Annotated in this window: 51 protein-coding genes (1 of these 51 running past the window's edge); 18 read left to right on the forward strand and 33 right to left on the reverse strand. The window is 59.6% G+C overall.

The genetic code is table 11. The features are described from left to right. Window positions 1–318 precede the first annotated feature (318 nt). From QDY28_RS19150 to QDY28_RS19160, 3 genes are all read right to left on the reverse strand, one after another. Window positions 319–1,116: a DUF1194 domain-containing protein gene (locus tag QDY28_RS19150; RefSeq protein WP_331383242.1), complete on the reverse strand. Its 798-nt coding sequence runs from the start codon at window positions 1,114–1,116 to the stop codon at window positions 319–321. A gap of 91 nt (window positions 1,117–1,207) precedes the next feature. After that, entirely contained in the window at window positions 1,208–2,284 is a 1,077-nt protein-coding gene (locus tag QDY28_RS19155; RefSeq protein ID WP_331383243.1) for a D-alanine--D-alanine ligase family protein, read from the reverse strand. Window positions 2,285–2,523: 239 nt separating this feature from the next. Then, window positions 2,524–3,180 (reverse strand): dihydrofolate reductase family protein, encoded by a 657-nt coding sequence (locus QDY28_RS19160; RefSeq protein WP_331383244.1) that lies wholly within the window; start codon window positions 3,178–3,180, stop codon window positions 2,524–2,526. Window positions 3,181–3,507: 327 nt separating this feature from the next. Here QDY28_RS19160 and QDY28_RS19165 point away from each other — a divergent pair, with 327 nt between their 5' ends. The 6 genes from QDY28_RS19165 to QDY28_RS19190 all read left to right on the forward strand — a co-directional run bounded on the left by QDY28_RS19165 (window position 3,508) and on the right by QDY28_RS19190 (window position 10,226). Beyond that, window positions 3,508–5,394 (forward strand): ABC transporter ATP-binding protein, encoded by a 1,887-nt coding sequence (locus QDY28_RS19165; protein WP_331383245.1) that lies wholly within the window; start codon window positions 3,508–3,510, stop codon window positions 5,392–5,394. A 2-nt stretch (window positions 5,395–5,396) separates the two neighbouring features. Further along, window positions 5,397–7,298 carry an ABC transporter ATP-binding protein gene (locus tag QDY28_RS19170; RefSeq protein ID WP_331383246.1) on the forward strand — a complete coding sequence of 634 codons (1,902 nt, stop codon included), beginning with the start codon at window positions 5,397–5,399 and terminating at the stop codon, window positions 7,296–7,298. Window positions 7,299–7,335: 37 nt separating this feature from the next. Then, a complete protein-coding gene (locus tag QDY28_RS19175) occupies window positions 7,336–7,800 on the forward strand; it encodes a hypothetical protein (protein WP_331383247.1) in 465 nt (154 codons plus the stop codon). Between the two features lie 78 nt (window positions 7,801–7,878). Then, window positions 7,879–8,385, forward strand: coding sequence for a winged helix-turn-helix transcriptional regulator (locus QDY28_RS19180; protein WP_331383321.1), 507 nt, complete (start codon window positions 7,879–7,881; stop codon window positions 8,383–8,385). Between the two features lie 21 nt (window positions 8,386–8,406). Then, the gene (gene fabF, locus QDY28_RS19185; RefSeq protein ID WP_331383248.1) at window positions 8,407–9,672 is read left to right on the forward strand and encodes a beta-ketoacyl-ACP synthase II; all 1,266 of its coding nucleotides are present in this window, start codon (window positions 8,407–8,409) and stop codon (window positions 9,670–9,672) included. A gap of 128 nt (window positions 9,673–9,800) precedes the next feature. Next, complete coding sequence (locus QDY28_RS19190; RefSeq protein WP_331383249.1) at window positions 9,801–10,226, forward strand: DUF4864 domain-containing protein; 426 nt, start codon at window positions 9,801–9,803, stop codon at window positions 10,224–10,226. A 92-nt stretch (window positions 10,227–10,318) separates the two neighbouring features. Here QDY28_RS19190 and QDY28_RS19195 read toward each other — a convergent pair whose 3' ends face one another. The 6 genes from QDY28_RS19195 to coaD form a co-directional block, all read right to left on the reverse strand. Continuing rightward, complete coding sequence (locus QDY28_RS19195; protein ID WP_331383250.1) at window positions 10,319–11,089, reverse strand: cell wall hydrolase; 771 nt, start codon at window positions 11,087–11,089, stop codon at window positions 10,319–10,321. A gap of 333 nt (window positions 11,090–11,422) precedes the next feature. Continuing rightward, window positions 11,423–12,553: a tRNA guanosine(34) transglycosylase Tgt gene (tgt, locus tag QDY28_RS19200; RefSeq protein ID WP_331383252.1), complete on the reverse strand. Its 1,131-nt coding sequence runs from the start codon at window positions 12,551–12,553 to the stop codon at window positions 11,423–11,425. Window positions 12,554–12,559: 6 nt separating this feature from the next. After that, entirely contained in the window at window positions 12,560–13,645 is a 1,086-nt protein-coding gene (gene queA, locus QDY28_RS19205) for a tRNA preQ1(34) S-adenosylmethionine ribosyltransferase-isomerase QueA (protein WP_331383253.1), read from the reverse strand. A gap of 75 nt (window positions 13,646–13,720) precedes the next feature. Beyond that, window positions 13,721–14,230 carry a peptidylprolyl isomerase gene (locus QDY28_RS19210; protein ID WP_331383254.1) on the reverse strand — a complete coding sequence of 170 codons (510 nt, stop codon included), beginning with the start codon at window positions 14,228–14,230 and terminating at the stop codon, window positions 13,721–13,723. Between the two features lie 27 nt (window positions 14,231–14,257). Continuing rightward, on the reverse strand, window positions 14,258–14,830 hold the full coding sequence (locus QDY28_RS19215; RefSeq protein ID WP_331383255.1) for a peptidylprolyl isomerase: 573 nt from the start codon (window positions 14,828–14,830) through the stop codon (window positions 14,258–14,260). A 37-nt stretch (window positions 14,831–14,867) separates the two neighbouring features. Continuing rightward, window positions 14,868–15,371, reverse strand: a complete 504-nt coding sequence (gene coaD, locus QDY28_RS19220) for a pantetheine-phosphate adenylyltransferase (RefSeq protein ID WP_331383256.1) — start codon at window positions 15,369–15,371, stop codon at window positions 14,868–14,870. Between the two features lie 34 nt (window positions 15,372–15,405). Between coaD and QDY28_RS19225 the strand changes: the two genes are divergently transcribed. The 3 genes from QDY28_RS19225 (at window position 15,406) to QDY28_RS19235 (ending at window position 16,216) form a co-directional block, all read left to right on the forward strand. After that, entirely contained in the window at window positions 15,406–15,789 is a 384-nt protein-coding gene (locus QDY28_RS19225) for a hypothetical protein (RefSeq protein ID WP_331383257.1), read from the forward strand. A gap of 93 nt (window positions 15,790–15,882) precedes the next feature. Next, window positions 15,883–16,041 (forward strand): hypothetical protein, encoded by a 159-nt coding sequence (locus QDY28_RS19230; protein ID WP_172831022.1) that lies wholly within the window; start codon window positions 15,883–15,885, stop codon window positions 16,039–16,041. A gap of 40 nt (window positions 16,042–16,081) precedes the next feature. Further along, the gene (locus QDY28_RS19235; protein ID WP_331383258.1) at window positions 16,082–16,216 is read left to right on the forward strand and encodes a hypothetical protein; all 135 of its coding nucleotides are present in this window, start codon (window positions 16,082–16,084) and stop codon (window positions 16,214–16,216) included. A 188-nt stretch (window positions 16,217–16,404) separates the two neighbouring features. Here QDY28_RS19235 and gyrA read toward each other — a convergent pair whose 3' ends face one another. Beyond that, window positions 16,405–19,209, reverse strand: coding sequence for a DNA gyrase subunit A (gene gyrA / locus QDY28_RS19240; RefSeq protein WP_331383259.1), 2,805 nt, complete (start codon window positions 19,207–19,209; stop codon window positions 16,405–16,407). A 226-nt stretch (window positions 19,210–19,435) separates the two neighbouring features. Between gyrA and QDY28_RS19245 the strand changes: the two genes are divergently transcribed. Then, window positions 19,436–20,068 (forward strand): MarC family protein, encoded by a 633-nt coding sequence (locus tag QDY28_RS19245; protein ID WP_331383260.1) that lies wholly within the window; start codon window positions 19,436–19,438, stop codon window positions 20,066–20,068. Between the two features lie 66 nt (window positions 20,069–20,134). Here the strand turns inward: QDY28_RS19245 and QDY28_RS19250 are convergent, their stop codons facing one another. Further along, complete coding sequence (locus QDY28_RS19250; RefSeq protein WP_331383261.1) at window positions 20,135–20,695, reverse strand: single-stranded DNA-binding protein; 561 nt, start codon at window positions 20,693–20,695, stop codon at window positions 20,135–20,137. 291 nt (window positions 20,696–20,986) lie between these two features. Between QDY28_RS19250 and uvrA the strand changes: the two genes are divergently transcribed. Further along, complete coding sequence (uvrA, locus tag QDY28_RS19255) at window positions 20,987–23,908, forward strand: excinuclease ABC subunit UvrA (RefSeq protein WP_331383262.1); 2,922 nt, start codon at window positions 20,987–20,989, stop codon at window positions 23,906–23,908. Window positions 23,909–23,924: 16 nt separating this feature from the next. Here uvrA and QDY28_RS19260 read toward each other — a convergent pair whose 3' ends face one another. Both QDY28_RS19260 and QDY28_RS19265 read right to left on the reverse strand, forming a co-directional pair. Continuing rightward, window positions 23,925–24,311: a type II toxin-antitoxin system VapC family toxin gene (locus tag QDY28_RS19260; protein ID WP_331383263.1), complete on the reverse strand. Its 387-nt coding sequence runs from the start codon at window positions 24,309–24,311 to the stop codon at window positions 23,925–23,927. Continuing rightward, on the reverse strand, window positions 24,308–24,574 hold the full coding sequence (locus tag QDY28_RS19265) for a type II toxin-antitoxin system Phd/YefM family antitoxin (RefSeq protein WP_037135671.1): 267 nt from the start codon (window positions 24,572–24,574) through the stop codon (window positions 24,308–24,310). The genes QDY28_RS19260 and QDY28_RS19265 overlap by 4 nt, the downstream gene beginning before the upstream one ends. Before the next feature lie 72 nt (window positions 24,575–24,646). On the opposite strand from QDY28_RS19265, the gene QDY28_RS19270 reads away from it, so the two are divergent. Next, on the forward strand, window positions 24,647–25,453 hold the full coding sequence (locus QDY28_RS19270) for a DUF72 domain-containing protein (protein WP_331383264.1): 807 nt from the start codon (window positions 24,647–24,649) through the stop codon (window positions 25,451–25,453). A 6-nt stretch (window positions 25,454–25,459) separates the two neighbouring features. On the opposite strand, the gene QDY28_RS19275 is transcribed toward QDY28_RS19270, so the two are convergent. Next, window positions 25,460–26,935, reverse strand: coding sequence for an NAD(P)H-hydrate dehydratase (locus tag QDY28_RS19275; protein WP_331383265.1), 1,476 nt, complete (start codon window positions 26,933–26,935; stop codon window positions 25,460–25,462). A gap of 350 nt (window positions 26,936–27,285) precedes the next feature. Between QDY28_RS19275 and QDY28_RS19280 the strand changes: the two genes are divergently transcribed. The 3 genes from QDY28_RS19280 (at window position 27,286) to hspQ (ending at window position 29,657) form a co-directional block, all read left to right on the forward strand. Continuing rightward, the gene (locus tag QDY28_RS19280; protein ID WP_003539626.1) at window positions 27,286–27,624 is read left to right on the forward strand and encodes a P-II family nitrogen regulator; all 339 of its coding nucleotides are present in this window, start codon (window positions 27,286–27,288) and stop codon (window positions 27,622–27,624) included. 61 nt (window positions 27,625–27,685) lie between these two features. After that, window positions 27,686–29,095, forward strand: coding sequence for a type I glutamate--ammonia ligase (gene glnA / locus QDY28_RS19285; RefSeq protein WP_331383266.1), 1,410 nt, complete (start codon window positions 27,686–27,688; stop codon window positions 29,093–29,095). Window positions 29,096–29,327: 232 nt separating this feature from the next. Beyond that, window positions 29,328–29,657 carry a heat shock protein HspQ gene (hspQ, locus tag QDY28_RS19290; RefSeq protein ID WP_028753189.1) on the forward strand — a complete coding sequence of 110 codons (330 nt, stop codon included), beginning with the start codon at window positions 29,328–29,330 and terminating at the stop codon, window positions 29,655–29,657. Window positions 29,658–29,791: 134 nt separating this feature from the next. Here the strand turns inward: hspQ and QDY28_RS19295 are convergent, their stop codons facing one another. Continuing rightward, window positions 29,792–30,451: an invasion associated locus B family protein gene (locus tag QDY28_RS19295; RefSeq protein ID WP_331383267.1), complete on the reverse strand. Its 660-nt coding sequence runs from the start codon at window positions 30,449–30,451 to the stop codon at window positions 29,792–29,794. Window positions 30,452–30,717: 266 nt separating this feature from the next. Between QDY28_RS19295 and QDY28_RS19300 the strand changes: the two genes are divergently transcribed. Further along, a complete protein-coding gene (locus QDY28_RS19300) occupies window positions 30,718–32,529 on the forward strand; it encodes an extracellular solute-binding protein (protein WP_331383268.1) in 1,812 nt (603 codons plus the stop codon). A gap of 110 nt (window positions 32,530–32,639) precedes the next feature. Beyond that, complete coding sequence (locus QDY28_RS19305; protein ID WP_331383269.1) at window positions 32,640–33,311, forward strand: DsbA family oxidoreductase; 672 nt, start codon at window positions 32,640–32,642, stop codon at window positions 33,309–33,311. 44 nt (window positions 33,312–33,355) lie between these two features. On the opposite strand, the gene QDY28_RS19310 is transcribed toward QDY28_RS19305, so the two are convergent. The 3 genes from QDY28_RS19310 to QDY28_RS19320 all read right to left on the reverse strand — a co-directional run bounded on the left by QDY28_RS19310 (window position 33,356) and on the right by QDY28_RS19320 (window position 37,802). After that, window positions 33,356–33,886: an AAA family ATPase gene (locus tag QDY28_RS19310; RefSeq protein ID WP_331383322.1), complete on the reverse strand. Its 531-nt coding sequence runs from the start codon at window positions 33,884–33,886 to the stop codon at window positions 33,356–33,358. Between the two features lie 104 nt (window positions 33,887–33,990). Then, window positions 33,991–37,491, reverse strand: coding sequence for a transcription-repair coupling factor (gene mfd / locus QDY28_RS19315; RefSeq protein ID WP_331383270.1), 3,501 nt, complete (start codon window positions 37,489–37,491; stop codon window positions 33,991–33,993). Beyond that, complete coding sequence (locus tag QDY28_RS19320) at window positions 37,488–37,802, reverse strand: FAD assembly factor SdhE (RefSeq protein ID WP_331383271.1); 315 nt, start codon at window positions 37,800–37,802, stop codon at window positions 37,488–37,490. Before QDY28_RS19320 ends, mfd begins: the two co-directional genes overlap by 4 nt. Window positions 37,803–37,974: 172 nt before the next feature. On the opposite strand from QDY28_RS19320, the gene recG reads away from it, so the two are divergent. Beyond that, window positions 37,975–40,080 carry an ATP-dependent DNA helicase RecG gene (gene recG, locus QDY28_RS19325; RefSeq protein WP_331383272.1) on the forward strand — a complete coding sequence of 702 codons (2,106 nt, stop codon included), beginning with the start codon at window positions 37,975–37,977 and terminating at the stop codon, window positions 40,078–40,080. A 42-nt stretch (window positions 40,081–40,122) separates the two neighbouring features. Here recG and QDY28_RS19330 read toward each other — a convergent pair whose 3' ends face one another. From QDY28_RS19330 to pcsA, 15 genes are all read right to left on the reverse strand, one after another. Beyond that, window positions 40,123–41,619: an esterase-like activity of phytase family protein gene (locus QDY28_RS19330; protein ID WP_442967562.1), complete on the reverse strand. Its 1,497-nt coding sequence runs from the start codon at window positions 41,617–41,619 to the stop codon at window positions 40,123–40,125. A 332-nt stretch (window positions 41,620–41,951) separates the two neighbouring features. After that, the gene (locus tag QDY28_RS19335; protein ID WP_331383273.1) at window positions 41,952–42,656 is read right to left on the reverse strand and encodes a DUF502 domain-containing protein; all 705 of its coding nucleotides are present in this window, start codon (window positions 42,654–42,656) and stop codon (window positions 41,952–41,954) included. A 178-nt stretch (window positions 42,657–42,834) separates the two neighbouring features. Then, window positions 42,835–44,661 (reverse strand): glutamine--fructose-6-phosphate transaminase (isomerizing), encoded by a 1,827-nt coding sequence (gene glmS / locus QDY28_RS19340; RefSeq protein WP_331383274.1) that lies wholly within the window; start codon window positions 44,659–44,661, stop codon window positions 42,835–42,837. A gap of 117 nt (window positions 44,662–44,778) precedes the next feature. Next, window positions 44,779–46,140 (reverse strand): bifunctional UDP-N-acetylglucosamine diphosphorylase/glucosamine-1-phosphate N-acetyltransferase GlmU, encoded by a 1,362-nt coding sequence (gene glmU, locus QDY28_RS19345; protein ID WP_331383275.1) that lies wholly within the window; start codon window positions 46,138–46,140, stop codon window positions 44,779–44,781. 102 nt (window positions 46,141–46,242) lie between these two features. After that, entirely contained in the window at window positions 46,243–46,989 is a 747-nt protein-coding gene (locus QDY28_RS19350) for a FadR/GntR family transcriptional regulator (RefSeq protein ID WP_331383276.1), read from the reverse strand. 16 nt (window positions 46,990–47,005) lie between these two features. Continuing rightward, the gene (gene yjfF, locus QDY28_RS19355) at window positions 47,006–47,974 is read right to left on the reverse strand and encodes a galactofuranose ABC transporter, permease protein YjfF (protein ID WP_331383277.1); all 969 of its coding nucleotides are present in this window, start codon (window positions 47,972–47,974) and stop codon (window positions 47,006–47,008) included. Beyond that, entirely contained in the window at window positions 47,971–48,999 is a 1,029-nt protein-coding gene (locus QDY28_RS19360; protein WP_331383278.1) for an ABC transporter permease, read from the reverse strand. The genes yjfF and QDY28_RS19360 overlap by 4 nt, the downstream gene beginning before the upstream one ends. Then, entirely contained in the window at window positions 48,996–50,519 is a 1,524-nt protein-coding gene (ytfR, locus tag QDY28_RS19365; RefSeq protein WP_331383279.1) for a galactofuranose ABC transporter, ATP-binding protein YtfR, read from the reverse strand. The genes QDY28_RS19360 and ytfR overlap by 4 nt, the downstream gene beginning before the upstream one ends. A gap of 189 nt (window positions 50,520–50,708) precedes the next feature. Beyond that, window positions 50,709–51,671 carry a galactofuranose ABC transporter, galactofuranose-binding protein YtfQ gene (gene ytfQ, locus QDY28_RS19370; RefSeq protein WP_331383280.1) on the reverse strand — a complete coding sequence of 321 codons (963 nt, stop codon included), beginning with the start codon at window positions 51,669–51,671 and terminating at the stop codon, window positions 50,709–50,711. A gap of 143 nt (window positions 51,672–51,814) precedes the next feature. Next, on the reverse strand, window positions 51,815–52,891 hold the full coding sequence (locus tag QDY28_RS19375; protein WP_331383281.1) for a BMP family ABC transporter substrate-binding protein: 1,077 nt from the start codon (window positions 52,889–52,891) through the stop codon (window positions 51,815–51,817). Window positions 52,892–52,948: 57 nt separating this feature from the next. Beyond that, window positions 52,949–53,869 (reverse strand): ABC transporter permease, encoded by a 921-nt coding sequence (locus tag QDY28_RS19380; protein WP_331383324.1) that lies wholly within the window; start codon window positions 53,867–53,869, stop codon window positions 52,949–52,951. A gap of 2 nt (window positions 53,870–53,871) precedes the next feature. Continuing rightward, on the reverse strand, window positions 53,872–54,957 hold the full coding sequence (locus QDY28_RS19385; protein WP_331383282.1) for an ABC transporter permease: 1,086 nt from the start codon (window positions 54,955–54,957) through the stop codon (window positions 53,872–53,874). Next, window positions 54,947–56,521 (reverse strand): ABC transporter ATP-binding protein, encoded by a 1,575-nt coding sequence (locus tag QDY28_RS19390; protein ID WP_331383283.1) that lies wholly within the window; start codon window positions 56,519–56,521, stop codon window positions 54,947–54,949. Before QDY28_RS19390 ends, QDY28_RS19385 begins: the two co-directional genes overlap by 11 nt. A 39-nt stretch (window positions 56,522–56,560) precedes the next feature. Beyond that, window positions 56,561–57,544 (reverse strand): quinone oxidoreductase family protein, encoded by a 984-nt coding sequence (locus QDY28_RS19395; RefSeq protein ID WP_331383325.1) that lies wholly within the window; start codon window positions 57,542–57,544, stop codon window positions 56,561–56,563. 18 nt (window positions 57,545–57,562) lie between these two features. Next, window positions 57,563–57,671: the end of a phosphatidylcholine synthase gene (gene pcsA, locus QDY28_RS19400; RefSeq protein WP_331383284.1), read on the reverse strand. The gene runs 617 nt beyond the window's last position; the window shows 109 of its 726 coding nt (coding positions 618–726); its start codon lies beyond the right edge, outside the window — the gene reads right to left on this strand; it ends in the stop codon at window positions 57,563–57,565.

Consider the following 57,671-nt stretch of genomic DNA (forward strand, 5'->3'; position numbering starts at 1 on the left):
TCCTCGTAACACGGTCGGATGACCGCTGTTGGCGCAATCTCAAGAAGCGCAAGCAATCTCAAACTAAGGAAGCTAAAGCCGAGGGGTGCGTCTCACCCGCCCCCGCTCCTCCCTTGCAACCCGGCCCAGCCGGTCGGACCGGGGGCTGATCGTCGGAGCAAGTGACGAGCCATGACTGTCGCATTTCTAACTGGCTGGCAGCGTCGCGCCTCTAACCAGCTTTGACATCGCGCCTCTAACCAGCTTTGACATGGTTTGTAGCCGGGTGGGTTCAAGGATGAAGTGCGACTTGTGCCGTCGCCGCGCAGAGAACCGAACCTACCGGCCTGTTCGACCCTCCTGCATTTCCTCGCCCACAAAGCAGTTATAGTCTGCTCGGATAGCGATGCGTTTCAATGGCAACTCCAACCGCTGTAGGTCGCTGACGCTCGGCCCCAATATTTCGATAATGAGCTTGCGGAAAATAGCATCTGCAAAATTGCCGGCATCCGTGACTTTTAGCAGGAAGGCTCCATCTCCACCGATCACACAATTCTCATAGTAAGTGTCGAGGTCTGGAATCGATGCGGAATTCTGGTGCGCCAACATGATGGGAAGCCCATCAATCACGATGCCTTGAGCGACAGTCGAATTGCGGGCGACCGGCGCCGGCACACCGGCATTATTCGGCCCATCGCCTGAGATGTCGATGACCCGACGTATTCCCTGGAATGGGCTGATTTGGAAGAGTTTTCGAGAAAACGCAAGGGTGTTGGAAATCGAGGTGAATGATATGCGCCTCATCGGTTGCTGGCGCAGAGCCTCTGCAAACTGAACAGCAGTGTTGGGGCCGTCGACCAGCGTCCAGGGTACGATCTGAACGGCAGATCCACCCCACTCAACATATGTCACTGCGATTTTGCCGAAGGGCCCGCTCTGTATTGCATTGACGAGTGCGGGCTGAAGAAATGCAGTCACATAGCCTTGACGTTGAATTCGCTGTTCGTCGATCTCCATTGAGTAGGAGACGTCAACGGCAAGAACCAACTCAAGATCCACGTCAACTGGAGAAAGGTTGGCTGGCGTGCTACCCGTCAAAAGGCCAAAGGAGACAAGAAGCGCGCATTGCAGTTTCATGGCAATAGGAAGCCCGGTGGGCCATCATATTACGCCTGTTCCGCAAGCTCGCAATGCACGGGTGCAATACCAGTTCAGGCAGTGCCCTGCTCTATCGAGCAGCGCGCGCCAGCCCATGCGCCACAAGCCGGTCGATGGTTTCCGCATAGCTGACGCCGCTTGCCGCCATGGCTTTGGAATACATGCTGATGTCGGTAAAGCCGGGAATCGTATTGAGCTCGTTCACGAGAAACTGCATGTCCGCCGTCACGAAGAAATCGACGCGCGCCATGCCATCGCAGCCAACCGCCCGGAAGGCTCTGCCTGCCATCTCGCGAATCCGGCGCTCGATCTCTTCCGGGAGTTCGGCCGGCACTTTCAAAGCCGCGCCGTTCTCGTCGATATATTTGGCATCGTAGCTGTAAAAGCCGTGGCTTTCCGCCGGGACGATTTCGCCGGGACGCGACACGAAGAGATTGCCTGCCGTATCTTCGAGCACACTGCATTCGATCTCGCGGCCGCGGATGAACTCTTCCGCAAGCAGCTTGCGGTCATGTTTGAAGCCTTCCCTGAGCGCGGCTTCATACTCACCGGCCGTCGTAACCTTGCTGACGCCAACAGACGATCCCTGCCGCGCCGGCTTAATGAAGACGGGCAGCCCGAGGAGACGTTCGAGATCGGCGAACGGAGGCTGGCTGTCCTCGTGAATGGTGACCGCACGCGCCGTCGTCAGCCCCGCCTCCTTCAGCAGCCGCTTGGCGATGTCCTTGTCCAGAGCTGCGGCCGAACCGAGGATTCCGCAGCCGACAAGCGGCACCCGGGCGACTTCGGCGAGCCCCTGGGCCGAGCCATCCTCGCCATGCGGCCCATGCAAGACAGGAAACAGGATATCGATATTTGGCATTTCGTAGGCGCTGTCGCCGGCCGGTACTGCGATCATCCGTCCGCGCCCACCGGGCACGAGGCAAACCTCCATCCCGCTCTCCGGAGTCGACAATTTGCCGTCTTCGAAGGAGCTCAAAAGCCACTTTCCCTCGCGGGTGACGAAGACGGGCACCGCATCATATTTGGCAGGCTGCAGAGCCCGCATGACGTTCGTCGCAGACAGCACCGAGACGTCGTGCTCGGCGGAGCGCCCGCCAAAAAGCACGGCGATGCGCAGTTTCGAGGGTGCCGCGGCGTCTGTCATTAAGTGTTCTCCGGAATGGTTGGGTTGCGAGGTCGGACGCTGATCGCAATGCCGCGGTTGGCGAAAATGCGATGGAAATGGAATGCCGCATCGTCATCAACGATGTTTCCGGCTGAAGTGCGGCAGAACCCGTTCCGACCCTCGCAATCCAAACCATTCCAAGGACAACCGAATCTCCCGGTCAAATACGCCATACCCGAGAGGATGCGGGAACGGCCGGATGGTGCGTCATTCGCCGGCTATTTCCAGTTTTTACGGCGCCGAAGCTCCGCCTCCGACGGGGCCTGTGTGGCAAAGGAACCGGTCTTGATATCGCCGGCGGGTTCGTAAGTTGCCATGATGACCCCGCTCGGAAAGGATTGCGAGCGGATGAGTTTCAGCGCGACCGGGACGGTTCCGTCGGCGAAAAGCTTTTTGCCTTTGCCAAGCAGCAGAGGGAAGGTCAGCACAGTGTATTCGTCGATCAATCCATGCCGGAGCAGGGTCTGAATAAGATTGCCGCTCCCCTGGATCAGAAGATCCGGCCCCTCGCCTTTCTTAAGCTCCGTCAGCGCTGCCGTAACGTCAGGGCCGAGCGATCGGCTGTTGTTCCAGTCGAGCGAGCTATTGCCGCGGGTCGCAACATATTTGGTGACCCTGTTGAATAACACGGCGATACGGTCGTCTTGGTCGGCGTAGGGCCAGTAGGCGGCAAAAATATCGTAAGTCTTGCGGCCAAGCAGCAGGTCGAATGGTTTGTCGAATATCTCGCCCAAGGCGGCGCCCGTCGCTTCATCGAAATAGTGGAAGGTCCAGCCGCCGAACTGGAAGCCGCCGGACGGATCCTCCTGCGGAGCGCCCGGGGCCTGCATGATGCCGTCAAGGCTGACGAATGTGGACGCGATGATCCTGCGCATGATGTCCTCCATGGGTTTGGGTTTGTCGATCCGAGGACGTTTCTCCTCGAATGAAACCGACAGGCGCTTGGAATTTTGTCTGAAGCTTTTCGTCGGCACGCCCTGCCGCCGGTCTCGCTTGGACAATTCCGAGCGCAAATTCGTGACGCTGCGGCGCAGCCGAATAGCCCCATCACCGAACACGCAATCTAACGCCCAGGTGGCACTTGTGACCAATTGACTCTTGAATGACCGGTCGGAATCGGCGACATTCGTCCTACCAATATTCCCTTTGCGATCCGAACCCGATTTCGGGCCCGCCTCGTTCGACAATGCCTGGATAAGAGCGTGAGCAGCGATTCATCAAGAAGCGCGGCGAAGCCATTGGCTTCGTTGGCGCATGTCAATGCGGCTGGTTGGGGTCGAGGTCTCTCCACCATCGTGCGGATCACGCATATGACGCTGCACCATCCCTGGCAAACCAGCTTTGCGATCGGTTCGACGTTCATCGCGGCGACGCTGCAGCTCTTGATTCCGCGCCTGCTCGGCCGTGCGGTAGACCAGACGCAAACGGTGGTTGCCGGCGGTGCGGCCGGACAGCTTGCGGAAAACGCGCTGTTGACGACCGCCCTGCTCCTGCTGGTCGTCAGCATCCTGCGCGGTCTTTTCACGATGGTGCAGAACTATTACAGCGAGTCCGTCGGACACCATATGGGCTATGAGTTGCGGCTCGCCTGCTATGAAAAGATCCAGCAGCTCTCCTTCAGCTTTCACGACAAGGTGCATTCCGGCGATCTCATCACCGTCGGCCTTTTGGATCTCGAAGGCGTGCGCATGTATTTTTCGACGGCGCTTGTGCGCATGGTGCTGCTCACCATGCTGATCGGCGTCGGTGCCTATATGCTGTTGTCGACCGATGTCCTGCTCGGGCTTATGGCGCTCAGCTTCGTGCCCTTCGTCGCCTGGCGTTCGTCCGTGACGCAGCTCAGATTGCGGGCGACCTGGCTCGACCTGCAAGAACGCCTCTCCGTGCTGACCCGGGTGATGGAAGAGAACCTCGGCGGCATTCGCGTCGTGCGTGCCTTCGCGGCGCAGGCTCACGAACTGATGAAGTTCGACCAAGCCTCGCACAATGCGCTCACCCTCGCCCACAAACGTGTCGGCATCCGCGTTGCCAATACCAGTGCCATGAACTTCTCCTTTTTCGCCGCCATGGGCCTTGTGCTCTGGGTCGGCGGCGGCAAGGTGATTGCGGGCGAAATCAGCGTCGGCACCCTCGCCTCATTCCTAACCTTCATGACCATTCTGCAGATGCCGGTGCGCCAGCTCGGCCTGATGGTCAACGCGTTTGCCCGCGCATCGACCTGCGGCTCGCGACTGTTCGCCCTTCTCGACCTCGATATCGCCATCAAGGATGCACCGGACGCCAAGCCGCTTGCCGTCACCGACGGCTTGCTACGCTTCGAAAATGTCGGCTTCACCTATCCCGGCCCAGAAAAGCGGCCCGTCCTCAGAAATATCAGCTTCGAGGCGCGACGCGGCGAGACGGTCGGCATCGTCGGCCCGCCCGGCAGCGGCAAATCCACGATTGCGCATCTGATTCCCCGCTTCTATGACGTCACATCCGGCCGCATCACCATCGACGGTCAGGACATTCGCAAGGCGACGCTGCAGTCGCTACGCCAGTCGGTTGCTGTCGTGCAGCAGGATTCCTTTCTGTTCACCACCAGCATCGAAAACAACATCGCCTATGGCGATCCCTGGGCGAAGGAGCAGCGCATCGAGCGCGCCGCCGAATCCGCGCAACTGCACAACTATATTCTCGGCCTGCCGGCCGGCTATACCACCGTCGTCGGTGAACGCGGCGTGTCGCTTTCCGGCGGCCAGCGCCAGCGTTTGACGATCGCACGTACGTTGATGCTGAAGCCGGCGGTGATGGTGTTCGACGACTCAACCGCTGCAATCGACGCAGCAACCGAGCAGCGCATCCGCAGTGCCATGAAACGCTTTGCCCGCGATCGGGTGACGCTCATTGTCGCCCACCGCCTGAGCTCGCTGATGCATGCCGACCAGATCCTCTTTATCGAAGACGGCGAGATCGTCGAGCGCGGAACCCATGAGCAGCTTCTGGCCGCCGGGGGACGATACAAGGCGCTGTACGATCTGCAGGTTCGCCCGGACGGTGATGACACGACGGTGACTGGCGGCAGGGTCGCAGGGGCAAGGGAGGCCTGACGATGTCGGAAACCACTGAAACCGAGCGCAACGACGTGCGCGAGGACGGGCGGCGCCCTCCCCGTGCCGTGGTCGGCTCCCATCGCGTCGAGGAAGAGATTTTTGGCAAGGTCTTTGATGGCAAGATCATCCGCCGCATCTGGACATTCGTGAGCCCCTATCGCCGGCAGATCTATATCTCGGTCGGAGCCGTGCTTCTCTTCACCGGGTCGCAGATCGTCATCCCGCTTGTCATCCGCTATGCGATCGACCACGCGATGGCGGCGGGCGCAATCAATTATTCGGCGCTCTGGCTGGCCTTGGCGATCTTCGCGGCCGCTATTCTCGTCAATTACGCTGCAAGCTACATGCAGGAGACCTTTGTCGGCGAGGTTGCCGAAGAAGTGCTCTTCGATATCCGCCGGGCGATGTTTGCGCATCTGCAGCGGGTATCGCTCTCCTTCATGGACAAGACCGAGGTTGGGCGGCTGATGTCGCGCCTTCAGGGCGACGTGAACTCCATGCAGGAATTCCTTGAAACATCGGTGCTTTCCGTCGGTGATATCGCCCTGCTCTTCGGCATCATCGTCGTCATGTTGTGGCTCGATTTCCGGCTTGGCCTGCTGACGCTGTCCGTCATGCCTATCCTCTTCGTCGTGCGCCTTTTCTGGTTGCCGAAAGCGCGTGTCGCTTTCATGAACGCGCATGAGACCAACTCCGTCACCAGCGGCGCATTGGCCGAGGCAATTCACGGCGTGCGCGCCGTTCAAGGCATGCACCGTCAGAGCGTCAATTTCGGTCTCTTCGACGACAAGGCCTATACCAATCTCAAGGCGCATCTGACCGCCGCGAGATACGCACAGATAATGGTGCCGATCGTCGATACGCTGACAGGCATGGCCATGGCCATCGTCATCATCGTTGGCGGTTCGATGGTGCTGAACCACAGGCTCGATGTCGGCGTCATGGTCGCCTTCCTGTTCTATATTCAACGCTTCTTCGACCCAATCCGCTCGCTCACCATGCAGTATTCGGTCATGCAGCGCGCCATGGCCTCCGGTCAGCGGCTGACGGATGTGCTTGACGTGCCGATCGACATCCAGGACGCGCCGGATGCCAAGGTGCTGTCATCCGACATGGACGGCTCGGTCGAATTCCGCGATGTCGTCTTCGGCTATAATCCGAAACATCCGGTGCTGAAGAATGTCAGCTTCAAGGTCAATCCCGGTGAGACCGTGGCGCTGATCGGGCCGACCGGCTCCGGCAAGTCGAGTTCCATGGCGCTGATTCATCGTTTCTACGACGTGCAGCAGGGCCAGGTGCTCGTTGGTGGCCATGACGTGCGCTCCCTCACCCAGGATTCGCTCGGGCGACAGATTGCCATGGTGCTACAGGAGCCCTTCCTGTTCACCGGGACCGTGCTGGAGAACATTCGATACAACAAAGCCGAGGCTACGCGTGAGGAGATCATCGAGGCTGCGAAGGCGGTCGGCGCGCACGATTTCATCATGCGGCTTGCCGACGGCTACGACACCGTTCTCGGCGAACGCGGCGGTGGCTTGTCGCTCGGCCAGCGCCAGCTCGTCAGCTTCGCCCGCGCCCTCATTGCCGACGCGAAAATACTCGTGCTTGACGAGGCAACCGCGAATATCGACAGCTATACCGAAATGCTGATCCAAAAAGCGCTGGTGAAGCTGCTCGATGGACGCACCGGCCTTGTGATTGCCCACCGCCTCGCCACCATCCGCGAGGCCGATCGGATCATCGTGTTGCAGAACGGCCAGTTGATCGAGAGCGGCAATCACAATCAGCTCATGGCCAACGGCAAGCTCTATTCGAAACTCTATAACCTCAACTACGCCTCGTTTGACGATATTCCCGAAGAGGAAATGAGTGCTTCGGTCCCAGTGGAGTCGGATACATAGCAGTTCGCTTTTAAAACTGAACACATGGAGACTGAAGTTGATCACATCTTTCAGACGCTATGCAAAGGCCTCGTTGTCGATACTGTGGAGAGTTTGTCTGATCGTACTCATCGGAGGAGTGATATTTAACGGCGCTCCAGATCAGATTTTCCAACATTTCGTCGAGCGTACGGAATTCAGCATAAAGCTTGAACCCGTCTTGCGAGCCACATATTTCGCGCTGATCTTCCTTATTCTTGGCTTCTGGAGGTCCGTAGCTCGAATAATATTGTTCGAGAAAAGCTCATTATTTACGGACGAGGTGTGGCGTGAAATCTACTTGATGCTTTTTGCTTGGGCATTGGCTTTGGCAGCGCTAGACGCATTCTTGGCTCTGTATGCGCCAACCGACGTTTGGGTCATCATCGTCCGCTCGACACCATTTCTCTTATTATTGATCTATATTTTTCTGATTTCCTTCAGATACCAAGGAAAACTCAAGCCCAGGGCCGAGCTTCCCTAACGCTGTTCAGCGAGACACCGCGCCATTCGAGTATAGTGACTTGCATGATGATAGTAACTCATGCTATTCGCCTTGGCCATGCAGAGAACAAGCTTCAGCGCCTTCAAATGTCCTGCCGCCCGTGCGCTCGAAAGCGTCGGCGACTGGTGGAGTATTCTGATCCTGCGCGATGCGCTGCAGGGGCTGGCGCGCTTTGACGAATTCCAGAAGAATCTTGGTGTTGCGCCGAATATCCTGACGCGGCGGTTGAAGCATCTGACCGATGAAGGTCTGTTCGAGCGCCGCCTCTATAGCGAACGGCCACCGCGCTACGAATATGTGCTGACCGAAAAAGGGCGCGACTTCTTTCCCGTTCTCATGGCGCTGTTCACCTGGGGCAATCGGCATTTGCCGCCGGAGGAAGTGGCGATGCGTCTGGCCGACTCGGCGACGGGTGAGGATCGCGATCCCCTTCTGATCGACCGCGTGACCGGCCGCGCTTTTCATCCCGAAGACACGATTCTGGTACCCGGACCGGCGGCCGATGAGGCTGTCCACGAACGGATAGCGCAGATGAAGGCATGGTTCCTGGGCTTCGATGCCTGATAAAAATAGGAGTACACCATTATGGATCGCATCGTCGTAACGGGTATGGGCCTGGTTTCGCCATTGGGCGTCGGCGTCGACGCCGCGTGGAAGCGGCTGGTGGAAGGGCGCTCGGGTCTCAGGCTTCTGCCGGAAACGATGGTCGGTGATCTCGCCGCCAAGGTCGGCGGTGTCGTGCCAAGCCTCGATGAAGATAGCGAAGCCGGTTTCGATGCCGATCGCTATGTGCCCATAAAAGACCAGAAGAAGATGGATCGCTTCATCCTCTTCGCCATGGCGGCCGCCGAAGAGGCAATCAAACGAGCCGGTTGGCAACCCGCCAATCCCGAAGAACTGGAACGCACCGCGACGGTCATCGCTTCCGGCATCGGCGGCTTTCCGGCGATCGCCGATGCCGTCCGCACCGCCGAGACCCGCGGCGTGCGCCGGCTGTCGCCCTTCACCGTCCCCTCCTTCCTCGTCAATCTGGCGGCCGGTCAGGTCAGCATCCGCTATGGCTACAAGGGGCCGCTTGGCGCGCCGGTGACGGCCTGCGCCGCCAGTGTCCAGGCGATCGGAGACGCTGCGCGGCTCATCCGCGCCGGGGAAGCCGATGTGGCGATCTGCGGTGGCGCGGAGGCCTGCATCGACAAGGTCAGCCTCGGCGGCTTTGCGGCGGCGCGGGCACTCTCCACCGGCTTCAGCAATCGGCCGGAAGAAGCTTCTCGTCCCTTCGACGTCAGCCGCGACGGCTTCGTCATGGGCGAAGGCGCCGGCATTTTGGTGATCGAGACGCTGGACCACGCCCTTGCCCGAGGTGCCACTCCGCTTGCCGAACTCGTCGGCTACGGCACCGCCGCCGATGCCTATCATATGACAGCCGGTCCCGAAGACGGAGACGGCGCACGCCGGGCGATGCTGGCGGCTCTTTCTCAGGCCCGCATTTCGCCCCGCGAAGTCAAACATCTGAACGCCCATGCGACCTCCACGCCGGTCGGTGACCGCGGCGAGATGGAAGCCATTAAAACAGTGTTCGGGCGCGATGGCGGCATCGCCGTCAGCGGCACGAAGGCCGCGACAGGCCACCTCCTGGGTGCGGCCGGCGGCCTGGAAGCGGTCTTCACCATCATGGCCTTGCGTGACCAGATTGCGCCCCCGACCCGCAATCTGCTGCAGGCGGACGCGGCCGCCGAGGGTATCGATATTATCGGCGCAACAGCCCGGCCGATGGCGATGGAATATGCCATCTCCAACGGTTTCGGTTTTGGCGGCGTCAATGCCAGCGCTCTGTTCCGCCGGTGGCAATAATCGGGTTTGGCTTCTGCAAGACTCGATGAGAATCGAACCTTGCAGAAGCTGATCGGCGACACACCGTCGTCCCTTCTGCAAAGGCACAAAGCGCGCTATGCTCTTCCGGATATTGCCGGAGATCGTCCATGCGCGCCTTATCTCTCGCAGCCACCTTCTGCATCACCCTCGCCTTCGCGCCGGCCGCACGAGCGGAAGATCCGGTGCAGTCGGCACAGAGCCTAATTCAGGAACAGATCGAAGCTTTCCTGCACGATGATGCCGCGTCGGCCTATTCCTTCGCTGCACCCGGCATCAAGGCGCTCTTTCCCGATAAGGACACCTTCTTCGCCATGGTGAAGAAGAGCTATCAGCCGGTTTACCACCCAGGCAGTTACGCATTCGGCAAGAGCCGTGCCATCGACAACGGCGCTGTCGTTTATCAGGAAGTGCTGATCACCGGCACGGACGGCAAGGACTGGACGGCGATCTATCAGATCACCCATCAGCCTGATGGCAGTTACAAGATCAATGGCGTGCAGATTTTGCCGAACGCGACGAGTGAGGGAATCTGATCGGAATTCCGCGCCTTCGTTGTAGATACTGCGACGAACGACTGCGCTGCGTCTGACAATTCCGATCAAATCCCCGTCACGCCTGACGAGTTTTAGCCGCCTGCCTTGACCAAACTGACGGATTGAACCGCTCCAGCAAGCGCAGGCCGGGGTAACGGAACGGCTATGCTAGACGTTGGCGCTGCGCTGATGCTTGCAGTCGTCATAGGATCCGGCGTTGGGACCGGAATCTGGTCTGCAGTTGGCAGCAAAATCGGAAATTGCATCGTTGTGGCCGTTTTCACAGGCACATAGTTCATTGCAACTTCATAGGCCGGGAGCGGCGCCGGCGTTTCAAGCGCACCGTCCTGCCCACGTTTCTCATAGAAAGCGTTGCCGCCGGCGACGGCAACATAGTGCATGTTGTTGTAAGGAAATTTCAGACCTTCGGTGTGGAAGAACATCGCATCCTTGACGCCCGGATGCCGTTCTCCGCCAAGAACCGCCGATGCCACCTGGTCGAGTTCTGGTTCAGCCTGGTCGCTTACCACTCTTGTCATTACGCCCGGCGCAAATTGCCTTTGCTGCGAGACGACACCGCAGATCGACGGGGGATAGGCGCCCGAGGTCAGCCTATTCATCACGACCGTTCCCACTGCCATATAGCCATCATGATCCGAGTGCTCCGACTCGAAATACATGGCTCGTTTCAAACAGTCGCGATCTTTCGCGGTGTAGTTGTAAGTTACCTTCGTCGCCCGACTGGACTTGGAAGAGTTGCTGCTGACCGAGGGTGCTTTCGCCACCGTCGTACAGCCCGTGGCCGCCAATCCGACAAACAATAATCCGGAAAGACAGGTCCCCAATGCGCGTTGCGCCCTCAACGGCAGGTGCCTCCTATTTTATTAGTGAGCCCTTATCGATTAAGTGGGATGCTTTGTAGCCGAAGTTCTAAGGAATTTCAAACGTGAAGCATCAAAAAATAGCCAGTGACTCTTATCATCGGCACGCGATGTTTATTTCGATTCACTGTTTTTTCAAATGCTTTTATATTGCGGCATCATCATGGCCCGCTTGGGAAAGGTCGGCACATTTCCGCCGCACTCGCTCACTCCAAAATCGAGAACTAAACCGTACCCCACTGGTATAATTCGTTATTTTTTGAACCTACGAGCAGAAGACACTGGCCAGCATTCACGTTCAACGGCGAAAAATATTTACACCGGCTCCAGATCGCCCCTTGCCCAATTCTCCTGAGTCTCCGCCATGAAATCGGCGAAGCGGCCTTCGGCGATTGCCTGGCGGATGCCGTGCATCAGTTCCTGGTAGTAGGCGAGATTGTGCCAGGAGAGCAGCATGCCGCCAAGCGCCTCGTTGGCGCGGACGAGATGGTGCAGGTAGGCGCGGGAATAGTCGCGCGAGGCCGGGCAGTTCGATTGATCATCCAATGGGCGCATATCTTCAGCATGGCGGGCATTGCGGATATTGACCTTGCCGCGGCGGGTAAACGCTAGCCCGTGGCGGCCGGAGCGGGTCGGCATCACGCAATCGAACATGTCGATGCCGCGGGCAACGGATTTCAGGATATCGTCCGGGGTGCCGACGCCCATCAGATAGCGTGGCTTGTCGGTGGGCAGTTCGGGAAGGGTGATCTCGAGCATACGCAGCATGACTTCCTGCGGCTCGCCGACGGCAAGGCCTCCGACAGCATAGCCCTTGAGGTCCATGCCGCTCAGTGCCTGGGCGGAACGGACGCGAAGCTCCGGAACGTCGCCACCCTGCACGATACCGAACATGGCTTTGCCGGGCTGATCGCCGAAAGCAACCTTGCAGCGTTCCGCCCAGCGCAACGACATTTCCATGGCGCGCTCGATCTCCTTCGGAGTCGCCGGCAGCGCCACGCATTCGTCGAGCTGCATCTGGATGTCGGAGCCAAGCAGGCCCTGAATTTCGATCGAGCGCTCGGGCGACATATGATGCGTGCTGCCGTCGACATGCGACTTGAAGGTGACGCCCTTCTCGTCGAGCTTGCGCAAGCCGGAGAGCGACATCACCTGGAAGCCGCCGGAATCGGTCAGGATCGGGTGCTGCCAGCGGATCAGCTCGTGCAGGCCGCCGAGACGGGCGACGCGCTCGGCGGTCGGGCGGAGCATCAGGTGATAGGTATTGCCGAGGATGATGTCGGCGCCGGTCTCGCGCACCTGATCGAGATACATCGCCTTGACGGTACCGACCGTGCCGACCGGCATGAAGGCCGGCGTGCGGATCGTGCCGCGTGGCATGGAGACTTCGCCGAGACGGGCGCCGCCATCGGTCTTCTTCAACTGGAACTGAAAGCTCTCGCTCATTTCGTCTTAGTCTTTCCGGTAGAGCAGGCTGCCATCGCCATAGGAATAGAAGCGATAGTCTGTCTCAATAGCATGGGTATAAGCCGCGCGCATGGTATCAAGGCCGGCAAAGGCCGATACCAGCATGAACAGCGTCGAACGCGGCAGATGGAAATTGGTCATCAAGAGATCGACCGCCTTGAAGCGATAGCCGGGTGTGATGAAGATGCCGGTCGCCCCCGACCAGGGCTTGATCATTCCATCGTCATCCGCAGCACTTTCGATCAACCGCAGCGAGGTCGTGCCGACGCAGACGATGCGCCCTCCCCGCGCCTTCACGGCGTTCAGCTTGCCCGCAGTCGTCGCATCGACATAGCCGATCTCGAAATGCATCTTATGGTCTTCGGTGTCGTCGGCCTTGACCGGCAGAAAGGTGCCGGCGCCGACATGTAGCGTTACGAAGTGCCGCTCGACGCCCATGGCATCCAGCGCGGCAAACAGCGACGGCGTGAAATGCAGCCCCGCAGTCGGGGCAGCGACGGCGCCCTCCTCGCGGGCGTAGATGGTCTGGTAGTCGGCACGGTCGCGCTCATCCTCGGGGCGCTTGGCAGCGATATAGGGCGGCAGCGGGATATGACCGACAGTGGCGATCGCCTCGTCCAGCGCCGGGCCGGACAGGTCGAAACGCAGCGTGATCTCTCCACCCTCGCCCTTCTCTTCCACGACAGCGTCGAGAGCACCAAGGATGCAGACATTTTCGCCGTGGCCGAACTGGATGCGATCGCCGATCTTGATGCGTTTGCCCGGCTTGGCGAAGGCTTTCCAACGGTCAGGCCCAGCGCGCATATGCAGCGTCGCCGACACCTGCTGGCCCGGCGCGCCATCGCGATGACGGATGCCTTCCAACTGAGCCGGGATGACCTTCGTGTCGTTGAAGACGACAGCATCGCCCCGTCGCAGGAAAGACGGCAGATCGCGGATGTGATGATCGCTCAAAGCCGCTTCGGCACTATTCGGATCGACGACGAGCAGGCGCGCGCTGTCGCGTGGCTCGGCGGGCCTCAGCGCTATGCGCTCATCCGGCAGGTCGAAATCGAAAAGGTCAACGCGCATTTCTGGCAATCTCAGCAAAGCGAAACCCGCCCCCAACGCCAAAGCGCGAGAGGCGGGCTTCAGGAACAATCACGATCAGACGTCGGCAGCAACCCGTGCGGAAACGATCGAATCCGGATCACGCACCGGCTCGCCGCGCTTGATCTGGTCGACGAATTCCATGCCGGAGATAACCTGGCCCCAAACGGAGTACTGCTTATTCAGCCAGGGTGCATCGGCAAAGCAGATGAAGAACTGCGAATTGGCCGAGTTCGGGTTCTGCGAACGTGCCATGGAGCACGTGCCGCGAATGTGCGACGTTGCGGAAAATTCAGCCTTCAGGTCCGGCTTGGAGGAACCGCCCATGCCGGCGCGGCCGGGATTGAAGCTTTCGCTGCCCTGCTTGCCGTACTGAACGTCGCCGGTCTGCGCCATGAAGCCGTCGATGACGCGATGGAAAACGACGTCGTCATAGGCCTTTTCGCGGGCAAGTTCCTTGATGCGGGCAACATGCTCGGGCGCTACCTGCGGCAGCAACTGAATGACGACCTGACCCTTGGTAGTTTCCAGGATAAGGGTGTTTTCGGGATCCTTGATCTCAGCCATTTTCGTTTCCTCTTCTCTTGTCGATTCTTATTTCCTGCCGACGGTGACCTTGACCATCCGGTCCGGGTTGCTGACTTCGCCGTTCTGGCCTTCGCCGCGCTTGATCTTGTCGACCAACTCCATGCCGGAGACGACCTTGCCGACAACCGTGTACTGGCCATTCAGGAAGTCGCCGTCAGCGAACATGATGAAGAACTGCGAGTTGGCGGAATTCGGATCCTGGGCGCGCGCCATGCCGACCGTGCCGCGCTTGAACGGAACCTTGGAGAACTCGGCCGGAAGATCGGGCATATCGGAGCCGCCGGTGCCAGCCTTCTGAGGATTGTAGCCCTTGGCCATATTGCCGTACTGCACGTCGCCGGTCTGGGCCATGAAGCCGTCGATAACACGATGGAAGGCGACATTGTCATATGCACCCTTCTTCGCCAGCGCTTCGATCTGCGCAACATGCTTCGGAGCAACATCCGGCATCAACTGAATGACGACTGGGCCATCCTTGAGCTGGATCGTCAGAAAATCGTCGGCCGCTGCGGACAATGCGCTGCCTGCGAAGGCGGCAAGGCCGAGAAAGCCTGCCAATGCGAGATGAAAGAGTTTCATGGGTGCTCCGTTCGGAAGATGATTTTCGACCAGTCTTTTATTGGACCGTATCTTTTAACTTGCCGGTCAGGGCTTCAAGAACCGCTGCTGGCACGAAAGCGCTGACATTGCCGCCCATGGATGCGATCTGCCGCACCAATGTGGCGGTTATAGGCCGCGATGCTGTGCCGGCCGGCAAAAACAGCGTCTGAATATCAGGCGCCATCTGGCGGTTCATGCCAGCCATCTGCATTTCATAATCAAGATCGGTGCCGTCGCGCAGACCTCGCACCAAGAGCGTCGCGCCATGCTTGCGCGCCGCGTCGACCACCAGATTGTCGAAGGCGACGACGGAAATATCGCCGACCTTCTGCGGCAGCGCCTCGGCGAGCGACCGCGTGATCAGGTCCGCTCGCTCTTCGAAGGAAAAAAGCGGCTTTTTGCCGGGATGGATGCCGATCGCGACGATGACTTTCGAAGCGACATTCAGCGCCTGCACGAGGACATCCAGATGTCCATTGGTCATCGGATCAAAAGATCCGGGATAAAAGGCTGTCGTCATACCAGGCCGGCCCGTTGTTTCGACGCCTTTTGTCATGGATGGGCCTGTATCGCAAGTCATTTACAACCCCTTGGCTGCCTCTGAACAGCAGATGAATGCGGTGTTCAAGCCGGTTTCAGATCCACATTGCTTTAATTGCATCAACATCGAAACGGGCCGCTTTCATCGGCTCACCCGCCTCCGGCTCAGGGAAGATCAGGCCATGTTGGTTTTCATTGTTGCAGTCGCCATTATCGGCTCTTTCGTCGTCGAATACCTCGTTCATCTTTTCGCGGATAATTACGAAATCGAATGGGCGCAGCCGGCTGACACCACCAATTCTGCTCAAGAAATCGCCATTGCCATGCGCAAAACGCATCGCGAATCTGAACGCCAGATGAACAAGGCATTCAAGGTCGCTTCAGACGGACGTTGGTAAACACAGGCTCAACATCAAGGCGGAACCATTCACCAGCCGCTGCGTTAAGCCCGAACCTTAGATTTGCTCATTGCGGTAAGAAGGAAACAGAGTATGCCCGATAAGATCACCCTTATTAACGTCGTTTGGATGACCATGATTTCGGGAATGCTTGCCGCGACGATCGCTCTCTATGATCAAAAGCCTGACCAGTCGAAGATCTACGGTCCCTTTGCTTCGGCTCGTCCCTTCATTACCACCAGCCAGTATTAAGGGATCTGAACGCTAGTTCCACGAGAGGAAGGGAGCGATCATGTTCACGATTTTAACGGTGCTTACGCTCTTCATCAGCAGCATGTTCGTTGTGTCCGTCGCATCCACAATCTCAGCGCTCCACCGCGAAAGCGAGGAGAGCAAGAAGCTGAACAAACACCATAGGGCGCTCTGAACCGCAGCGTATTCCGATATTCCCCTCCCGGGCGCGGCCCTCCAATCGCTCGGGTTAATTCGAACCGGACGCTCCCCCAGCGTCCGGTTTTTTGTGCAGCAGCTTACCGGTCGATAACACTGCATCAACGAAAAACCGGGCAGCCAAGCCGCCCGGTCCTCAATTCCATATGCTGAGTGCATCGAACCTTATTCTTCGCTTGCACCCTCGGCATCGCCGTTCGAGACTTCCGCATCGCCGTTCGGAACGTCATCCTCGACACCATTGTCGCCCGTATCGTCATCGCCGTCCGGCTCGCTGATGCGTTCGACTGAAACGACTTTTTCATCCTTGGCGGTCGAGAAAATGGTGACGCCCTTGGTCGCACGGCTGGCAATGCGGATGCCGTTGACGGGAACACGGATCAATTGGCCGCCATCGGACACCAGCATGAGCTGATCGCCTTCCGCGACCGGGAAGGCGGCCACGAGCTCGCCGATCTCGCCGGTCTTTGACGTGTCCGTGGCGCGAATGCCCTTGCCGCCACGGCCGGAAATGCGGAAATCGTAGGAAGACGAGCGCTTACCGAAGCCTTTCTCGGAGACGGTCAGCACGAACTGTTCCAGCGCCTTCAGCTCTTCATAGCGCTCATCGCTAAGCTGTCCCTCTTCGGTGACTTCCTCACCGACCAGCGCAATCTCCTCGTCCTCGCCTGTGGTCGAGCGGCGATCGCTGGCAGCGCGCTTGAGATAGGCGGCACGTTCCCACGGCTCAGCGTCGACGTGATTGACGATGGTCATAGAGATGATGCTGTCGCCCGACGCCAGCGTAATGCCGCGAACGCCGATGGAGTTGCGGCCGGCAAAGACGCGCACGTCCGAAACCGGGAAGCGGATGCACTGGCCGAGCGCCGTCGTCAGAAGCACGTCGTCATGTTCGGTGCAGGTCTCGACGGAGAGGATTTCGTCGCCCTCCTCTTCCAGCTTCATGGCAATCTTGCCGTTGCGATTGACCTGAACGAAGTCCGACAGCTTGTTGCGACGCACGGTGCCGCGCGTCGTCGAGAACATGACGTCGAGATTGTCCCAGGTGCTTTCGTCTTCCGGCAACGGCATGATCGTGGTGATGCGCTCGCCCGGCTCCAGCGGCAGCATGTTGATCAGCGCCTTGCCGCGCGACTGCGGCGTACCGATCGGCAGGCGCCAGACCTTCTCCTTGTAGACGATGCCGTGCGATGAGAAGAACAGAACCGGCGTGTGGGTGTTGAGAACAAATAGCCGGGTAACGAAATCCTCATCGCGCGTCGTCATTCCCGAGCGGCCCTTGCCGCCTCGGCGCTGGGCGCGATAGGTGGTCAGAGGCACGCGCTTGATGTAGCCGAGATGCGAAACGGTGACGACCATATCCTCGCGGGCAATCAGGTCCTCGTCGTCCATCTCCAGCCCGCCGTCGACGATCTCGGTGCGTCGCGGCGTGCCGAACTCATCGCGCACGGCGATAAGCTCTTCTTTTACAATAGTTTGGATGCGGATGCGCGATGACAGGATGTCGAGATAATCCTTGATCTCGACGCCGATCTTATTGAGTTCGTCGCCGATTTCGTCGCGGCCGAGTGCCGTCAAGCGGGCAAGACGCAGCTCGAGAATGGCGCGCGCCTGCTCTTCGGAGAGATTGTAGGTGCCGTCGTCGTTGATGCGATGACGGGGATCATCGATTAGCCGGATCAGGGATTCGACGTCTGCGGCCGGCCAGCGGCGCGTCATCAGTTCCTCGCGGGCCGATTGCGGGTCGGGCGCATGGCGTATGACTCGGATGACTTCGTCGATATTGGCGACGGCGATGGCAAGACCGACCAAGACATGGGCGCGCTCGCGCGCCTTGCGCAGCAGATATTTGGTGCGGCGGCTGACCACGTCCTCGCGGAAGGAAACGAAGGCGCGCAGCATGTCGAGCAGGGTCAATTGCTCCGGCTTGCCGCCGTTCAACGCGACCACGTTGGCCCCGAACGAGGTCTGCAGCGGCGTATAGCGATAAAGCTGATTGAGGATGACCTCCGCATTGGCGTCGCGCCGCAGCTCGATCACCACGCGATAGCCCTGACGGTCGGATTCGTCACGCAGATCGGAAATGCCCTCGATACGCTTTTCGCGCACGAGCTCGGCCATCTTCTCGATCATCGTCGCCTTGTTCACCTGATAGGGAATTTCGGTGATGATGATCTGTTCGCGGTCACCCCGCATCGGCTCGATCGTGGCGACGCCGCGCATGACGATGGAGCCGCGTCCGGTCTCGTAGGCCGAGCGGATGCCGGCGCGGCCGAGAATCTTGGCGCCGGTCGGAAAATCCGGACCCGGGATGATCTGCATCATTTCCGGCAGCTCGATCGCCGGATTGTCGATCAGCGCGATGCAGCCGTCGATCACTTCGGAGAGATTATGCGGCGGAATATTGGTCGCCATGCCGACGGCGATGCCGCCGGAACCGTTGACCAGCAGGTTCGGGAACTTTGCCGGAACCACCACGGGCTCGCTCAACGTGCCGTCATAGTTCTCACGGAAATCGACGGTTTCCTTATCGAGGTCGTCGAGCAACGAATGCGCCACCTTCTGCAGGCGGCATTCCGTATAACGTTCGGCCGCCGGCGGATCGCCGTCGACGGAGCCGAAGTTGCCCTGACCGTCGATCAGCGGCAGGCGAAGCGACCAGGGCTGCGCCATGCGGGCGAGCGCGTCGTAAATCGCCAGGTTGCCGTGCGGATGGTATTTACCCATCACGTCACCGGTAACGCGGGCGCATTTTACATATTTCTTGTTCCAGTCGATCCCGAGTTCCGACATGCCATAAAGGATGCGCCGATGGACGGGCTTGAGACCATCGCGAACATCGGGAAGCGCGCGGCTGACGATCACGCTCATCGCGTAATCGAGATACGACCGCTGCATTTCCTCCATAATGGAAATTGGCTCGATGCCTGGCGGGAGCTTCCCGCCGCCGGGTGGTGTTTGCTCAGTCAAAACAGATCACGATCTCTTTTAGAATCATTGCGAAATTTATAGCCGAAAGGCCCTGCAAACGCCAATTTTGACGGGTGCTTTTAAACAGGCTTTTGCCCTCTTAACCCGCTAAATCGCACATTTCCGTGGCAGAAGGATTTGATTGCACCGCATTGCGCTTTGCGAAACGTCATTCCTCGCATATCAATGGGCCAATAATGAACAGAAACAAGGGCCCGGGGGTTATATGGCGAGCGCCGACACGCTGATCAATGCCTTCACAACGCTGCTCGTCACGGTCGACCCGCCAGGTCTTGCTCCGCTCTTCATCGGCCTTACAGCCGGCATGAACCGGGCTCAACGCCATCAGGTGGCGCTGCGCGGCTCGCTGATCGCATTCTTCATCATGGCGGCCTTTGCCCTATTCGGCGCCGGCGTGCTCGACATTCTCGGCATTTCCATCGGCGCGTTCCGCATTGCCGGCGGCCTGCTGCTTTTCTGGATCGCTTTCGAGATGGTGTTCGAGAGGCGGCAGGACAGGAAGGAAAAGACGACGGAAGTCGCAATCACCAAGGATCATATCCAGAATATCGCGGTATTTCCCTTGGCTCTGCCGCTGATCGCCGGTCCCGGTGCCATTTCGGCAACCATCCTGCTGGCCGGTTCGCTGCAGACCATGTTCGATCGCGCCCAGTTGATCCTCGTCATCGCCATCAATCTCGGGCTGGTCTATGCGGCATTAGCGATCTCCGAGAGGCTTGACCGCATGCTGGGGTCAACCGGCCGCGCCATCCTGACGCGCCTGCTGGGCGTTATCCTTGCCGCACTCGCCGCTCAATTCGTGGTGGATGGCGCGAAAGCCGCACTCAAGCTCACATAGAGCGGCCCGCCGGAAAGGCGGGCCGCTAAACTCAACTGGCATAGCTTGCCGAACCAAGCGGCGCGATCAGAACGGAATATCGTCGTCCAGATCGCGCGAGAAATTGCTGCCGCCGCTGCTTGCGGCACCACCACGGCCACCGCCGGCACCGCGGCCGGAAGATTGCGACGAAGGCTGGCCATAATCGTCACCGCCATAGTCGCCGCCGTAACCACCGCCAAAGTCACCGCCCCCGCGTCCACCGCGACCGCCTTCGACAGCACCTCCGCCTTCGCCGCGGCCATCCAGCATGGTCAGCGTCGAATTGAAGCCCTGCAACACGACTTCGGTCGAATAGCGATCCTGGCCGTTCTGATCCTGCCATTTCCGCGTCTGAAGTGCGCCCTCGATATAGACCTTGGCGCCCTTCTTCAGATACTGTTCGGCGACCTTGCAAAGACCTTCATTGAAGATCACGACGCGGTGCCATTCCGTCTTTTCCCTGCGCTCGCCGGAATTGCGGTCGCGCCAGGTTTCCGACGTCGCGATATTGAGGTTGGCGATTGGGCGGCCGTCCTGCGTGCGGCGGATTTCCGGGTCCGCCCCGAGATTTCCAACCAGAATTACCTTGTTCACACTACCGGCCATGACTACCTACCCTGCTTGCCGCCCATCGACGGCTTCTCGAATTCTATCCACGCACCTTAGACCATTGCCGCTATCAGGCGCTATTTACGCGACACCATCTGCCGCGCTCATCCACAGAGATTATGCGGCATGCGGCCTTGACCCGAAGGCAAATTTGTTCTTTCTTTGTTCTAATTCACCTCTATGATCCTGTCAACCGAATCGAAAACCTGGCGTTGCCCTTCATTTCAGCCTCGACTCACGGGCGGGCATCACTAAATAAGGGCAGACACCAAGGGACCGCAGACGACGATGAGTGAACTGAAGACCATTTCTATACGTGGCGCGCGCGAGCACAATCTCAAGGGGATCGATCTCGATCTTCCGCGCAACAAGCTGATCGTCATGACCGGCCTTTCCGGCTCCGGCAAATCCTCGCTCGCCTTCGACACGATCTATGCCGAAGGTCAGCGCCGCTATGTCGAAAGCCTGTCGGCCTATGCGCGCCAGTTCCTGGAGATGATGCAGAAGCCGGATGTCGACCAGATCGACGGTCTGTCGCCGGCGATTTCGATCGAGCAGAAGACCACGTCGCGCAACCCGCGCTCGACGGTCGGCACTGTGACCGAAATCTACGACTATATGCGTCTTCTGTTCGCCCGCGTCGGCGTGCCCTATTCGCCGGTCACCGGCCTGCCGATCGAAAGCCAGACCGTCAGCCAAATGGTCGACCGCGTGCTCGCCTTCGGCGAAGGCACCAGGCTTTATATCCTGGCGCCGCTCGTGCGCGGCCGCAAGGGCGAATACAAGAAGGAACTGGCGGAGCTCATGAAAAAGGGCTTCCAGCGCGTCAAGGTAGACGGTCAGTTTTACGAGATCGCCGATGTGCCGGCGCTCGACAAGAAATACAAGCACGATATCGACGTGGTGGTCGACCGTATCGTCGTCCGGCCTGACGTCTCGGCGCGCCTGGCGGATAGCTTCGAAACCTCGTTGCGTCTCGCCGACGGCCTTGCCGTCGCCGAATTCGCCGATAAGCCGTTGCCACCGGAGGAAACTGCTGCCGGCGGCTCGGCCAACAAATCCTTGAACGAGACGCATGAACGCGTGCTGTTTTCGGAAAAATTCGCCTGCCCCGTTTCCGGCTTCACCATCCCGGAAATCGAGCCGCGGCTCTTCTCGTTCAACAATCCCTTCGGCGCCTGCCCGTCCTGCGACGGCCTCGGCTCGCAGCAGAAAATCGATCCGGAGCTGATCGTGCCGGAACCGGAGCGCACGTTGCGCGATGGTGCGATCGCGCCCTGGGCCAAATCGACTTCGCCTTACTACAACCAGACGCTGGAAGCGCTCGGCAAGCATTACGGCTTCAAGCTCGGCAGCCGCTGGAGCGACCTGTCGGATACGGCGAAAGAGGTCATCCTGAACGGCACCGAGGACAAGATCGAGTTTCATTACGCCGACGGCGCCCGTTCCTATACGACGCACAAGAATTTCGAAGGCATCGTGCCGAACCTCGAGCGGCGCTGGAAGGAAACGGATTCCGCCTGGGCACGCGAGGAGATCGAGCGCTTCATGTCGGCCGCTCCCTGCCCTGCCTGCAACGGCTACCGCCTGAAGCCGGAAGCGCTGGCGGTGAAGATCAACAAGCTGCATATCAGCCAGGTCGCGGAAATGTCGATCCGTGTTGCCCGCGACTGGTTCAACGGGCTGCCGGAGACGTTCACCGACAAGCAGAACGAGATCGCCGTGCGCATCCTCAAGGAGATCCGCGACCGCCTGCGTTTCCTGAACGACGTCGGCCTCGAATATCTGAGCCTGTCGCGTAATTCCGGCACGCTGTCCGGCGGCGAAAGCCAGCGCATTCGCCTCGCCTCGCAGATCGGCTCGGGCCTGACGGGCGTGCTCTATGTTCTCGACGAGCCTTCGATTGGCCTGCATCAACGCGACAACGCCCGCCTGCTGGAAACGCTGAAGCATCTGCGCGACATCGGCAATACGGTGATCGTCGTCGAACACGACGAGGACGCGATTCTGACGGCGGATGATGTCGTCGATATCGGTCCCGCCGCCGGCGTGCATGGCGGCGAGGTGGTGGCGCATGGCACGCCGCAGGACATTATGGCCAACCCCAAATCGCTGACCGGCAAATATCTGTCCGGCGAACTCGGCGTGCCCGTTCCCGACGAGCGCCGCAAAGTCAAGAAGGGCAAGGAGATCAAGGTTATCGGCGCGAGAGGCAACAACCTCAAGAACGTCACCGCCTCGATCCCGCTCGGCGTCTTTACCGCGGTTACCGGCGTTTCGGGCGGCGGCAAGTCCACCTTCCTGGTCGAGACGCTCTACAAGTCGGCCGCCCGCCGCGTCATGGGCGCGCGCGAAATCCCGGCCGACCACGATCGCATCGACGGCTTCGAACATATCGACAAGGTGATCGATATCGACCAGTCGCCGATCGGCCGCACGCCGCGTTCGAACCCGGCGACCTACACCGGCGCCTTCACGCCGATCCGCGATTGGTTTGCCGGTCTGCCGGAAGCCAAGGCGCGCGGCTATCAGCCGGGCCGCTTCTCCTTCAACGTCAAGGGCGGCCGCTGCGAAGCCTGCCAGGGCGACGGCGTCATCAAGATCGAGATGCACTTCCTGCCCGACGTCTACGTCACCTGCGACGTCTGCCACGGCAAACGCTATAATAGAGAGACGCTGGACGTCACCTTCAAGACAAAGTCCATCGCCGATGTGCTCGACATGACGGTCGAAGAGGGCGTCGATTTCTTTGCTGCCGTTCCCGCCGTGCGCGACAAACTGCAATCCCTGAAAGATGTCGGTCTCGGCTACATCAAGGTCGGTCAGCAGGCCAATACGCTTTCGGGTGGCGAAGCGCAGCGCGTTAAGTTAGCCAAGGAATTATCGAAGCGTTCGACCGGGCGCACACTCTACATCCTCGACGAACCCACCACCGGGCTGCACTTCCACGACGTCGCCAAACTCCTGGAAATGCTGCACGAGCTGGTCAATCAAGGCAATTCGGTTGTCGTCATCGAGCACAATCTCGAGGTCATCAAGACGGCCGACTGGATCCTCGACTTCGGTCCCGAAGGCGGCGACGGCGGCGGCGAGATCGTGGCCGCGGGCACGCCGGAGACGATCGTCAAGGAGAAGCGGTCCTATACCGGTCAGTTTCTAAAGGAACTGCTGGAGCGGCGGCCGATGAAGAAAGTCGTGGCGGCGGAGTGAGGTGTCCGCCGGATATTTACCAGACAAGGTCGAGGCCGAATTCTGCAAATGCCGGATCGGCTGTAATAAGCGAAAGCTTTTCCGCCTTGCATTGGGCGGCAAGCAGCCTGTCAAAAGGGTCTTTGTGATTTCCAGGCATTTTGCCCGCTAGCAGGGCATGTCCGGTGTTCACATCAAGGCTTTTAAAAGCGCCCGCAGCGACGTAGCTGTCGAAATTGTCGGCGATTTCACGTGCAAAATCGAGCTTGCCGATGCGAACTTTCGTGGCGATCTCAAACGGAGTGACGGAGCTTATGTATCGGGAGGCATCTGGATCTTCGATTGCATTTTTCGCCACGGAACTTAGTCGAGGATCCGCGGTAAGCCACCAAAGCAGTGCATGCGTGTCCAGAAGAAAATTCACTTTTCACCGTCGAACGAATATTTGCCTTCCCATGCATCTAGCTCATCTTTCGACAGCGGATCAAAGAAGAAGGAATCGGGAATTTTGCCGCGTAAGTGCGCAAGGCTGCCATAACCACGAATCTCTGGCTTGGCCTCCCGAAGGCCGACGATTTTCGCGACAGGCTTGTTGCCACGCGCCAATACAATCTCCTCGCCGGCTTCCGCACGAGCGATAAGTTTCGAGAGATCGGTTTTGGCCTTATGAATGGTGACGATTGTCATCGAGCAACCTTGTTTCGACAAGAGTTGTTCAAAACATAGCTAAGCAGCATAGCTAAGTCAACGGAGGAGAGAATGACCACTGCAGGCACCATCCGAACCGGCATCGGCGGCTGGACCTTTGAGCCCTGGCGCGGGACATTTTATCCCGACACGCTGAAGCAGAAGGACGAGCTCAATTTCGCCAGTCGCAAGCTGAAGGTGATCGAGGTCAACGGCACCTATTACAGCACGCAAAAGCCGGAGGTTTTTGCCAAATGGGCAGCCGATGTGCCTGAGGGTTTCATCTTCTCCCTCAAGGCCACGCGTTTCGTCACCAATCGGCGCGTGCTGTCCGAGGCCGGTGAATCGATGCAGCGCTTCCTCGAATCCGGCATCAGCGAACTGGGCGATCATCTCGGTCCGCTTCTCTGGCAGTTCGCGCCGACCAAGAAATTCGATTCGGATGACTTCGAGGCATTCCTGAAATTGCTGCCGGACAAGCAGGACGGCCTGGCGTTGAAGCACGTTGTCGAAGTCCGGCATGACTCGTTCAAGGTGCCGGAATTCATCGCGTTGCTTACCAAATATAATGTCGCGCCGGTTTGCGCCGAGCATTTCGAATATCCGATGATCGCCGATGTGACTGCAGATTTCGTCTATGCCCGCCTGCAAAAGGGTTCCGACGATATCAAGACCTGCTATCCGCCGAAGGAATTGAAGGCTTGGGCGAAGCGGTTGGAAACGTGGGCCGAGGGCGGGGTACCCGATGACCTGCCGTTGATCGATGGGGATCGCAAGGTCAAGGGTGAGCCGCGGGACGTTTTTGCCTTCATGATTCATGAGGGTAAGGTCAATGCTCCGCATGGCGCAATCGCGCTGCAGGAGGAAGTGGCGAAATAGCTGTTCTCAAAAGGGAGCGACGTGGGCGACGAGGTCTTCGGCCGTTAGCCCTTTGCCGGCGCGCTGCCCGGCGAGCCCATGCAGCCAGACGCCGGCCGCCGCCGCTTCGAACGCAGGTGTCCCCTGCGCCAGAAGCCCGCCGATGATACCGGCGAGCACGTCGCCGGAGCCGGCGGTCGCAAGCCATGGCGGCGCATTGGCGTTGATCAAAGCACGGCCATCAGGTGCGGCAATGACGCTGTCGGCACCTTTGTAAATGATGGCAGCATGGGCACGGGCCGCTGCCGCCCGCGCCTTATCGACTTTGCTCAATGCGTCATCGGCGGCAATGTCGGGAAATAAGCGGGCAAACTCGCCCTCATGCGGCGTCAACACTAGCCGTGTCGGACGATCCGCGAAAGCATCGAACAAACGTTGCGGTTCGTCGCGAAACGACGTGATGCCATCGGCGTCGAGGACCAGATGGCGGTCGCTCACCGCCAGGGCGAATTGCCGCGCTTTCTCGCCGACGCCGAAGCCGGGGCCGAGAATGAAGGTCGAGAGGCGCTGGTCGGTGAACCAGGCGCGCAAAGCGGCCTCGTCGTCGACGGTGCGCAGCATGATTGCCGTCAGTCTCGCTGCATTGACAGCCAGCGCCTGCTCCGGCGAAGCAATGGTAACGAGCCCCGCCCCTGCCTTCAGCCCTGCCATGGCCGACATGCGCGCGGCGCCCGCAGCGGTCGCTCCGCCGGAAAAGACTACTAGATGGCCGCGCTTGTATTTATGGGTATCCGTGGCAGCCGTGGGAAGGTCCTCCTGCCATCGCGCCGGCGTGTTTTCAGCGATCATGCCGTTTGCGTGCGCGCGGACAATGCGGGCGGGAATGCCGATGTCAAAAACCTCCAGCACGCCACAAAGGTCTCGCCCGGGCATCAGAAGGTGACCGGGCTTGCGGGTCACGAATGTGACCGTGTGCACGGCGCGAAAGGCAGCACCGAGTACCTGGCCGCTGCGGCCGTCGAGACCGGAGGGCAGGTCGACTGCGATGACGGGAACATTGGCCTTAGCAATCCCTGCGATGACTGCCGCTACTTCATCGGGGACAGGACGCGAGAGGCCTGCGCCAAAAATGGCGTCGATGACAACGTCCCCGGGGCGCGGCGAATAACCCCCGAGTGTCTCTCCAACAACCGAACATTCCGCAAAAGCGCGGGCAGCATCGCCCTTCAATGTTTTGGGATTGCCGAGATGAAAGAGCCTGACCTCGACACCACTTTGCCGCAGGGCACGCGCCGCGACATAGCCATCGCCGCCATTGTTGCCGGGTCCGCAGAGCACGACAAACCGCAGGCCTTCAGGGAAATGCCGAAGGGCGCTCGCCGCCACCGCCTGACCGGCTTTTTCCATAAGCCCATAAGAGTCGATGCCAGACGCGGCGGCCGCCCGATCGACGGCAGCCATATCCTCTGGCGAAAGAAGCAGATTGGCGAGGGGTGACATCATGATGGACGCTATTGAATGCGAAACCTGCCTGAAAAACAATCGCCATTCTGAGGCATCAACTGCTCAATATCCGTGCATTTGCATATTTATCATGCAAATGCGCTTAAGATCCTCTTGAAGTACAATTGTGAGAAATACAGCACTTTTTTGCAAAAATTTGCTTCTTCTCATGCGTTTCGGTGCGAAAACGCTTTCATTTTTCCGAAAAATCCTCATCAATCCGGGGTCTCGGCCTCAATTCGCCGGGATTTTTTGCGGCAGGCCTCCGTGAACTGGCATGATACGTGCATCAGGTTGGCCGAGCGGGGAATGGTCCTGCTGTAACGGGAGAAGCGGAGAGACATTTTCTCATGAAAAAGATCGAAGCGATCATTAAGCCTTTCAAGCTCGACGAAGTGAAGGAAGCCCTTCAGGAAGTCGGTCTGCAGGGTATCACTGTCACGGAAGCGAAGGGCTTCGGTCGTCAGAAAGGCCACACGGAGCTTTACCGTGGCGCCGAATACGTCGTCGACTTCCTGCCTAAGGTGAAGGTCGAAGTCGTGTTGGCGGACGAGAATGCGGAAGCGGTAATCGACGCCATTCGCAAGGCTGCGCAGACCGGCCGGATCGGCGACGGAAAGATTTTCGTCTCCAACGTGGAAGAGGTCATTCGAATCCGCACCGGAGAAACAGGTATAGACGCCATCTAACCCGCCCGGCCGTTGCGGCCGAGGCTCGTAATCGTCATCTAGGTCAAGGGAAGTAATTTTAATGACGACCGCAAGCGAAATTCTGAAGCAAATCAAGGATAACGACGTTAAGTTCGTTGACCTGCGGTTCACCGATCCCAAGGGCAAGCTGCAGCATGTCACGATGGACATCGCCTGCGTCGACGAAGACATGTTCGCCGATGGCGTCATGTTCGACGGCTCCTCGATTGCGGGTTGGAAGGCCATCAACGAATCCGACATGGTGCTGATGCCCGATACCGAAACGGTTCACATGGATCCGTTCTTCGCGCAGTCCACCATGGTCATCCTCTGCGACATTCTCGATCCGGTCTCCGGCGAAGCCTATAACCGCGATCCGCGCGGCACCGCCAAGAAGGCCGAAGCATATCTCAAGGCATCCGGTATCGGCGACACCGCCTTCTTCGGTCCGGAAGCCGAATTTTTCGTCTTCGACGACGTCAAGTACAAGGCCGATCCGTACAACACCGGCTTCAAGCTCGACTCCAGCGAATTGCCGTCCAACGACGATACCGATTATGAAACCGGCAACCTTGGCCACCGTCCGCGCGTCAAGGGCGGCTACTTCCCGGTTCCGCCCGTCGACAGCGCCCAGGACATGCGTTCGGAGATGCTGACGGTCCTCGCCGAAATGGGCGTCGTCGTCGAAAAGCACCACCACGAGGTCGCAGCCGCCCAGCATGAGCTCGGCATCAAGTTCGACACGCTGGTGCGCAACGCCGACAAGATGCAGATCTACAAGTATGTCGTTCATCAGGTTGCCAATGCCTACGGCAAGACGGCAACCTTCATGCCGAAGCCGATCTTCGGCGACAACGGCTCCGGCATGCACGTTCACCAGTCGATCTGGAAGAGCGGCAAGCCGACCTTCGCGGGCGACGAATATGCGGGCCTTTCCGAGAGCTGCCTTTTCTACATCGGCGGCATCATCAAGCACGCCAAGGCGATCAACGCCTTCACCAACCCGTCGACGAACTCCTACAAGCGTCTCGTGCCGGGCTATGAGGCTCCGGTTCTGCTCGCCTATTCGGCTCGCAACCGCTCGGCTTCCTGCCGCATTCCGTTCGGCTCCAATCCTAAGGCAAAGCGCGTCGAAGTCCGCTTCCCCGACCCGACCGCCAACCCCTACCTCGCCTTTGCCGCCATGCTGATGGCTGGCCTCGACGGCATCAAGAACAAGATCCATCCGGGCAAGGCCATGGACAAGGACCTCTACGATTTGCCGCCGAAGGAGCTGAAGAAGATCCCGACGGTCTGCGGCTCGCTGCGCGAAGCGCTCGAAAGCCTGGACAAGGATCGCAAGTTCCTGACCGCCGGCGGCGTCTTCGACGACGATCAGATCGATTCTTTCATCGAACTGAAGATGCAGGAAGTCATGCGCTTCGAAATGACTCCGCATCCGGTCGAATACGATATGTATTACTCGGCATAAGAACCGGGAAAGCCCCGGGTCCGCCGGGGCTTTTACTTGCTGGCAAGCGTGAGGCAGACGTATTTTCGGTCGCGGCTGCCTTGCTGGACAAAACAATTCGTGTATCGCGCGATCGAACAATATAGGGCGAGCAGCGTTGATCGATTGTGACAACTGAATGAAGGAATCGGGGCAAAATCCTTGATATCGGCGGTGGAATTCACCACATGATTGCTTGAAAGGAAGTCGCGCCATGAAAGAACGCTACGCAAAATTCAACATAGGCGACGTGGTTCGGCACCGGATGTTTCCCTTCCGCGGTGTCATCTTCGACGTCGATCCGGAATTCGCCAACACCGAAGAATGGTGGAATTCCATACCGGCAGAAGTGCGGCCCAGCAAAGACCAGCCCTTCTACCACCTTCTCGCCGAAAACGACGAGACGGAATATGTCGCATACGTGTCCGAGCAGAACCTGATCAGCGATGAGAGCGGCATCCCGCTTCGCAACCCGCAGATTGCCCAGATATTCGACAAGGCGCCGACAGGCGAGTTCAAGCCCAAGATGAGCTTTGCCCACTAAGCGTCCAGTCCATGCAAGTTTCCGAAGGGAAGACGCTCCCAACGTCTTCCCTTTCGTGTTTCTGGATATACGGCGGCCAATAAAAAAGCCCGGTGTGACCGGGCTTTTTTATATAATTGTCAAAACGCCCTAGCTTACTGCTGCTTTGCAGCCTTCTGAGCGTCTTCCAGCTTCTTGCGAGCTTCTTCGGCCTTTTTCTGCATGCTGTCCTGCAGGCTCTTCTGGCTTTCGGCCAGCTTCGAGTCGGAGATCGCCGGGCCGTCATAGGCAGCGCCGAAGCCGTCGAGCGAGATCTTGATCGGGTTCGGAGCGCGACGGAAATTGATCGAGGTGAAGGTTACGTCGGTGCCCTTCTTCAAGGATGCGATCATGGCATCGGTGAGCGGCACTTCGGCTGTGCACTTGTCCGGCAGACAAACGGCGTAATCGATCTTCTGGCCCTTGCCGCCGTCGACCTGCATGGTGATGCCCGGAGCGATCAGGCGTGCGGTCGGAACGGAAATCTGCAGGATCTTGCGGTTGACCTTGCCGTCGACCGAGATGAGACCGACTGCGGTCACCAACTGGCCGTTGTTGGCCATGATCAGGTTCTGAACGATGCAGATATCAGCGTCATCCTGCTTGGTGCAGGTCTTGTACCAGCCGAGGCGTGGCTGGTTGGGGTTGCCACCACCATCAGCGGGAGCTGCATCCGAGGCATCCTGAGCGAAGGCAGCAGCCGGAAGCGCTGCACCGATCATGAGAGCCAGAGCAGAAAGACCTGCCCGCATTTTGTTGTCAGTCTTGAACGTCATAGCGAAACCGCCTCCTGAAATCCGATGCGGGACGACAGCCTGCCGCCCCATGCCAATCGGGTCAAACCGCCGTCCACCTGTCGAAAGATTAAGGCAAATGCATGACCCGGGAAACCCGGCAACCCTGTTACATCGCACCGGCGCGGATATCCAGCTTTTCTTTGGTCTTTTCTGTCGAGACCTAAGAATTCCGGTCAGCGCGTGTTGGATTCGGCACTCTCATGATAAGGTTCCGCAGAATCATGCCCCTTACCGGAAAGGATGCCATGCAAGCGCTCCGGATCGCTATTTTCCTGATCTTCTCAGCATTCTGCAGTGCCGCGGCCGCCCAGCCGCTCTATGGCATCGCAATGCATGGAGATCCTGCCTTGCCGGCGGATTATACCCATTTTTCCTATGTCAATCCGAACGTAAAAAAGGGCGGCCATATCAACTATGGGGTCGTCGGTACTTTCGACAATCTCAATCCCTTCATTCTGAAAAGCATGCGCACGACAGCACGCGGCATGTGGGACCCGGATTTCGGCAATCTCATCTACGAGCCGCTGATGCAGCGCTCGCGCGACGAGCCTTTTACGCTTTACGGATTGCTGGCGCAGACGGTCGAATGGGACGATAGCCGCAGCTATATCCAGTTCAACCTCAATCCGAACGCCAGATGGTCGGATGGACAGCCGGTAACGCCGGATGATGTGATCTTCACCTTTCAGCTCCTGCGTAACAAGGGCCGCGTGCCGCTTTCGTCTTGGCTAGAAACGATCGGCAAGATCGAGAAGGTCGGTGATCACAGCGTGCTGATCCATTTCAACGAAAAGGCGAATCGCGAAACGCCGCTGATCATCGCCTCATCGTTGCCGATTCTGCCAAAACATGCGATCGACCCCGATAGTTTCGACCGGACCACGCTCAGCATTCCGATCGGCTCCGGCCCTTATAGGATCAAGAGCATCGATCCCGGCCAGCGCATCGTTTTCGAGCGCAATCCGGATTATTGGGGCAAGGATATCCCCTCAAAGATTGGCGTCGACAATTACGACGAGATATCAGTCAATTATTTCCTGCAGGACACCACGCTGTTCGAAGCCTTCAAGAAGGGCGATATCGACATCTATCCGGACGGCAGCCCCGGCCATTGGCAGGTGGCCTATGATTTCCCCGCCGTCACCTCCGGCGCTGTCATCAAGGACGTTTTCAAGCCGGAGCTGCCGAGCGGCATGTTCGGTTTCGTCTTCAATACGCGGCGGCCGATCTTTGCCAACAAGAAAGTGCGCCAGGGACTGACGCTCGCCTTCGATTTCGAATGGGTGAACCGGAATCTTTCCTCGAATGCTTATACGCGCACGGAGAGCTACTGGCAGAACTCAGACCTCTCGTCTTTCGGCGTGCCCGCCGATGCGCATGAACTGTCCATGCTCGGCCCGATCAAGGATCGCATCGACCGCGACGTGCTTGACGGCACATACAAGCTGCCCGTCAGCGACGGCTCCGGCCGCGACCGTGCCATCCTGCGCAAGGCCGTCGACCTACTCAAGCAAGGCGGCTACACGATCAAAGGCGAAATGATGGTCGATAGCGCCGGGCGTCAGCTCAGCTTCGAGATCATGACGCAGAACGCCGACCAGGAACGTATCGCGATCGCCTATCGCCGGTCGCTGGCGCTACTCGGCATCGCGGTGACCATCCGCACCGTGGACGATTCGCAATATCAGCGCCGGACGATCAGCTACGACTATGACATGATCATCAAGTCCTATCCCTCGTCGTTATCGCCGGGAACCGAGCAGCTCGGGCGCTGGAGTTCCGTCGCGGCCAAGACCGAGGGCAGCTTTAATTTCGCCGGTGTCGCCGACCCGGATGTCGATACGCTGATGTCGCATTTCCTGACAGCCCACTCGGCCGAGGATTTCCGCGATGCCGTGCGCTCCTTCGATCGCATCTTGATCTCAGGCTATTACCTTGTGCCGCTCTATCACATTGACCAGCAATGGGTGGCGCGGCGCAGCCGTATCGCCCATCCGGATGTCCTGCCGCTCTATGGCTACCAGTTGCCCGTCTGGTGGGATGCATCGGTGCAATAAAACGCCTTTGCCAGCAAATGTTACCCGGTTCCTTTTCGGTAACCGGTTGAAGCTGCCAGCCAAGCGGCCTAGATGGGACCTTGAAGCCCATAAATCGGAAGCATTGAGCCATGGAACGCATCACGATCGATATCGTCTCGGACGTCGTTTGTCCGTGGTGCTATCTCGGCAAGGCCCGGCTGGAGCTGGCAATCGCCGAAGTACAGGATGAAGTGGGCGTCGATATCAACTGGCGACCCTATCGCCTCAATCCTGACTACCCGCCCGAAGGCGTCGACCAGAAGAAAGCGCTAGCTGAGAAGCTCGGCGGGGAAGAGCGCGTGGCGCAAGCGCATAAGATGCTGACCGATCTCGGCCGCGAAGTGGGCATCAAGTTCGATTTCGACGCCATCAAGATCGGCCCGAATACGCTTGACGCCCATCGCCTCATCCAATGGGCGGGAACCGAGGACCGCGAGAAGCAGGAAAAGGTAGTCACCGCGCTCTTCAAGGCCAATTTCGAGGAAGGCCGTAATGTCGGCGATCACGCCGTGCTGCTGGATATTGCCGAAAAGGCCGGCCTCGACCGCTCCGTCATCGCCACCCTGCTCTCTTCCAATGCCGACCGCGACCTCATCATCGGCGAAATCGACGCCGCTCAAAAGATCGGCGTCAACGGCGTCCCCTTCTTCATCTTCGACCAGCAATACGCCGTTAGCGGCGCCCAGACGCCGGATGTGCTGGTCGGGGCGCTGCGCGATATCGCCAAGCTGAAGGCGGAAGCGCGGGCCGGGATGAATTGAGCGGAGATCGCCCCACGATCGGCTAGGCTACGGCATGCCTGCTCTTAGGCAACCTCTCCGCATTTCGATAGAATATCGTCGACAATGGAGGCGAGCGGTGCAGTGGCGTCAATGGTCGTCGCGTTCCTGGGAATGCCTTCTTTCGTTGCATGCAGTCGCAGGACCATATCTCGCTCGACTGGTTTTCCGCCAAACTCGTCTTCAGGTCTGTTGGCAAGCCGCCGCTTCAACGTATCCGAATCAACGTCGAGGACGAAAATCCCGTCAAACAGGTCAATAAACTGATGGAAATTCCTTGAGCCGCCGCAGAAGAAGGAGACCGAATGGCTTCCATCAGCCACCAGGGATTTGACTTTGCCGACGTCCCAAAGGTGGTGCTCGTGCCTAAAGGTGACATCCAGAATATTCTCGCCTTGCGCAGAGCCCACCGGCGGTTCACCCGTCTGAGGATCGCCCTGATAAGCTAACTCACGATCACCGTGAATCACGTGGTAACCGCGTCGCTGCAGTTCGGTGGCAACCGAGGTCTTGCCAGTCCCGGAAACGCCTTCGATCAGATAGTTCCTGATGCCCATGTCGCTCTCATTCCATGAGCCACGCGCTCTTTCGCAGTGGCCAATGCTGCCGTTGCGCCGCCAGCTCTCGTCAATATCACCTGCCAAATGCCAAGGCTTCTTCCCTACTTCGCCAACTCCGCCAACTGCGTCATCACCACCGCCGCGCCCTGCAGCCGCTTTTCCGGCGTCGGCAGGTCGCGCGTCAGGAAGACGCTTTGGTCGGGGCGGATCTTGGCCATGGTGCCTTGCTTGGCGATATAGCCGACGAGGTTGGCGGGGTTCGGGAATTCCTTGTTGCGGAATTGCACGACGACGCCCTTCGGGCCGGCGTCCAGCTTCTCGACATTGGCGACGCGGCAGAGCGACTTGATGTAGACGATCTTCAGGAGATGCTGCACCTCGATCGGCATCGGGCCGAACCGATCGATCATTTCGGCGCCAAAACTGTCGATCTCCTTGATCTCGGTAATCTCGCCAAGACGACGGTAGAGCGCCATGCGCAGATGCAGGTCGGGCACATAGTCGTCGGGAATCATGACGGGCGTGCCGACGGAAATCTGCGGCGACCAGCCGGTATCCTGGATTTCGTCGACGCCCTTGACCTCGGCCACAGCCTCTTCGAGCATCTGCTGATAGAGCTCGAAGCCTACTTCCTTGATGTGACCGGACTGTTCCTCGCCGAGCAGATTGCCGGCGCCGCGGATATCGAGATCGTGGCTCGCAAGCTGGAAGCCGGCCCCGAGCGTATCGAGAGACTGCAGCACCTTGAGCCGGCGCTCTGCTGTCGTCGTCAGCACCTTGTTGACTGGCAGCGTGAATAGGGCGAAAGCGCGCACCTTCGAGCGGCCGACGCGGCCACGGAGCTGATAGAGCTGCGCCAGGCCGAACATGTCGGCGCGATGCACGATCAGCGTATTGGCAGTCGGCACGTCGAGGCCGGATTCGACGATGGTCGTCGACAGAAGCACGTCGTAGCGGCCCTCATAGAAGGCATTCATGATGTCTTCGAGCTCACCGGCCGGCATCTGGCCGTGGGCGACTGCCACTTTCAGCTCCGGTACGTCCGACTGCAAAAAGGCGTGAATGTCGGCGAGATCGGCCAAGCGTGGGCAGACGTAAAAGCTCTGGCCGCCGCGATAATGCTCGCGCATCAGCGTTTCGCGGATGACGAGCGAATCAAAGGGCGAGATGAAGGTGCGGACCGCCATGCGGTCGACCGGCGGCGTGGTGATGAGCGACAGTTCGCGCACGCCGGTCATGGCGAGTTGCAGCGTGCGCGGGATCGGCGTTGCCGACAGCGTCAGCACATGCACGTCGCTCTTCAGCTCCTTCAGGCGCTCCTTGTGCTTGACGCCGAAATGCTGCTCCTCGTCGATGACCAGCAGGCCGAGATTGGCAAACTGGATGCCGGCGCCGAGCAGCGCGTGCGTGCCGACGACGATATCGGTCTTGCCATCGGCCACTTCCTTCTTGGTCAGCGCCAGATCCTTGGCGCCGACGAGGCGGGATGCCTGCTGCACGCGGATTGGCAAGCCACGGAAGCGTTCGGAAAAGGTCTTGAAGTGCTGACGGGCAAGCAACGTCGTCGGTACGACGACGGCGACCTGTACGCCGTTCATGGCAGCCACGAAGGCGGCGCGCAGCGCCACTTCGGTCTTGCCGAAGCCGACGTCGCCGCAGACGAGGCGATCCATCGGCCGGCCGGCGCCGAGATCGTCGCGCACCGCGTCGATGGCGTTCATCTGATCTTCAGTCTCGTCGTAGGGGAAGCGGGCGGCGAACTCGTCATATAGCCCTTCCGGCGAGGTCAGCACCGGCGCATGCCGCGTCAGGCGTTCGGCCGCGACGCGGATCAGCGCACCGGCCATATCCAGCAGGCGCTTCTTGAGCTTGGCCTTCCGCATTTGCCAGGCGCCGCCGCCGAGCTTGTCGAGCTGCGCCTCCGTGCCCTCCCCGCCGTAGCGCGAGAGGAGATCGATGTTTTCGACCGGCAGGAACAGCTTGGCGTCGTCCGCATATTGCAGCTCGAGACAGGCATGCGGCGCGCCGGCAGCCTCGATGGTTTTAAGACCAACGAAACGGCCGATGCCGTGTTCGGCGTGAACGACGATGGAGCCTTCGTCGAGACCGGCCACTTCGGAGATGAAATCGGCGGCACGCTTGCGGCGCTTCGACCGGCGCACCATGCGGTCGCCGAGAATGTCCTGCTCGCCGATGACGACGAGATCGCCAGCCTCGAAACCCGCTTCCAGGCTCAGCACGGCTGCGGCCGCTTCGCCCTTTGCCAGGGCACTGAGATCCTTGAAAGCCTCGATCGTCTTGACGCGGGCAAGCCCGTGTTCGGCCAGCACCTGCAACAGGCGATCGAGCGAACCTTCCGTCCAGGCCGATATCAGGACCTTGCCGCCGGCGGCGCGGCGATCGGCGATGTGCTTGACGACGGCATCGAAGACGTTGACGCGCTCGTTGTCGGCGCTGTCGGTGGAGGATCGTGCCCAACGCGGCCCTTGACGGGCATCGACGCTGACGACGCGGCGGGCCTCGCCCTCGTGCTCATTGAAGGGCGAGATGCGCATGGCATCGAAGGCATCGAGCGCCTTGGCGAAGGTGCTGCCGTCAAGATAGAGCTGGCCGGGCGTTACCGGCTTATAGGGCGTGCCCTGCGCCATCTGACCCTTGGCCGCCTGCCCGGAATTCAGACGGGCATCGTAATAGTCGAAAACGAGCTTGGAGCGTTCTTCAGCCGCTTCACGCACGGTATGGTCGGTGACGAGGCGGAAACCTTTGAGATAGTCAAAGACCGTTTCCAGCTTTTCATAGAACAGCGGCAGCCAGTGTTCCATGCCGGCATAGCGACGGCCTTCCGAGACGGCGACATAGAGCGCGTCGTCGCGTGTCGCCGCGCCGAAAGCGGAAAGATAGTTCTTGCGGAAACGGCTGATCGTATCCGGCGTCAGCGTGACCTCGCTCATTGGGTTGAGGTCGAGAGAGCGAATTTGGCCGGTGGTGCGCTGGCTGGCGGGATCGAAGCTGCGGATGCTCTCCAGCGTATCGCCGAAGAAATCGAGGCGCACCGGCTCTTCCGTGCCTGGCACGAAAACATCGAGGATACCGCCGCGAACGGCATATTCGCCGACTTCGCGCACGGTCGCGACGCGATCAAAGCCGTTGCGCTCCAACCGGCTGGCGATGTCGTCCATGCGCACCTGATTGCCCGGCCGGGCCGAGAAGGCGAGGCTCTCGATCACGTCCTGCGGCGCCACCTTCTGCAGCATGGCATTGACCGTGACCAGGACGATCGCGGCATGCGGCTTGTGATGATGGGCGATCAGGCCGGAAAGCGCTGCGAGACGGCGGGCCGAGGTGTCCGAACTCGGCGAAACGCGGTCATAGGGAAGGCAGTCCCAGGCGGGCAGCGTCAAAACCGGAATGTCGGGCGCGATGAAACCGAGCATTTGTTCGACATCGGCCATGTGCTGGCCGTCGGACATGATATAGGCAACCGGTTGGCCAGTCTTCGCCAGTTCGGCCAGCAGGAAAGGCTCCAAGCCAGCAGGAACGTGGCCGATCGTCAGCGGCTCGCTTGCTGCAATCAGTTTCTTCGCGTCGAAACCAGGGATCATCTGGTTATCCCAAGCTTTTCGGCGATCTCATCGAAATCGGGCTTATAGGCGGCAAGGCGCATAAATAGCGGCGTCCGCAGATGCTCCGGCACCGGCTGCGTTCCGAGTATCCATTTGACGAGGTCGTTGTCTTCCTCGGCCATGATGCGCTCGAATTCATCGAGTTCGGCCTCGGTCAAGCCCGGCAATTCGTTGTCGGCGAACTGACCGAAAACAAGATCCATCTCGCGGATGCCGCGGTGCCAACAGCGAAACAGAATGCGCCGGCGGCGGGGATCGAGATCGGCACTGCTGAGAGTCAGCCCAGTCATCAAAAACACCTTTATGTTGATGCGTCTCTATAAAACCAGCCTTGAAAGGTGGGAACCGGTTTTTCGGAAAAAAGCGCCCGGCATGCAATTTTCCGGGGAGTGTGCGCCTGGTGAGGGGCTGCATGGCCTTCAGGTCTTGCCAAGCCACCCTGCCCGTCGCATTTTGCCGGCTATGCGACCCGCTATCCTCGATCCGCTGTTTGCCCCCGTCTCTTCGCTGCCCGGCGTCGGGCCGAAGATTGCCGAATTGCTGGTGAAGCTGCTCGATCGCGAGAGCGTCGACGATTGCCGCGTCATCGACCTGCTCTTTCATGCGCCGCATTCCATCATCGACCGCCGCGAGCAGCCGGGCATCGCGCGGGCGCCGCAGGGCAAGATCGTCACCATCACTGGCCGCGTCGATCGCCACCAGCCGCCACCGAATGCGCGCAGCAACGTGCCTTACCGCGTCTTCCTGCATGACGAGACTGGTGAACTCGGCCTCGTGTTCTTCCGCGGCAAGGCACAATGGCTGGAAAAGCAATTGCCGATCGATGAGGTGGTGACCGTCAGCGGCAAGGTCGACTGGTTCAACGGCCGGCCGTCAATGGTGCATCCGGACTATATCATGCGCGAAAGCGAGGCGGAGAACCTGCCGCTCGTCGAGCCGGTCTATCCGCTGACCGCCGGGCTCTCGCCGAAATTCCTGCGCAAGACCATCGAAGCGGCAATAACGCGTATATCGGAGCTGCCGGAATGGGACGATGCCGCGCTCACGCAGAAGCAAGGCTTCCCCTCGATTTCGGACAGTTTTCACATGCTGCATGCGCCACGCGACGCTGCCGATATCGACCCGCAAGCGCCTGCCCGCCGCCGGCTTGCCTATGACGAATTCCTAGCCGGACAGCTATCGCTGTCGCTCGTGCGTCAGCGTCTGCGCAAGGTTGCCGGCCAGCCCGTACGTCCCACGGGAACAATCAGCCAGAATATATTGGAATCTCTTCCCTTCTCCATGACGAACAGTCAGAGGGAAGCGGTGGCCGATATCCTCAAGGACATGGCCGGTACGGAGCGCATGCTGCGGCTGCTGCAGGGCGATGTCGGCGCCGGCAAGACGCTGGTGGCGCTGATGGCGATTGCCGCCGTGATCGAAAGCGGCGGCCAAGCGGTGTTGATGGCGCCGACTGAAATCCTGGCTCGACAACATCACGCGACGATCTCAAAATTCGCCGCCAGCGCCAATCTGTCCGTCGAAGTTCTGACGGGGCGCACCAAGGGCCGCGAGCGCGACACCATCCTGGACCGCATCGCTTCCGGCGAAGCGCAGATCGTCATCGGAACGCATGCGCTGTTTCAGGATAGCGTGAACTACGCCAATCTCATGCTCGCCGTCGTCGACGAGCAGCACCGCTTCGGCGTGCACCAGCGTTTGCGGCTGACGGCGAAGGGCATCTCGCCGCATATGCTGGTCATGACCGCCACGCCGATCCCCCGCACGCTGGTACTCGCCGCCTTCGGCGACATGGATGTGTCCAAGCTCACAGAGAAGCCGGCCGGCCGCAAGCCGATCCAGACGATCACCATTCCGACCGAGCGAACCGCCGATATCGTTTCACGGTTGAAGAGCGCTTTATCCGAAGGCAAAAAAGCCTATTGGATATGCCCGCTTGTGGAGGAAACCGAAGAATCCGATTTAATGTCGGTCGAGGAGCGGCACGCGAGCTTGACCAAGGCGCTGGGATCCGGGATCGGACTCATTCACGGCCGCATGAGCGGACCGGAGAAGGACGCCGTGATGATGGCCTTCAAGAACGGCGAGATCCGTCTGCTGGTCGCCACGACGGTGGTCGAGGTCGGCGTCGATGTGCCGGACGCGACGATCATGGTGATCGAGCATGCCGAGCGTTTCGGGCTCGCGCAGTTGCACCAGTTGCGTGGGCGCGTCGGGCGTGGCGACGAGGCGTCCACCTGCATCCTGCTCTATAAGGGCCCGTTGGGTGAAACCGGTCATGCGCGGCTTTCGATCATGCGCGACACAGAGGATGGTTTCCGCATTGCCGAGGAGGATCTGAAGCTGCGTGGCGAAGGCGAGTTGCTTGGCACGCGCCAGTCCGGAACGCCGGGCTTCCGCATCGCCAGCCTCGAAGCCCATGCCGATCTCCTGGAAATCGCCCGCAAGGATGCCGCCTACATCATCGAGCGTGATCCGGAGCTCACGGGTGAGCGTGGCATAGCGGTCCGCACCCTGCTCTATCTCTTCCGTCGCGACGAGGCGATCCGGTTCCTGAGAGCGGGATAGATGGATGGACGCGGCAATCGCGTCCATCCGAAGCAAAGGCCGTTACTTGGCCGAAAGACCGGGGATCGTAACCTGGAACACCTGGAACATGGTGTCGACATCGGCTCCGCCATCGCCCTTATAGGCCGCACCAACTTGGAAACCGTCCTGGGTCAGGAAGTCGTTGTCGTTGGCGACGAACAGGAAGTAATCGTCCGGCAGCTTCGGATCCATGACGCTCAGGAGCGACATGGCTTCCCACTTTTCGGAGAGATTGTTGCGGTCGTTCGGGGCGCCATTGTGGAGACCGAAGCGAGCGAGATCGGCATTGTCGTTGATGTCGATAAACTGGCTGACCGCAGCCGGCTTCACAGACGGATCGAGAACGCCCTTGGCGGCGACGGGCTTGTCGGCATCGAATGGGCTGCCGACAATATCGGTTGCGCCGGAGACATCGACAATGTCGATGCTGCGATAGAGCGACTTATCGCCCTTCACGCCGTAACCGTTGTTGCTGTCGCGGGCCAGCATGAGGAACGTCTGCGGCGAGAGGGCCACGATTTCGCTCTGAGCGGCGACCGCCGTCTTGCCCTTGGCGTCGGTGAAGACCGGCAGCGGGACGACATATTCGTGCACGAGCTTCAGATGCGCAGGATCGGCGGCATCGTAGACCAAAGCGCGGGTATTCTGGCGGGTCGAGCTGGAATCGCCACCATCCTGGCGGGTTGCGGACTGCAGCACGGCAATCAGGAACTTGCCGTCCGGCGTCAGGGACATGCCTTCCAAGCCCTGATTGTTCTGACGGCCGCTGGTCGGATCCTTCGGATCTGGAGCGGATTCGCCAGGACCTGGGTTGTTCGAAGCGAAGTTCACAGCGCCGTGACGCATCGGCAGCAATGCCGCCGGCGGCTGCGTCGCCGACATCATTTGGCCAGTCGCGGAGAAATGGTAGATATAGGGGCCATATTCGTCGCTGATGAACATCGTGCCATCAGGCAGTCGGGCGACGGCTTCGGTGTCGAGCGAGATCTTGCCATTCGGCGCCTCGGGCAGCAGCGGCATGCCGTCAGCCGGCTTGCGGCTGCCGTCAGCGGGGTCGAGACCACTGGTGTCGGCGCCCTTGTTGTCGGTCAGCAGCATTGTGTCGGCGAGCTTGGCATCAACCCCAGCCTGTTCCTTGCCGGCCGGCGGCGTTGCGCCCGGAGCAACCGGCGTCAACTGGACGTCTATGGTGTTGAGGCGCGGGCGATAGTCCGTCGTGCCGACCGCATTGTAACCGCGATCCGGCAGCAGCCACAGCGAACCCTTGTAGGAACCATCGGCATTACGCACCCAGCTCTTGGTGTCGATGGACATGCCCGAACCGGAGCCGAAGGTCTCCCCGAACTTGTCGCGCAGATTGGCTGGAATGCGGCCGACGGCGACGCGGCCCTTGTTGACCAATGTGACGCTGCCGACGGTAACGGAGTTATCGGCGAAGGCTGCGGCCGGCGCAGCGAAAACGAAAGTGGCGAGCGCTGCGGAAAGCAGCGGCAAAGTCATGGAACGCAAGTTTTTCACGGCAATATCCTCCTGATGAAAAAGCCCTTTTGCTGGAACGGCATTCACCTCCAGACCCGGCCGCAAAGCCGCGTCGACGATGCGTCCGGCTCTGTCGATCCCAGACCTTCGATAAGGAGATGCGCCCGATTGCCTTTCCGGCAGACGGTCTAAGACGGCAACATGATAAGGACATGACAACTCGCCCCAAACGCGTGGGCGACACAGGAAGAGATCAGGAAAAGGTGAGTTTGGAGCGATTCAGCTTTTCACGGAATCTTGGAACAGCTCTAGCCTATTGTTTTTCCGCAATTCCGGACGGAAACCGCTGCGCACCTTTCTCTGGAATTGCTCTAAGACAAGGTTTTTACCGGGATGGGAGCCGGCTGCGGCAGTTCCTTGCCGATCAGCTTTTCCCGATATTCCGGCGAGACCAAGCCGCCGGAAATCAGCAGCTTGGCGCCATCTTCCGGGCTCATGTCGAGGATCGTGATTTTTTCACGCGGAACGAACACCAGGAAGCCGGCCGTCGGTACCGGCGTCGGCGGCAGGAAAACGGCCACCATGTCTTGCCCCATGGCGTTGAACTTCGAGGCGATCTCACCTTTGGCGTCGGTGGAGATGAACACCATCGACCAGAGGCCCGGGCTCGGATATTCGATGAGGCCGACCTTCTTGAAGGACGTGCCCTGCTCCTTCAGCACGGTTTCGAAAATCTGCTTCACGCTCTTGTAGATGGTTCGCACCAGAGGCACGCGCTGCACGATCGATTCGCCGAAGCGGACGATGCTCTGACCAATGAGGTTTTTGGCGAGGAAACCCACGATCGTGATGAAGATCATCGCGATCACAAGGCCAGTGCCGGGCACGGCGAAATTCAGATAGCTCTCGGGATCGTAGCGCGCCGGAATATAGGGCCTGACCCAGCTATCGGCCCAGTGGACCACGGACCAAGTGAGCCAGAGCGTAATGGCGATCGGCGCGCAGATAATCAGGCCCGCCAGGAAATTATTTCTGATCCGCGTTGCCACAGACATTTTGATGGGTTTTTCAGACATTCGCCGTTCGAAAACTCCGTTCCGTCGCCACCGCTAACCGGCAAATTCCCCCACCATCTCCGATGTGAAACGTGCCAGAAATCGGCGCGTCGCACAACCCGCCAATCACGCCGTCGGTCCGGATCCGAGCCCGGTTCACGACGACGTTATTTTAAGAAAAAAGAGTGGGGAATGCAGTCTATTCGACGGTCACCGACTTGGCGAGGTTGCGTGGCTGATCGACATCCGTGCCCATGAAGACAGCGGTGTGATAAGCGAGCAGTTGGATCGGCAGCGAGAAGATCATCGGCGCGATGATTTCATCGACGACAGGCAGGGTAATCGTCGCCATGGTCGGTAAGGTGGAAGCCGCAGCTCCCGCCTCGTCGGTGATGAAGATGATGCGGCCGCCACGTGCCGCCACCTCCTGCATGTTGGAGACGGTCTTGTCGAAGAAGCGATCATAAGGCGCAATCACGATCACAGGCATGTTCTCGTCGATCAGCGCGATCGGACCATGCTTCAGCTCGCCAGCAGCATAGCCTTCGGCATGGATGTAGGAGATTTCCTTGAGCTTCAGCGCGCCTTCCATGGCGAGCGGGAAGCTGGTGCCGCGGCCGAGATAAAGCACGTCGTTGAACTTCGATATTTCACGGGCAAGGCTTTCCATCTGCGGCTGGATGATGTTCAGCACCCGGGCCATGATGCGCGGCATCTCGACGAGATGACCCACCATCGCCTGTTCGTCTTCAGCGCTGACTGTGCCACGAGCCTTGCCGGCGCCGATTGCAAGAGACGCCAATACGGCAAGCTGGCAGGTGAAGGCCTTGGTCGAGGCAACGCCGATTTCGGGGCCGGCCATGATCGGGAACACCGCATCGGATTCGCGCGCTATGGTCGATTCCTTGACATTGACGACGGCACCGATCTTCAGGCCGTTATCGCGGCAATAGCGCAGCGACGCCAGCGTGTCGGCCGTCTCGCCGGATTGGGAGATGAACAGCGCAGCTTGCGATGCCGACAGCGGCATCTCGCGATAGCGGAATTCGGAAGCGACATCGATCTCCACCGGCAGGCGGGCGTAACGCTCGAACCAATATTTGCCGATCAGACCGGCGAGATAGGCCGTACCGCACGCCGAGATCGCCAGACCGGACACGGCGTTGAAATCGATCGCCGACGCATTCGGGCGCACCCGATGACTGACGAAATCGACATATTGGCTGAGCGCATGGGAGATCACCTCCGGCTGCTCGTAAATTTCCTTCTCCATGAAGTGGCGATGATTGCCTTTGTCGACGACATAGGCGGTCGCCTGCGATATCTGCCGAACGCGGCTGACTTCCTGGCCGCTGAAGTCGACGACCGTTGCGCCATCTCGCGTGATGATCGCGCAATCGCCGTCGACGAGATAGGTGATTTCGTTGGTGAAGGGCGCAAGCGCAATCGCGTCGGAACCGAGGAACATCTCGCCACTGCCGAAACCAATGGCGAGCGGCGGGCCGGAGCGGGCCGCCATGAGCGTATTGGGATCGTTCTGGAACATGACGACCAGTGCATAGGCACCGGTGACGCGGTTCAGCATCCTCAACATGGCTGCGCGCGGATCGAAACCCTGGCGGAGATATTTCGCCAGGAGATGCGCGACGACTTCCGTGTCGGTCTGCGTGGCAAATACCCTGCCCTCAACCTTCAACTCCTCGCGCAGCTCGGAGAAATTCTCGATGATGCCGTTGTGGACGACGGCAACGCCTTCGACGAAATGCGGATGCGCGTTGGTTTCGTTGGGAACGCCATGCGTCGCCCAGCGGGTGTGAGCAATGCCGGTGGCGCCGGGTAGTGGTTCGACGTCCAGCCGCTTTTCGAGATTGAAGAGTTTTCCTTCGGCGCGGCGGCGGTCCATAACGCCGTTATGGATGGTGGCGACGCCGGCCGAATCGTAGCCGCGATATTCGAGACGCCGCAAGGCGTCCACCAATCGTCCCGCCACCGGCTTCGTTCCGACAATCCCCACAATGCCGCACATGCAATTCTCCGTCTGGCCCAAGAAATTGGAGCAAGTCCTAATGATTCTAGCAGTTTTCTCAATTGCCGCGACGGTCACTTTCGGTTTCCGACCGTTACGCGGCCCTACACTTTAGGCTTAGTGACTGCCCTTCTTCGTCGCCTTGATGGCTAAGGCCCTCTCGCGAATGACCTTGGCACGGCCAGGTTTGACCTCCTGGCGGGCGCGTCCGAAGGCCAGTGCTTCTGCAGGAACGTCCTCGGTGATGACGCTGCCTGAGGCAACATAGGCGCTGTCGCCAATGCGCACGGGCGCCACCAGCGACGAGTTCGAGCCGATGAAGCTGTTTGCGCCGATATGGGTCTCGTGCTTGTTGACGCCATCGTAGTTGCAGGTAATCGTGCCTGCGCCGATGTTGCTGCCGGCTCCGACGGTCGCATCGCCGATATAGGTCAGATGGTTGACCTTCGCGCCCTCGCCGATTTTGCCGTTCTTCACCTCGCAGAAATTGCCGACCTTCGAGCCGCCGGCAAGATCGGCACCCGGACGCAGTCGCGCGAACGGGCCGACCGTGGCGCCGGCGCTGACATGGGCGCCTTCGATATGCGAAAAGGCGTGGATGACCGCGCCGCCGTCGATAACGACCCCAGGACCGAAGACCACGTTCGGCTCGATCAGTGCGTCCTGGCCGATCACCGTATCATAGGCAAGAAACACCGTTTCCGGCGCGATCATGGTGACCCCCGAGAGCATCAGGTCGTGACGCCGCCGCTCCTGCCACAGGCGCTCGATAACGGCGAGTTCGGCGCGGTTGTTGCAGCCGGTCATCTCCACTTCGGGCGCGTCGACGGCGACCGCACGACCACCGAGAGAGCGGGCGATCTCGACAAGGTCAGTGAGATAATATTCGCGCTTGGCATTGTCGTTGCCGATACGGTCGAGCAGGTCCAGCGCTTTCCGGCCATTGATCGCCATCAGACCACTGTTGCACCAGGTGACCGCAAGCTCGGCATCGGTCGCATCCTTCGCTTCGCGAATGGCGATGAGCTCGCCGTCCTTGACGAGCAGCCGGCCATAGGCATTCGGATTTTCGGTGTGAAAGCCGATGACGACGATGTCATTGCCCTCGGCGAGCCCCTGACGTGCGGCGCGAAGCGGCGCGTCTGTCAGCAACGGCACGTCGCCGTAGGCCACCAGAACGTCGTCGTAGCCCGCGGCAATCGCCTCACGAGCAGCGAGCACGGCATGGCCTGTGCCGAGGCGCTCCTTCTGCAGGTAGGCTTCCACCTTGACGCCGCCGACAGCGGCTGCGGCGGCGACCTCTTCCGCATTGCGGCCAACGACAAGGGCGGCAGCAGAAATACCGGTCTTGGCGATCGCTTCCATCACATGCGCGATCATCGGACGGCTGGCGATCGGATGCAGCACCTTGGAGGTCGATGACTTCATACGAGTGCTGTCGCCAGCGGCGAGGATGATGGCGAGACAGGTGCGTTCCATTTCAAGCTCCGAAAGATACGGCCCAACGAGGCCCAAGAACAGGCGTCGTCTCCTCATAGCAACTAGTTGAGCGGTGAACTACGGCGAAATTAGACGTAGGCGTCAAGCGTCCGCGAGTGCGGCGAAAGCTTCCTGGACATGCTGGCGGCCATCGAAAATGACGAATTCCATCGCCTTGTGCGCCGCGAGCGCGTCACCGGCGGCGATGGCGTCAACAATCGCCATGTGCGTGTCGGCAATGTTGCCGAAGCCGTTATTGCTGGGGGGCGCGCTCATCCGGAACATGCCGACGAGAGCTGCTTCGATCAGGCCGCCAAGCGAGCGCATGAAGGGATTATGGGAAGCTTCCGTGATTGCCAGATGAAAATGAAGGTCGGCAACAGCGAGGCTGTCGGGCGTGTGTTCCGGCGCGGCCATGGCCGTCGCAAGCCGCCGCAACAACTCGACTTCCTCTTTGCTGGCGCGCTCCGCTACGAGACTGGCGGCAAACGGCTCGAAAGCCAAACGAATATCATAGAGGTGCAGCAGGAACTCCTCGTTGACGCCGCTTTCAAAGTGCCAGGTCAGCACCGCGCTGTCGAACATGTTCCAATGGATCTTCTCGGTGACCCTGGTGCCGACCCGGGCGCGCGGAACGACCAGGCCCTTCGCCGCCAACGTCTTCATGCTCTCGCGCAAGACCGTGCGCGACACTTTGAACCGTTGCAGAAGCTCGCTGTCGCCGGGAAGAATGCTGCCAATGGGAAAGGCCCCCGACACGATCGCTTTTCCGAGATCGTCCACCACCTGCGCATGGCTGGTCCGTGATTTTCCCTCGGTTTTTCTTGTTTCAAGCAATCTGCCGCGCAAGCACTCTGTCCTTCCCTCAGGCGTAACGTCGATTGAAGCGGGAAAGCAGCAGGAGGCCCTTCTGCATCAGAATAAACACAAAAAGCAGGAGCCCGATCAATATCTTAGTCCACCAACTGGAAAGCGTTCCATCAAAGGTGATGTAAGTCTGAATCAAGCCCTGTATGAGAATTCCGATGAGAGTTCCTCCCACGAACCCTGCTCCCCCCGTCAGCAATGTTCCGCCTATGACCACTGCCGCAATGGCGTCAAGCTCGACGCCAACGGTAGCCAGCGAATATCCTGCCGACGTATAGAGCGAAAAAACGATTCCGGATAGACCGGCGAGAAGGCCGGACAGTGCGTAGATCTGGATGGTCGTGCGGCCGACCGGAACACCCATCAACTGAGCCGTCTGCACGCCGCCGCCGAGAGCATAAACGTTGGCTCCGAAGCGGGTGCGATGCGCCAGCACGATGCCGCCGGCAAAGACGATAAGCATGATACCGCCGATCAGCGTCAGCCGGCCGCCGCCCGGCAGCAACAGATAAAGATCGCTCAGTTGCGAATAGAAATCATGCTCGATCGGGATGCTGTCGATCGAGAGGACGAAAGCGATGCCCCGAGCAAGAAACATCCCCGCCAGCGTGACGATGAAGGGCGGCATGCTGAGATAGTGGATGATGGCGCCCATGGCTGCGCCGAAGATCGTCGTAATCGCCAGGACAAGCGCGAAGGCGAGCAAAGGATGGATGGAGGTATCCCGCAGAATTAGCGCCAGGAAGACGCCGGTAAAGGCGATGACCGAACCGATCGACAGATCGATGCCCCCGGAGAGGATGACGAAGGTCATGCCAACTGCTGCAATTCCGAGAAAAGCATTGTCCGTCAGCAGATTACCGATGACCCGCGTCGATAGCATGGTCGGAAACTGCAGCACGCAACCGGTATAGGCCAGCAGGAAAATAACGATCGTCGCAAGCAGGGGAAGATATTTCGAATTCACTTTGCCTGCTCCTCATGGATCATCTGCGCCGTTTCCCGCCGACGCCAGAAAAACGTCGAAACGGACTGGAGAGCCGGGGACTGGATGACCAGAATGACGATAACGATGACGGCCTTGATCACCAGATTGAATTCCGGCGGGAAGCCGGACAACAGAATGCCCGTATTGACCGACTGGATGATCATCGCACCGATCAGCGAGCCGACAATGCTGAAACGGCCGCCAAGAAGGGAATTGCCGCCGACGACAACGGCTAGAATCGCGTCGAGTTCAAGCCAGAGACCCGCATTGTTCGCGTCGGCGCCCTTAATATCGGCCGAAACGATGATGCCGGCGATCGAGGCGCAAAGGCCGCTCAGCGCATAGACGGCGATCAGCAGCACGGGCGTCTGGATGCCCGATAGCGTGCTTGCCCGCCGGTTAATGCCGATCGCCTCGACAAGCATGCCGAGGGCCGTGCGCCTCACCAGAAGAATGACCGCCAATGCCACCAGCAGCCAGATGACGACAGGCATCGGCAGAGAGGCGAAGGACCCGCTTCCCAGGAAGATGAGGCCATCGTCATTGAATGTCATGATGACGCCTTCGGTGATCAGTTGGGCTATACCGCGGCCCGCCACCATCAGCACCAGCGTGGCGATGATCGGCTGAATGTCGAGAACCGCGACAAGGAACCCGTTCCACAGCCCGCAAGCGAGCCCGACACCGATGGTCAGGATCAACGTGTAGGCGAGAGAATGTCCGGAGACGATGGCGGATGCCGCAACGGCGCCACAAATTGCAATCACTGCGCCGACCGAAAGATCGATGCCCTTGGTGGCGATGACCAGTGTCATACCGATGGACAGAAGCGCTACCGGCGCACCTCGATTGAGAACATCGATAATGCTGCCGTACAATCTACCATTCTGCAGTTCCAGATGAAAAAACTGCGGGAACATGATGAAATTCAAAAGAAGAATGGCTGCCAACGCAATGAGTTGCGGAGCCAATCGAAACAACAGGGCCTTGATCTGGGAACTCATGCGTCTTCTCGCTTGCTCTCGCCCGTCGCTATCGAATCGACGATATGGCTGGCGGAAATCTTGTCGCCTGTCAGTTCGGCAATATGCTCGCGGTCACGCAGCACGATGACGCGGGAACTATAGGCCACGAGCTCCTCCAGCTCGGACGAAATCACCACCAGCGACATTCCCTGCCTGCAAAGGTCCTCGATCAGGCGGATGATCTCGGCGTGAGCACCGACGTCGATGCCGCGTGTCGGCTCGTCCAATATCAGAAAATTGGGATTGGTAGCGAGCCAGCGCGCCAGAATGGCCTTTTGCTGATTGCCCCCGGACAGCAGCTTTATCGGCTTTTCCCGGTCCGTGGTGCGAATATCCAGCGCTTTGATATAGCGATCGGCAATCGCGTTCTGCTCGCTGCGCGCCAATGGGCGTGCCCAGCCGCGGCGGGCCTGGAGAGCCATGACAATGTTTTCGCGGATGGAGAGATCGCCGATGATACCATCCGTCTTGCGATCTTCGGGGCAAAAGCCGAAGCCGCTGCTGATGGCGGCGCGCGGGCTCGAAAGGGTCACCGGCCTGTCCTCGATCTTTGCCTGGCCGCTGTCGGCCCGCTCGACGCCGAAAAGCACCTCCGCGGTTTCCGTGCGTCCAGAGCCCAGCAGACCGGCAATCCCCACCACTTCACCGACACGAACCTCCATGTCGAAGGGCTTGATCTTGCCGCGTTTGCCGAAATTGGTGAAGCGGTATCTCACCGGCCCGCTTTCGCCGACTTCCTGCTTCGTGGTCGCTTCGACCTGCGCAAGTTCGCGGCCAAGCATCATGGCGATGAGAGTTTGCCGCGAAAGCCCCTCCGCATCGCGCGTACCCACAAGGCGACCGTTGCGCAGAACGGTGATGCGGTCGCAGATCTGATAAACCTGCTCAAGAAAGTGCGTAATAAAAACAATACCCAATCCGCGTTGCTTCAGGTTTCGGATAATGCCGAAAAGCATGGCAACTTCATGCGTATCGAGGCTCGCGGTCGGCTCGTCAAGGATCAGAACCTTGCCCGAAAGATCGACGGCGCGGGCGATTGCGATGACCTGCTGGATTGCGACCGAGAAACGGTCGAGCTGACGGCTGACATCGATGTTTATGCCGTATTGCGCCAACAGGTCTTTCGCCATGCTGTTCATCAAACGGCTGCTGATCATGCCGAACTGTCTCGGCTGACGGCCGAGAAACAGATTTTCAGCGACACTCAAATTCGCTAGGAGGTTCACCTCCTGATAGACTGTTCCGATACCGAGCTTCTGCGCCGCCAGCGTATCGTGCGGGTCGATTTCGGCGCCGTCGAGAACAAGGCTGCCTGCGTCGCGGCGGTATGCGCCCGTCATGCACTTGATCAGAGTCGATTTTCCGGCACCGTTCTCGCCGAGAAGCGCATGAACCTCGCCCCGCCGCAATGTGAAATCAACATGATCCAAGGCGGTGGAACCGGGAAAATATTTGCAAAAGCCGGTAGCTGTCAGAAGACGCTCGACATCATGAGCCATGGGCCAAGAATTTCCTTGAATTGAGCCGCTATGCAAAAGCGCGAATACGCCGCTCGTTGAAGCGCCGTGCGTTCATCTTACTCGCATTCAGATGATTTCACCCGAATTCGTGAAGTTTCAGCGCGCCCGCAGTTCCGCGTCGAAAAGCCCGCATCGGCCGTTCGCCGGCCGATGCGTTTGCTTTTTACATCAATAGCCCTGATTCTTCTTCTCCTCGTAGACCTTCTGCGGGTCGTCAGACTGCGTGTACAGCTTGGACTCGGTCTGGATCCACTTCGGCGGCTCCTTCTTGGTCTTCAGGTAGGCGTCGAGGGCATCGAAGGCGGGACCGGCCATGTTCGGCGTCAGTTCGACCGTCGCGTTTGCCTCGCCGGCTGCCATGGCCTTGAAGAGGTCCGGAACCGAATCGATGGATACGGTCAGGATATCCTTGCCCGGCTTCAGACCGGCTTCCTTGATCGCCTGGATGGCGCCGACGGCCATGTCGTCGTTATGAGCGTAGAGCGCGCAGATATCTTTGCCGCCATTTTCGGCCTTCAGGAAGCTTTCCATGACTTCCTTGCCCTTGGCACGGGTGAAATCGCCCGTCTGGCTGCGTACGATCTTCAGATTGTCATGGCCCTTGATGGCTTCTTCGAAGCCCTTCTTGCGGGCGATCGCCGGCGAGGAGCCGGTGGTGCCCTGAAGCTCGACGATATTGCACTTCTTATCGCCGACGGTCTTTACGAGCCAGTCGCCGGCAACCTTGCCTTCGTGGATCTGGTCCGAGGTAACGGCGGTCAGGTAAAGATCCTTCGGTGCGTTGATCGTACGATCGAGCAGGATGACCGGGATCTTTGCTTCCTTTGCTTCCTTCAGAACGGAGTCCCATCCCGTTTCGACGACGGGAGCCAGCAGAATCGCATCGACACCCTGTGCGATGAAGGAGCGAATCGCCTTGATCTGGTTTTCCTGCTTCTGCTGGGCATCGGCAAATTTAAGATCGATGCCGCGCTTCTCAGCTTGCTGCTTGGTAACGGTCGTTTCCGCCGCGCGCCAGCCGGATTCCGAACCGATTTGCGAAAAGCCGACCACCAAATTCTTTGCCGATGCAGACGTAAACATGCAAGCAGCGAGAATCGTGGCACTCACCAGTGCAGTCTTCAATTTCATGATGTCCTCCCAATTGGCCATCTCCTACGGCCGACGATAAAAAATCATATAGTAATACTTTTGTAAATCGACATTCTGTGACGCACTGCAACAAAAAAGGGCGCTACGAGGCGCCCTTTTTCAACTGCAGCGATGGGTATGTTTTACTTGGACGCCGGCAGCTTGTCGTCGACGCCTTCGATGTAGAAATTCATGCCCAGCAGCGTAGCGTCATCGGCCTTTTCGCCAGCTTTCAGCCAGGGCGTGCCGTCCTGCTTGTTGATCGGGCCGGTGAACGGTGCGAGCTCGCCGGACTTGATCTTGGCTTCGGTCTCTTCGGCCATTTTCTTCACGTCATCAGGCATGTTGGTGTAGGGCGCCATCTTCAGAATGCCGTCCTTCAGGCCGTCCCAGTTCTGTTCGGCCTTCCAGGTGCCGTCGAGCAGCGCATGGACGCGCTTGGAGTAGTAGTTACCCCAAGTGTCGACGACAGCGGTCAACTGCGCATGCGGGCCAGAGGCGATCATGTCGGAAGCCTGACCGAAGGCATGGATGCCGCGCTCCTCGGCCACCTGCATTGGCGCGGTGGTGTCGGTATGCTGCGTAAGGATATCGACGCCCTGGTCGACCATCGCCTTGGCCGCGTCGGCTTCCTTGCCCGGATCAAACCAGGTGTTGACCCAGATGACCTTGAGCTTGAAGCTCGGATCGACCGAACGCGCGCCCTGCTCGAAAGAGTTGATGCCCATCACCACTTCCGGGATCGGGAAGGACGCGATGTAGGCGGCACCGTGGTTCTTCGACATCTTGGCGGCGATCTGACCCAGGATGTAGCGGCCTTCGTAGAAGCGCGAATTGTAGGTGGCGAGATTCGGCCCGCTCTTGAAGCCGGTCGCGTGCTCGAACTTCACCTTCGGGAACTTCGCGGCGACTTTGACGGTCGCATCCATGAAGCCGAAGGAGGTGGAGAAGATCAGCGAGCAGCCGGAGCGGGCGAGACGCTCGATCGCGCGTTCGGCGTCCGGGCCTTCCGGGACATTTTCGAGATAAGGCGTATCGATCTTGTTGCCGAACTCCTTCTGGACCTGCTGACGGCCGAGATCGTGCGCCTGCGAATAGCCGCCGTCCGTGTGCGAGCCGACATAGACAAAGCAGACCTTGGTCGGCGCCGCTTCGGCCGCGGCAGCGAAGCCGACTATGGCAGCGGCCGTGGTGGCGAGTGCGAGTGCTAGTTTTTTCATGGTTACCCCTGTTGGTTTGACATTTGCAAAAATCCGTCCGGTTGCGGGTTATTGTCGTTAGCGTTCCGGAACGAAGGCCTTGCCGAGCGACGCTGGCGTATTGATCAAGGTCGCGCGGCGATTTTGAGAGATGATGACGAGAACCACAATAGTCGACGCATAGGGCAACATCGACAGGAATTGTGCGGGGATGCCGACGCCAAAGCCCTGCGCGTGAAACTGCAGGATCGTCACCGCGCCGAAGAGATAGCCGCCGGCCATGACGCGCATCGGCCGCCACGAGGCGAAGACAACGAGCGCCAGTGTCACCCAGCCGCGGCCGGCCGACATGTTCTCGACCCATTGCGGTGTGTAGACCAGCGACAACTGCGCGCCGGCGAGCCCCGCGCAGGCGCCGCCGAACATGACGGCGAGATAGCGCGTGCGAATGACGTCGATGCCGAGGGCATGCGCCGAGCCGTGACTGTCGCCGATGGCGCGCAGCTTCAGGCCGGTCCGGCTGCGGAAGAGGAACCAATTGACGCCGAAAAGCAGGACGATCGAGAGATAAAAAGTGAGGTCCTGTTTGAACAGCACCGGCCCGACGAGCGGAATATCGGAGAGGAACGGAAAGACGATTTCCCGCAACTGCACTCCGGGCACGCTGACATAACCTTCGCCGATCATGCCGGAGAGACCGAGGCCAAGGATGGTGAGCGCGAGACCTGTCGCCACCTGATTGGTCACCAGCGTCAATGTCAGGAATGCAAACAGCAGCGAAAACAGCGCGCCGCCGACAATGCCGGTGATGAGGCCCACATAGGGCGATCCGCTCATCTGCGCGCCGACAAACGCGGCGACAGCCCCGATGATCATCATGCCTTCGACGCCGAGATTGAGCACGCCGGAGCGTTCCACGACGAGTTCGCCAAGGCCGGCGATAACGAGCGGCGTCGAAGCCGTGATGATGGTGAGGAGGATTGCTTCAAAAACGCTCATACTCATGCCGCACCTCCCCGAACCCGCGACCAGACGAGCCGGATCTTATAGTTGATCAGCGTGTCGCAGGAGAGCACGAAGAACAGCAGCAGCCCCTGGAAGACGCTTGCCGCCTTGGCGGAGATGCCGGGCGACAATTGCGCGGCCTCGCCACCGAGATAGGTGAGCGCCAGCACGAAACCGGAGAGGATCGCGCCGAGCGGATTGAGACGCGCGAGGAAGGCAACGATGATGGCGGTAAAGCCGTAGCCCGGCGATATCGCCGGCTGCAGATGGCCGATGGAGCCCGAAACCTCGGAAATGCCGGCAAGGCCTGCCAGCGCACCGGAGAAGAGGAAGCCGAACCAGACCATTTTCTTGGAAGAAAAGCCGGCGAAACGCCCTGCCCGTTCCGATTGGCCGAGAACGGTTATCTCAAAGCCCTTCAGCGTGTATTTCATCATGAACCAGGCAAGGATCGCCGCGATGATGGCAAAGACGATCCCCCAATGCGCCCGGCCGGAATCCTCCCAGATCGCCGGCAGCACAGCCTCCGGCGGAAAATCGATGCTCTGCGGGAAATTATGGCCCTGCGGATCGCGCCATGGACCGCGTGACAGCCAATCCAGGAAGAGCTGCGCGATGTAGACGAGCATCAGGCTCGTCAGGATCTCGTTGGTGTTGAAATGCGCCTTCAGCAATGCCGGGATGGCGGCATAGAGCGCGCCGCCAATGGCGCCGGCGATCAGCATCAGCGGCAGGACCATCGGCGAATGCCAGTCGGTGAAGACGATCGGAATGTAGGAGCCAGCGACCGCGCCGATGGTGAACTGGCCTTCGGCGCCGATATTCCAGTTGTTGGAGCGGTAGCAGACGCAAAGGCCGACGGCGATCAGGATTAGCGGCCCGGCCTTGATCGCCAGTTCGTGCAGCGACCAGACTTCCAGCAGGGGCTCAACGAAGAAAGCGTCCAGCGCCTCCACGGGATCCTTGCCGAGCAAGGCGAACATGATGGTGCCGGCGATCAGCGCCAGTGCGAGAGCAAGCAGCGGCGACAGGAAGCCGAATAGTTTCGAAGCCTGCGGGCGCCTTTCCAATTCAATGCGCATGCATGGGCTCCGAATGCGTCTTTGATTCATGCAGGCCGCCCATCAGGAGGCCGATCTTTTCCCGCGTCAGCGCGCCCGCGGGATAGGCCGGCGACAGCCGCCCTTCGGAAATGACGGCGATATCGGTAGCCACCTCGAATATTTCGTCGAGATCCTGGCTGATGACCAGCACGGCCGAGCCGTTGCGGGCAAGATCGACCAGTGCCTGGCGGATATGGCTTGCGGCACCCGCGTCGACACCCCAGGTCGGCTGGTTGACGACCAGCACGGTGGGCTGCCGGTCGAGCTCACGGCCGACGATGAACTTCTGGAGATTGCCGCCGGAGAGCGAGCCTGCCGTCGGGTCCTCGCCGCTCTTGCGCACGTCCATGGCTTCGGAAATGCGCTTGGTCGCCTGTTTGACCGTGCCACGACGGATCACCTTCAGGAAACCGCCGGCAAGAAAAGCCCGGCGGTCCGATTTGCTGCGGGCCAGCACGAGATTGTCCGATAGTTTCAGTCCCGAAACCGCCGCATGGCCGTGACGTTCTTCCGGCACGAAGCCGGCTCCCAACAAGCGGCGCGTGTTGATACCTTTGGTGCCAACCGCCTGGCCGCGCACGCGGATCAAATCGTCTGACGGCACGGTGTGCTCACCGGAAACGATGTCGAATAGCTCCCCCTGCCCGTTGCCGGCAACTCCGGCGATCGCCAGAATCTCGCCTGCGCGTACGCGCAGCGAAACATCCTTCAGCGACATGGCAAAGGGCGTGCGCGCGGGCACGGAAAGGCCGGCAATCTCGAGCTGAATGTCGCCCTTTTTCCCAAGCCCTTCATGCTGCACGCTGGCAACATCGCTGCCGACCATCATGCGGGCAAGCGAGCCGGGCGTTTCCTGTCGTGGGTCACAGGCCCCGGTGACCCTGCCATGGCGCAGCACGGTGGCGCGGGAGCAGATGCGCTGCACCTCCTCCAGACGGTGACTGATGTAGAGCACCGAACGGCCTTCATCGCGGAGCCGGAAGAGTGTTTCGAACAGCCGATCGGCTTCCTGCGGCGTCAGCACCGAGGTCGGCTCGTCGAGGATGATCAGCTTTGGATTCTGCAGCAGCGCACGGACGATTTCGATGCGCTGGCGCTCGCCGACGGAAAGGTCGGCGACGTGCGCATAGGGATCGAGCGGCAGGCCATAGGCTTGCGACAGGCTGGCAGCCTCCTCGGCGATCTTGCCGATCGGTATACTGTCATCGAGGGAAAGAGCGATGTTTTCAGCGACCGTCAGCGCCTCGAACAACGAAAAGTGCTGAAACACCATGCCGATGCCGAGCTTGCGGGCTTCGCCCGGCGAGCCGATCGAGACCAGTTGGCCTTGCCAGGCGATCTCGCCCTCGGTCGGCTCCAAAACACCGAACAGCATCTTCACCAGAGTGGATTTGCCTGCGCCGTTCTCACCGAGCAGAGCGTGAATCTCACCCGGTCGAATTTCCAGATCAATTCCATTGCAGGCAGCAAAGCTACCGAACAGCTTCGTCAGCTTGCGAACCGACAATAACGCACCGGTTGCCGGTACATCGAATGACGACACGTTCCCCTCATTCCTTCCCACCGTCCTGCTCTTTCGGATCTATGGGATCAGCAGCGTAGTTCCACTCGTTTTTCTTGTTTCCAGATCCGTGTGCGCGCGCCCCGCATCGCTCAGCGGATAGGTCTGATGAATATTGATACGCACTTTGTTGCTTTGCACAACAGCAAATAATGCGCTGGCGCTGGCTCTTAACTCTTCAGGCGTGCCGACATAAGCAAAAAGGCTCGGACGCGTCGCAAAAAGCGAACCCTTCTGGTTGAGGATGGCAAGATTGAAATTCTCGATCGGGCCAGAGGATTGGCCGAAGGTAACCCACATTCCAAGCGGCCTCAGACAATCGAGCGAATGCGGAAACGTGTCCTTGCCGACCGAATCGTAAACAACATCGACGCCCTTGCCACCCGTAATCTCTCGGACACGATCGACAAAGCTCTCCTTGCTATAGTCGATGACGTGGTCATAGCCATGCGCCAACGCCCGTTCGACTTTTGCTGCAGAACCTGCAGTGCCGATGACGGTGCTGGCTCCGAGAGCCTTGGCCCATTGGCCGGCAATCAGGCCGACGCCGCCGGCGGCCGCATGAAACAGCAGCGTCGTTCCAGGGCCGACCTTAAAGGTGCGATTCAGCAGATATTCGGCCGTCATCCCCTTCAGCATCATCGCTGCGGCGGTTTCGAGCGGGATATCGTCAGGCACCTTGACCAGGTGGCGGGTTTCGATGTTGCGCTCGACGCTGTAGGCGCCGTCGCTGCCGACATAGGCAACGCGATCGCCCACCGCGAAATCGGTGACGCCCGGCCCGACTTCTGTGATCGTACCGGCGGCTTCCTTGCCGAGCGGTAGGGGAAACTGAGGTGCCTTGTAGAGGCCGGAGCGAAAATAGATGTCTATGAAATTGAGGCCGATTGCAGCATGGCGGATCTGCACCTCCCCGGCGCTTGGAGCCGGCAGGTCGACCTCCTCCAGCTTCATGACCTCCGGCCCGCCGTTTTGGTGAATGCGAATGGCCTTGGTCTTCTTCATGTTCATGGCTTTCGAATCCTATTGGCGTCCGAGGGAGGGGAAAAACTGCAGTACGGCGCCGATGCAATAAAGATAGATGCCGCTAACGATAAACAAGATAATGGCCCATTGCGGCATGACGAAATGC

The sequence above is a fragment of the Rhizobium sp. BR 362 genome (assembly GCF_036528765.1).
Lineage (GTDB): Bacteria > Pseudomonadota > Alphaproteobacteria > Rhizobiales > Rhizobiaceae > Rhizobium.

Bases quoted from the DNA above. Each gene is read 5' to 3' on its own strand.
- QDY28_RS19150 (WP_331383242.1), bottom strand. From the start codon at position 1,116: ATGAAACTGCAATGCGCGCTTCTTGTCTCCTTTGGCCTTTTGACGGGT.
- QDY28_RS19155 (WP_331383243.1), bottom strand. From the start codon at position 2,284: ATGACAGACGCCGCGGCACCCTCGAAACTGCGCATCGCCGTGCTTTTT.
- QDY28_RS19160 (WP_331383244.1), bottom strand. From the start codon at position 3,180: ATGCGCAGGATCATCGCGTCCACATTCGTCAGCCTTGACGGCATCATG.
- QDY28_RS19170 (WP_331383246.1), top strand. From the start codon at position 5,397: ATGTCGGAAACCACTGAAACCGAGCGCAACGACGTGCGCGAGGACGGG.
- QDY28_RS19180 (WP_331383321.1), top strand. From the start codon at position 7,879: ATGCAGAGAACAAGCTTCAGCGCCTTCAAATGTCCTGCCGCCCGTGCG.
- fabF (WP_331383248.1), top strand. From the start codon at position 8,407: ATGGATCGCATCGTCGTAACGGGTATGGGCCTGGTTTCGCCATTGGGC.
- QDY28_RS19190 (WP_331383249.1), top strand. From the start codon at position 9,801: ATGCGCGCCTTATCTCTCGCAGCCACCTTCTGCATCACCCTCGCCTTC.
- tgt (WP_331383252.1), bottom strand. From the start codon at position 12,553: ATGAGCGAGAGCTTTCAGTTCCAGTTGAAGAAGACCGATGGCGGCGCC.
- queA (WP_331383253.1), bottom strand. From the start codon at position 13,645: ATGCGCGTTGACCTTTTCGATTTCGACCTGCCGGATGAGCGCATAGCG.
- QDY28_RS19210 (WP_331383254.1), bottom strand. From the start codon at position 14,230: ATGGCTGAGATCAAGGATCCCGAAAACACCCTTATCCTGGAAACTACC.
- QDY28_RS19215 (WP_331383255.1), bottom strand. From the start codon at position 14,830: ATGAAACTCTTTCATCTCGCATTGGCAGGCTTTCTCGGCCTTGCCGCC.
- coaD (WP_331383256.1), bottom strand. From the start codon at position 15,371: ATGACGACAGCCTTTTATCCCGGATCTTTTGATCCGATGACCAATGGA.
- QDY28_RS19225 (WP_331383257.1), top strand. From the start codon at position 15,406: ATGGATGGGCCTGTATCGCAAGTCATTTACAACCCCTTGGCTGCCTCT.
- QDY28_RS19230 (WP_172831022.1), top strand. From the start codon at position 15,883: ATGCCCGATAAGATCACCCTTATTAACGTCGTTTGGATGACCATGATT.
- QDY28_RS19235 (WP_331383258.1), top strand. From the start codon at position 16,082: ATGTTCACGATTTTAACGGTGCTTACGCTCTTCATCAGCAGCATGTTC.
- QDY28_RS19245 (WP_331383260.1), top strand. From the start codon at position 19,436: ATGGCGAGCGCCGACACGCTGATCAATGCCTTCACAACGCTGCTCGTC.
- QDY28_RS19250 (WP_331383261.1), bottom strand. From the start codon at position 20,695: ATGGCCGGTAGTGTGAACAAGGTAATTCTGGTTGGAAATCTCGGGGCG.
- uvrA (WP_331383262.1), top strand. From the start codon at position 20,987: ATGAGTGAACTGAAGACCATTTCTATACGTGGCGCGCGCGAGCACAAT.
- QDY28_RS19265 (WP_037135671.1), bottom strand. From the start codon at position 24,574: ATGACAATCGTCACCATTCATAAGGCCAAAACCGATCTCTCGAAACTT.
- QDY28_RS19270 (WP_331383264.1), top strand. From the start codon at position 24,647: ATGACCACTGCAGGCACCATCCGAACCGGCATCGGCGGCTGGACCTTT.
- QDY28_RS19275 (WP_331383265.1), bottom strand. From the start codon at position 26,935: ATGATGTCACCCCTCGCCAATCTGCTTCTTTCGCCAGAGGATATGGCT.
- QDY28_RS19280 (WP_003539626.1), top strand. From the start codon at position 27,286: ATGAAAAAGATCGAAGCGATCATTAAGCCTTTCAAGCTCGACGAAGTG.
- glnA (WP_331383266.1), top strand. From the start codon at position 27,686: ATGACGACCGCAAGCGAAATTCTGAAGCAAATCAAGGATAACGACGTT.
- hspQ (WP_028753189.1), top strand. From the start codon at position 29,328: ATGAAAGAACGCTACGCAAAATTCAACATAGGCGACGTGGTTCGGCAC.
- QDY28_RS19295 (WP_331383267.1), bottom strand. From the start codon at position 30,451: ATGACGTTCAAGACTGACAACAAAATGCGGGCAGGTCTTTCTGCTCTG.
- QDY28_RS19300 (WP_331383268.1), top strand. From the start codon at position 30,718: ATGCAAGCGCTCCGGATCGCTATTTTCCTGATCTTCTCAGCATTCTGC.
- QDY28_RS19305 (WP_331383269.1), top strand. From the start codon at position 32,640: ATGGAACGCATCACGATCGATATCGTCTCGGACGTCGTTTGTCCGTGG.
- QDY28_RS19310 (WP_331383322.1), bottom strand. From the start codon at position 33,886: ATGGGCATCAGGAACTATCTGATCGAAGGCGTTTCCGGGACTGGCAAG.
- mfd (WP_331383270.1), bottom strand. From the start codon at position 37,491: ATGATCCCTGGTTTCGACGCGAAGAAACTGATTGCAGCAAGCGAGCCG.
- QDY28_RS19320 (WP_331383271.1), bottom strand. From the start codon at position 37,802: ATGACTGGGCTGACTCTCAGCAGTGCCGATCTCGATCCCCGCCGCCGG.
- recG (WP_331383272.1), top strand. From the start codon at position 37,975: ATGCGACCCGCTATCCTCGATCCGCTGTTTGCCCCCGTCTCTTCGCTG.
- QDY28_RS19335 (WP_331383273.1), bottom strand. From the start codon at position 42,656: ATGTCTGAAAAACCCATCAAAATGTCTGTGGCAACGCGGATCAGAAAT.
- glmS (WP_331383274.1), bottom strand. From the start codon at position 44,661: ATGTGCGGCATTGTGGGGATTGTCGGAACGAAGCCGGTGGCGGGACGA.
- glmU (WP_331383275.1), bottom strand. From the start codon at position 46,140: ATGGAACGCACCTGTCTCGCCATCATCCTCGCCGCTGGCGACAGCACT.
- QDY28_RS19360 (WP_331383278.1), bottom strand. From the start codon at position 48,999: ATGAGTTCCCAGATCAAGGCCCTGTTGTTTCGATTGGCTCCGCAACTC.
- ytfR (WP_331383279.1), bottom strand. From the start codon at position 50,519: ATGGCTCATGATGTCGAGCGTCTTCTGACAGCTACCGGCTTTTGCAAA.
- ytfQ (WP_331383280.1), bottom strand. From the start codon at position 51,671: ATGAAATTGAAGACTGCACTGGTGAGTGCCACGATTCTCGCTGCTTGC.
- QDY28_RS19375 (WP_331383281.1), bottom strand. From the start codon at position 52,891: ATGAAAAAACTAGCACTCGCACTCGCCACCACGGCCGCTGCCATAGTC.
- QDY28_RS19380 (WP_331383324.1), bottom strand. From the start codon at position 53,869: ATGAGCGTTTTTGAAGCAATCCTCCTCACCATCATCACGGCTTCGACG.
- QDY28_RS19385 (WP_331383282.1), bottom strand. From the start codon at position 54,957: ATGCGCATTGAATTGGAAAGGCGCCCGCAGGCTTCGAAACTATTCGGC.
- QDY28_RS19395 (WP_331383325.1), bottom strand. From the start codon at position 57,544: ATGAAGAAGACCAAGGCCATTCGCATTCACCAAAACGGCGGGCCGGAG.